Source organism: Methylophilus flavus (genome assembly GCF_042678905.1).
GTDB classification, from domain to species: Bacteria; Pseudomonadota; Gammaproteobacteria; order Burkholderiales; family Methylophilaceae; genus Methylophilus; species Methylophilus flavus.
In genome coordinates this window covers 403,374-461,044 of sequence record NZ_JBHTLN010000001.1, presented here as the reverse complement: position 1 = coordinate 461,044, position 57,671 = coordinate 403,374, and the positions used below count along the sequence as shown (strand labels likewise).

The window sequence follows — 57,671 nt, the reverse complement described above, 5'->3', positions numbered from 1 at the left end:
CGGCACCGGTAACCCATCGCCGCAGATGAACGATGTTTCAAGACCGGGTGACAATCTATATACCGTGTCACTGGTGGCGCTGGATACTGAAACCGGCCAATACAAATGGCACTACCAGCAGGTACCGCACGACTTGTGGGGTTATGATTTAGCCAGCCCGCCAGTATTGTTTCACTATCAGCATCAGGGGAAAACGATTCCGGTCGTCGGGCAAGCCAGTAAAACCGGCTGGTTCTATGTGCACGACCGCGTCACCGGCCAGTTTGTTACCAAATCTGAAGCCTTTGTGCCACAGCATAACCTGTTCAAAAAACCTGGCCCGCAAGGCACAGTGGTTTATCCCGGCATCCTAGGCGGTGCCAACTGGTCACCGGTCAGTGTCGATGAGCGTCAGCACAAAATATTCGTGGCGGCGATGCACAGCCCGATTAAATATACTGTGCACGAAACCGAAGCGAGCAACGGCCGGAAACCGATGCGCTATGCGGCCAGTGAACCGACTGACGATGCACGCTGGGGATTACTGAGTGCCATTGATAGCCAGACCGGCAAAATCGCCTGGCAGCTTAAAACTGAGCAGCCATTGATAGGTGGTGTTTTATCCACTGCCGGAGGATTACTTTTCTGCGGTGAGGGCAATGGCAGGTTCGCTGCCTATGCCAGCCGAACGGGCAAAGCGCTGTGGCACTATCAATCGGCCTATGGCGTCAATGCGCCTCCCATCACATACCAGGTCAATGGCGAACAGTACATCGCGGTGGTGAGCGGCGGAAACTCCCTGTTTGGTTTCAAGCAGGGCGATAGTATCCTGACTTTCAAGCTACCTAAAAATTAAGCTCAGGCATATCCGATGCCAGGTATGCGATGCTAACCCGGTTAGTTGATTTTTAAATAATTATCGAAACAATTAATTTAAGTAAAAATAGTAATTGACATGTAAAACGCGTGCGAATAAATTAGCACAAATGTATTTGAAAAAGCATTGGTTTAAGCACCGGACAGTTAGTGCAGTACGATGCTTGATTGTTTATTTAAATCAAAAACTTATGAATTGTCTTAATCGGTGAACGTTAACCAGGCATTATCGTCAAAGATCAATTAAAAGCCATATTGATCTTTGATGTTAAAAACAAGACGGGAATCGCAATGCTTAGTGGGGTCCAACCGGGGTGAATACCAAACGCAAGGAACGATGGGCTTTGGAATCCGTAATTATTTATGGATTCATCAGCTTTTTTGCGCTGTTAGTGATCCTCGGTATCACCAGTATCATTTACCTGCAACGCTTTTCCGAGAACAATCGCTGGGTCACCCACACCAATGAAGTCATCTCCAAACTGGATAGAGGCTTAGGCCTTTTTAACCAGCTGGAAGTCTCCCAGCGCGGCTTCCTGCTAACGGGAGACAGCAGTTCTATCAACCGCCGCGACATCGCGCTGGCTGAATTGCAAAAAGACATTACCGAGCTCGCGGTACTTACCAAAGATAACAGCTTCCAGCAGAAGCAGATCACGTTACTGAGGCGTCTGGTTGAAAAGCGGTTGATTTATTTCAACCAGATTGTCGATCTGGCCCGCACCACTTCAGTTGACCAGCTAAAAGAAATCCTGCGTAAGGACTCCATCCGTCGTGAAGACATGCTTGAAATCCGCAGTGTATTCAGCGCCATGTCGCTGGAAGAGCAGAACCTGCTGGCGGACCGCACCCTGTCAGAACAGGACCATGCCAAGGACCTGCTGACGCTGTTCACGGTCATGTCTATTGCGATTCTTATCTTTTTTCCGCTGCTGATCTGGCGCATACAGCGTGACCTCAAAATCCGCAAGCAAGCCTCGTCTGAACAAAAACGGCTCACAGATATCCTGGATGCATCGCCTGACCTGATCGCCAATGCCAATCTGCAGGGTGATTATTTCTACCTGAACAGAGGAGGGCGCAAGCTGCTGGGGATAGGCGAAGATGAAGATATCAATTCACAGCCTGTTTCACGCATGCGTCCTGCCTGGGCGATTGAGTTGATACACAACAAAGCAATCCCCGGCGCATTGAGCAGCGGGATGTGGAGTGGTGAAACTGCTTTTATTTCCCGCGGCGGAACCACGATTCCGGTCTCTCAGGTGGTGGTGGTACATAAGGATGCGAATGGCGTTCCGTCGCATTTATCGACGGTTGCGCGTGACGTGAGTGACTTCAAGAAAATTGCACATGACCTTAAACATGCAGCGATTTACGATCAAACCCACAGTGAAGTGCTCAGGCTATTTAATGCCAATTATGACCGCTCCAGCATTCTGCCCGGCATGCTGGAAATTCTGGCGCGGAATCATGCTTTTCCTGTGTCTGCGATTTATACCTATGACGAGTGGAGCGGACTGTACCGCCTGGAAAGCTCGCATGCGGCACCGACGGATATCCTGCCTGAATTCAAACTCGGGCATGGGGTGATAGGCGAAGCAATCCAGAAAAACCAGACCTTGCTGCTGCGCGATGTAGAAGAATTTCCTTCATTGACGATAGAAGCGGGATTGCTTTCCATCAAGCCGGCAGGCATTTTTATCTGTCCGGTCAGTTACCAGGAAAAACCGTTGGCGGTATTGGTGCTGGCGGCAAGCCAGCCGGTTACTGACCGTGACCAGGTTTTTATTGAACGTCTTTCGGCGCAACTGGGTGTCGCGCTGCACAACATCCAGCAATATGGTGATCTCAAGCTGCTGGCCGAACAGCTACACCTGCGCAGTGAAGAAATCGGCCTGAAAAACGCGCAGTTGCTGGAAGCAGATAAGATGAAATCCGAATTCCTGGCGACCATGTCACATGAGTTGCGCACACCGTTGAATGCGATTATCGGATTCTCGGAGATACTGCGCGATGGTCTGATAGGGCCTCTGGAGGATAAGCAGAAAGTCTATATCAATGATATTTTTGAGAGCGGCCAGCACCTGCTTTCACTGATTAATGATGTGCTCGATTTATCTAAAATCGAAGCCGGCCGCATGGAACTGGAAGGGGAGGTGATTGATGTGCAGGGCCTGCTACAAAACAGCTTGTCTATCATCAAGGAAAAAGCCTCTGCCCAGCATATTAAACTGCAATCAGACTTGTCTGAAACGCTGGGCAATGCCTGGCTGGATGCGCGCAAGGTCAAGCAGATCGTGTATAACCTGCTATCCAATGCCGTCAAATTCACACCGGAAGGCGGGCAGGTGACTTTGCAGGCCAGCCTGGTGACGCGTGACCAGGTACTGGAAAAGACAAGGGATATCCCTGCCAACCATTATTCGGTGATAGGCAACGCAGAACAATTCATCCAGCTATCAGTGACTGACACCGGAATAGGCATTGATGCGCAAGACATCCATCGCCTGTTCCAGCCTTTCGTACAGGTGGAAAGCACGCTTTCACGCCGTTTTGAAGGCACTGGCCTGGGCCTGGCGCTGGTGCGCAAGCTGGCCGAACTGCATAGTGGCGCAGTCGCCGTGCAAAGCACTCCCGGCAAGGGAAGTACTTTCACGGTGTGGTTACAGTACAAAACCAATCTGATTGATGCAGCGCTGGCGAATGTGCCGGACGGGGAGAGTATCCGGCGCCTGGTGCAGACCGATTCCCCGCATGTACTGGTACTGGAAGACGATGACCGCGCCGCTGACCTGATCAGGCTGCAGCTGGAGTCTGACAACTGTCGCGTCACACGAGCCGCCACTGCCGAAATTGCGCTTGCAATATTGGCTGACGGCAACCCGCCTGATCTGATTACCCTGGATATCCTGCTTCCCGGCATGGATGGCTGGGAGTTCCTGACCAAGTTAAAAACCGATGCCAAGCTAGCCCACATTCCGGTAGTGATTCTTTCTATCATGGCAGATAGTAACCGCGGCTTATCGCTGGGCGCTGCCCAGGTATTACAAAAGCCGGTCTCTGCCGACGATTTGCAAACAGCACTCGCCAAACTTGGTTTTACAAAACCCTCTAACAATCAGCCTGGCGCCAGGGTATTAGTCGTTGACGATGACCCCAAAGCGGTTGAAATTATTTCCTCTTATCTGGAACATACCAAGCATACGGTGCTGCGTGCATATGGCGGTAGTGAGGCCACGAATATTGCGAAAATGCAGCAGCCAGACCTGATCGTGCTGGACCTGATGATGCCTGAAATCAACGGTTTTGAAGTGGTGGAGGAACTGAAAAAAGACAAACGTACGGCAGGCATCCCCATCATTATCGTCACTTCCAAATTCCTGACACCTCCGGAACAGCAGGTATTGAAAGGGCATGTACTGGCTGTGCTAGAGAAATCCGAATTCAATCATGGCAACTTCCTGAGTGAAGTCCATCGTGCGCTGGCCGGTAAGAAAAAAACCGTGCCTAAAGCGAAGGCGTAGGTCAGCCATGGCAAAAGTACTGGTAGTGGAAGACAACCCGACCAATATGAAGCTGGCGCAATTGCTGCTGGAAACATCAGGCCATGAGGTGCTGCAAGCCGTGAATGCACTGGACGGACTGGACATTGCGCGTAACGAATTGCCTGAAGTGATCCTGATGGATATCCAGTTGCCGGGCATGGATGGCTTGACAGCCGCACGCATACTAAAGGAAGAGAGTAAAACCAGTCATATCAAGATCATCGCGCTCACCGCATTTGCCATGAAAGGCGACGAAGAGAAAATGCGTCAGGCAGGCTGCGATGGCTATATAGCCAAGCCTATCCGCTATAAAGAGTTTCTGGAAACAGTTGATGGCTTACTTTAAAACAACACGATTCCACTTAAAAACAGATCTGCGCATAAAAACAATGCTGGCGAGAGGGTTGATACTATGGACATGAAAGTCACGCGCAAAACCATTCTCATTGTCGATGATGAAGAGAATAACCGTACCTACCTAGATACGCTGCTGACCTCGGAAGGCTACGCTACCATCCTGGCGCAGGATGGCAAAATGGCGCTGGAGCTGATTCAGGAACATCAACCTGACCTTATCCTGCTTGACGCCATGATGCCGGTACTCAATGGCTTTGAGCTGGCCGCACAGCTGAAAAACAATGAGGCGACTAAAGTGATCCCTATCATTATGATCACCGCACTCATAGACCGTAATTCAAGAATGCGGGCATTGCAATGCGGGGTTGAAGAATTTGTCACCAAACCTGTAGACCGGGCCGAACTATGGATTCGGGTACGTAACCTGCTACGCCTGAAAGAATACAACGACTTTCTCACCAACTACAGCCGTACGCTGGAAGTGCAGGTAGAAGAACGCACCGAGCAATTGCTGACGAGCTATTTTGATTCTATGTTCAGTATCCTGCGCGCAGCCGAGTTCCGCGATAAGGAAACTGGCGATCATATTCACCGCATTGCTTTTTTCTGTAAGGAGTTGTCAACTGAACTAGGCATGAGCCCTGATTTTGTTGACACTATTTACCATGCAAGCCCGCTACATGATGTGGGGAAAATAGGCATTCCCGACTATATCCTGCTTAAACCTGGCCCGCACACGCCGGACGAATGGGAAATCATGAAAACGCATGCTGCATTGGGCCACAGTATTCTTGGCAACGGCAAAAGTACTTCGCCGTTTACCACCATGGGGGCTGAAATCGCGTTGAATCACCACGAACGCTGGAATGGCACCGGCTACCCTAATGGAATCAAAGGTGAAGCAATCCCGTTATCGGCAAGAATTATGATCATTAGTGACGTATATGATGCTTTACGCAGCAAGCGGCCCTACAAAACGGCGCTGTCACATGAACAGACATTACATATCATACTGAAGGGTGACGGACGGACACGGCCTGAACATTTCGATCCTATGCTGCTCAGCACATTTGCAAAACTGGCTGAGCGTTTCAGGGAAATTTATGAAGAACATGCTGACTTGCCGGAATAATCCATCTGGTCTTGTCTTGCACCAGGCCCAGTAGTAAGAATAGGGCGCTGATAGTCATAGTCATTAGTTTCTCTTGGTGTCCATTACCAGAGTGGTCACACGTTCGCTATCGATAAACACGATACAGCTTAATTCAGCCGTTTTTGGCCCGGTTGGCCTAGAGTTGCAACTGCTGGAAACCCGCTTGTCCTGATAACTGGTTCCAGGCAATTCGCCAAATCCGGTCCGGTCCAGTTTGCCGGTGATATGCAGCACATCATCAAAGTAAATAAACACAGTACTTTTGACGCTTTTTCCCAAAATACCCCTCGTAAGTACCTGATCAACTTTGCCGGTAATCTGCGCAGGTTTTTTGAGATGGCTGGAACGATCTTGCGGATGTGCAGTAATGTGACTGTGATGTGTAGTGCAAGCTGCAACAAACAAGAAAGTAATGCACACATAAACATTTTTCATCTTGAGCACCTTGTGACATGGACGTATCTAGATAGTAACTCAAAGATGACCCCAAGGGGGTATTGGGGCGCCAGCCCCAGGACGCAGACCAAATCAATCTTGATTCGAAGAGCTGGGAAACATTCGGAGCACCGTCGCCGCTAACGAATTATTAACGCTCTTTAAAAACTGTTTTTTCTTGTATTTAAATACCCACTTATATATTATGGGTATATGTTTTATATCATTCAATCTCAAGATACCCTTGCTTATATGCATTCGATTCCATCGGATGCGACGCATATTGTTGAATGGACGTATGACATGCCAGAAGCTATAAATTTTATTAATATAGAATCGTGTTTATATGTAGCATCTATTATTGAAATAGCTGTGAACCCAGTCATTCTTTGTATACGCAAAGTTGATTCAACAATCTGGTGTGTTTGCGACTGTAAAGGTCCCTTATGTAAATAGAGCACCTTTTAGGTGCTCTATTTTTATCTATATCTAACCCTTGTTAATTACTTTATTAACAATCTGCATTTCCTAGTGCGAAAAGCTGAAAGCGTGCACCGCGGACGGCTGGTCGATACGTCTGGCGGCTATAGCCGATTACGGACGTTATACAACAGAAAGATATAAAAATGGAATCTGACAAGATATTGGACGTTGGCAAAACTTACTATGTTGCTTACGACGTGGGCTGGTACGGTGACGTAAATTATGCAGAGCGTGCTAAATGCATTAAGAAAACTCCAAAGTCATACCGTATGGAGCTGGCAAATGGAAAAACCTTCCTAGTTGGTAAAGATTCCATTAGAGAGCTCAGAGAGTTATAAAGATTTTTAGATTTACAAAGATATGGGATTTGACAGCAGCAAATATGTCGAGCTCCCATAATGGGCGATTGACCTGAAATACCTGTATTGGGTGATTCGGGTTGAGGGCCGTATTGAGGCTAAACGCAGAAGGTAATACAGGAAGGTCGAGAAGGAAAAATTACGCTTGGCCGAGGCCGGAGTGTCACAAATAAAAATAATTGTCTGAACCTGATATAAAGCTGTCTTTTTCCTTCCTGTTCTATTTAACATAATATACATTATGCGAATAATAAGATGGGAGGCATATCTGTGAAATACATTGGTAATAATACAAAAAGTTAATGAGTTTTTATGGCATTAATTCGACATTTATTATCGTGTAAACGGTGTAGCATCACAAAACTACATTGGGAGATGCCAAATGCAGTTGTTACCCACAACAGACATGATGAAAAAAATCTCAGAGTCGTGGTCATTCGTGAGCGGCACAGCTTTTCAGTTTAAGGAAAGCACACATCGTTCCACAGTCGATGATCATGAAAACTTGATGGCAGTTATTTTGCCTATGTATATCGATAGCCTTCCGCAAGCGGAATCTATCGCTATCGGCTTGATCCTGGATAACGACGAAGCGATCAAAGTCGCTTCACATATGTTTGGCCTGACGCCAGAAACGCTATCAGCCGCTGATATTCAGGATGCGAAAAAAGAAACCTGCAACATCCTGGGTGGCAGTTTGATTGTGGATCAAAATAGCAAATTAGGCCTGCCTCAGGAGATTCCATTACACGAATTTCTTGATCTGCAAAAAAATGCGACATTCAGCTTGTTGTTTGTCAGCGATAAACCAAACGAAGACTTGGTGAATTTAATGATCTTCGACGTAGATAACAAATCTTCTGGGGAATTTTTATCATGAGTGCAATAGATGGTGTTGCCAAGTTTCTGGTTGTTGATGACAGCCGCGCGATACAAAGCATTATTAAAAGGGTGATTGAATCCTGTAACTACCCAAAGCTGGAAATCCGCAGTGCCAGTGATGCTGAAGTTGCGATGGATATCCTTGAAAAATACAAACCGGATTTGATCATTACTGACTGGCATATGCCCAAAATCTCCGGACTGGAATTTTGCCAGCACGTATGTCAAACCTATGGCAATCGCATTCCAATCGGGTTTGTGACTACTGAAGCCAGCATGGAAAAGATCGAGTCCGCCTATAAAAGCGGGGCGAAATTTGTGATTAACAAACCGTTCCAGGATGTTGATTTAAAAACATATTTGACACGTTTTGTCCCCCTGCCCTCAAATGAACCAACCACCAGTCAAGTGAATGACGACCTGGCCAGTGTCATGACAACCCTTGCAGCTATGTTCAAGGGACAAGCGTTCACGCTCGAGCCCTGCCCTGAATTGAAACTGGCTGATTACAGTGAAAATAACCTGATCGGCTTGTTTGGTGAAAACGGGAAAACCCCGCCGGTGAATGCGCTCGCCATTATGGAAATGGGTGCAGTAGGAATACTGTGGGCACTCAATAACGACCAGCCGGCCATGGCGCCTTCATTTCTCAAGAATGGTAATGCTTCTAACGATCAACTGGACGAAGCACGTAAGTTTATGGACGAGTTTGGGGCTGGCATGTCTATCGGTAACAAAAATGGTCCGTTTAAACTGGCACGCTCTAGCATTGTCACCCGGCAATTCCCACGTCTTGAAATGTCATTAAAGACAAATGTAGGCCGTGCCGATTATAAGTTAAGTGTCCCAGGTGTCGGTGTAGGTTATATCACCTATCTCAAATTGATCTAGAGGTATTTTTATGGCTTATAGCTTCAATGAGGTGTTTGGTAGTGTGGCTCTGTTAATTAGCTGTGGCGCCGCCATTTTGCTGGTCAGACTGTTATTAAATAACACGACGCAGCAGGAAAAATTTTTCAATTCACTGGGAAGATGCCACACCGAATTGCAGACCTCTTCCAAAAATCTTGAAACACTATGCACGATACTCGATCGCCGATTTTCCAATATGGAAGAAAACTCAAGGCAAACAGATCCCTTAGTAATCAATACATTGCAGAGGTTTGATAAAGTATCAAAAGAAATTCAGGAGCGCCTGGATGAAATTCTGCTCCCTAATTTTTCAGGCGGATCCAATCAACAGGCAAATGATGCACAAAATGAAGCTGTGCTGAGTGAAGCAGTGGTGAACGAAATAAGCAAACTGCAAAGCAGTATGGCGGAGATCGCTGACCAGTTGCGTAAAAGTAACTATCTCTCCATGGATGAAAATGCCGAGATGGCCGCCATGCGCAAACGCATAGAGAGCTATCAATCGATGGTGATGAAAGCACGTTCAGAAGCCAAAGATTCCGAAACAGTGATGTCTGAACTTCGGCTTGAAATTAAACAGTTACAGATTGCCAAGAAACCCAATCCGGTTGAAGCTAATATAGAAAATCAACAGTTACAGGATCAGCTGAAGAAAATGGAACTTGAGAAAAAAGTGCTGGAAGACAAAATAAAAGTGCTGGACAATGAGATGCAGCGCAACAATATTGAAAAGAAATTTATCGAAGACCGTTTTATCGAGCTTTCATAAACACTAGCTTTAGTTGACCACACTGTCGTGGTCAGTTTTGTTTCATTTCAATAAAGGCTTTTTTCTTTCAATCTGTTTCAATTTGTTTGAGGCAATCAATTGCTGGCGTTGTGATTCTTTTAATTGCCCTTTGATCATGCCCACATTTTCCCGCAACTCATTGACCAGCTTTTGATTTTTTGCAGACTGACTTTTAGTGACGGCATGTTCTTTTAGCAACGCTTTTTTCAACTCACTGATTTCAGCTTCAAGCTTGTATGCCCGCTGTCGCTCCCTGTCTACTTCAACAAACGACTTCGCTTCGAGTTTCCTGAATTTGTCTTCAGAAAGTTTCAAGGCAGCATGCAGTTTATTCAGTTCTGCAGAAAACTCGTTATTAATACTCTTGAGTGAACCTTCCAGCGATGACTTCTCATTTTGTAAGGTCTTGACTGTTTCTTTCTGCGTAGCGGAAACCTGGTGATCAATAAGAAATCTTTTTTCGCCGTCCTGCAGTTGTTTTCTGATCATCACCAGCTCTGAGTGCTGCTCGATATTCAGGGCTTCCAGTTTTTTAAGCTGTGCTTTATAGCTCTCTAACTCAAGCTTATTGCTACTTTCCAGGCTATTAGCAGCTGAATGTTTTTCTTTCACATTCTGTTTCGCAATCTCCATCGCTGACTTCCACAAAGTACTCAGTGCTTCGCCAGCAAACTCGCGCAAAGTATCTGGCAAACCGGAATGCTCAATATCCACCCTGTTTTTGAGCCTCAGCTCGTTCCAGAAATTATTGACCGCTTGTGACGGCGTGGACATGGTTCCCTTGCGCACAAGCTGGTACAGCTTGTTTGCGGTAGGTTGTATGCCATAGCGGAAAAACATCACCCTGCATACTTCTCTGTATAAATCTTTTACTTGCGGAAATTGCGTTCGCAGGACTTCAACATCCTGGATTAACTTGGTTTCATTAATGTGCGTGGGGGTCATGTCTCGGGCCATCTAAATTACTTTATTTGTTTTGTGACAAAAACATGCGCTAAATAGTTTGCAGAATATTTCGCCCTGACTCATTTGCAGACTTTAAAAATACATACCCATGCATGATATTTGCATCATTTGATTGCCACGGCAACCTATTGATTTAAATTGGTATTTTTCATCATTAATCCACTTTTCTGTGCAGTAAATGACAAAAAAAAGGAATTATTTTTAACATGTTTTAGCCGGATGTTAATATTTTAATTACAGATTAATCTGCAGTTTTGGAGGGGGCTCATGAAAAATAAAATCAAAATAAAAAAATTGCATACGCAATGTTTATTAAACTGGAGTTTAAAGGTAGGAGATCAATTAGGTACGCTAAGCAAACCCAAAGCAATCAAGCTAGCTAATGTGAAACCAGCGGTTTTCCAGCGCTGGGTGTCGGGTAAGATGGTCGCACCAAGTTGTAAGCTGAGTCGCATAAAACATCATGCATTCGCTACTTTTAGAATAAGGCATCGAAAAAAATTAAACCAGTGTATGGCTGTAGACTTAGATGAAGAAGTGATCAAAGCGCAATTTCTATGGAAGAATATGATCTTTGATCAATTAAGCATGGCAGCCAAGCGCAGGTTTTTTTACCGGTTTAAAAAAAGTGTATCGTTAGCTTTTAATGTTAAAAAGCCACTCAGCAATGAGTGGCTTTTTTATCCTTGATGGCTCAGGAAAAGACTTGGATGGGAAGGCTGGCATTTAAGCAAACTTTCATATCTTTTCCAAACAAAAAAACAGACATAAAAAAGCCAGCATCGCTAAATGCTGGCCTATTATTCACGCTCACAATACTAATTAAATCAATAAGCTATTTTCATTTTTGCTACTTTAAATTGGTGGAGCTGGGGGGAATCGAACCCCCGTCCGCAAGCCCTCCACAGACAGTTCTACATACTTAGCTGTGTTGTTTATATTTAACCGTACACTCACCAACGAGCAAGCAAGGGTAAAGCGAGTTGCCTTGGATTTAATGCGTGATTAAGCAACCCAACCACACACGATTCTCTCTAAATGACGCTGCTGCCGGTTACCCGGCCCGACCGAGAGACTCTTCGGGGCAGCGTTCAGCCGGGATTAAGCGGCTAAAGCGTAAGTTTCGTCGTTTGCGACTATACTTTTTCAGATGGATTTACGAGGGAACCTGAATCCTCGGTATGCCCTGCACTGCTTTGCAACCCACGTCGAAACCTGGTCAGCCCCAATGCAAGCTAGCAAGTATACGCCTGAAACCCATACTAGCCAAACTTCAGGCGCAGTTATATGACATGATACAATTCGCGAATGTTCAAGAAAATTGTGATCTTTGGCGTGGGATTGATAGGCGGCTCAGTCGCCCTGGCGCTGAAAAAATTACCCAATCCACCACAGATCGTCGGCGTTGGCCGTTCAGAGCTAAGCCTGCAGGAAGCATTAACTTTAGGGCTCATTGATCATGCCGAAACGGATATCGCAAGCGCATTACAGAATGCAGATTTAGTATTGATTGCCGCCCCAGTGGCGCAAACGCCAGCCATTTTAAAAGCTATCCGCCCTCATCTATCCGCACAAACGGTGATCACCGATGCTGGCAGTACAAAATCTGATGTCATGGCCTACGCCCAGGCTGAACTGGGTCAACAGTTTAATCAGTTTGTGGGTGGGCACCCGATTGCCGGAGCCGAAAAAAGCGGCCCAGGTGCGGCAATGGCAGATTTGTATGTCGGCAAGAATGTGATTCTGACGCCAGCTGCGGTGACCGGTCCTGAAGCTGTACAAAAAGTAGCAACCTTGTGGCATCACTGTGGTGCACTTGTATCCAATATGCGTCCCGAAGAGCATGACAGTGTGTTTGCAGCGGTGAGTCATTTGCCGCATCTGCTGGCCTTTGCGCTGGTTGAAGATCTGGCCAAGCGTAACAATGCAGAATTACTGTTCAAGTTTGCTGCCAGCGGCTTCCGTGACTTTACCCGTATTGCAGGCAGCCATCCTGAAATGTGGCGCGATATTGCGTTGGCTAACAAACAGGCTTTATTGCAGGAGCTGAACATGTATCAGCAGGCAGTTTCAGAAATGACCGCATTGCTGGAAAATAATGACGATAAAGGCCTGTTTGACTTGTTTGAACACGCCAGCGAAGCCCGCAATGCCTGGGCAAAATCTAAAACTCAATAAGTAAACTCAACATATATGGAACAATTGCCTTTACCTGCCGCCACACAAGCGACAGGAACCATCACCTTACCCGGCTCAAAAAGTATTTCCAACCGCACCCTGTTACTGGCAGCACTTTCTGAAGGTGTGACAGTGATTCGTGACCTGCTGGATTCAGATGACACGGCAAGAATGCTGGAAGCACTGCAATCACTGGGGGTGAAGCTGGAAAATATCGCTGACAATGCCTGGCGAGTCACTGGCTGTGCCGGCAACTTTCCGAATAAGCAGGCTGATTTGTTTTTAGGTAATGCAGGCACGGCATTCCGTCCGCTAACGGCAGCATTGGCTTTCTCAGACGGTAACTACCATTTGCATGGTGTGCCGCGCATGCACGAGCGCCCGATAGCTGATTTGGTGACAGCACTTAAGCAGGCAGGTGCAAAGGTCGACTACCTCGCTAATGAGGGCTACCCTCCCCTACAAATTTCACCCGCCACACTAGATGTCAGCATGCCGATTCAAATCCGTGGTGATGTCTCCAGCCAGTTTCTGACTGCTTTGCTCATGGCCTTGCCACTCACTGGCAAGGCAGCCACTATTGAAGTGGTTGGTGAGTTGATTTCAAAACCTTATATTGAAATTACGCTTAATCTGATGCAGCGTTTTGGTGTCAATGTAGCGCGCGATGGCTGGCAAAGCTTTCACATTCCGGCCGCTACAAGCTACCAATCCCCGGGCGAGATTTACGTTGAAGGCGATGCCTCGAGTGCTTCATACTTTATTGCTGCAGGTATTCTGGCTGGCGATGTCACCGTGCAAGGTGTGGGGCAGAAAAGTATCCAGGGCGACATTCTGTTTGCTGAAGCGGCCAAACTGATGGGTGGCCGTATCAGCTATGGCGACAACCATGTACGTGCAGAAAAAACAGGCGCGCTACAAGCAATCGACCTTGATTGTAACCATATTCCCGATGCCGCGATGACCTTGGCAGTGATGGCTGTGTTTGCGCAAGGCACCACGACCTTGCGCAACATCGCCAGCTGGCGCGTGAAAGAAACTGACCGCATCGCTGCCATGGCGACAGAGTTACGCAAAGTTGGCGCAACCGTCATTGAAGAAGCTGATGCAATCCACATAACGCCGCCGTTGAGACTGGTTGAAAATGCAGTGATCGATACTTACGATGACCACCGCATGGCCATGTGCTTTTCATTGATCAGCTTGGCCGGTGTGCCTGTTACGATTAATGACCCGAAATGTGTCGCTAAAACCTTTCCTGAATACTTTAAGGTGTTTGCCACTATTACACGTTAATCAGGCAACGTAAGCCCATTCGTGTTCATCTGCCTCTTTTATGGCCGCGTGAGCATGCTGATGATGGTTCCATGCCCGCTCGTGAAAATAAAATACGACTGTATTGATAGCAGGTTCAATAAGCGCCATCAGGCCGCCAATCAGAATACTGCCGGTGAGCAGGTAGGCAATGCTGAATGCCACACTGAAATGCAGGATAGCGAAAGAAAATGTTTTAATCATGCTGTGCCCCTTAATCGTTAGGCACATCATATAAAACCCGAGTTATTTAATCCAATTCATTGTTTTTAAGTATTTGATAAGCAAAATTTATGACTGAACAAACCCTATGGCCAGTGATTGCCATTGATGGACCCTCCGCTTCCGGCAAAGGCAGCGTCGCGGAACGTGTAGCCAAGGCATTTGGTTTTCATTATCTGGATTCTGGTGCCCTGTATCGATTGCTGGCTTATGCAGCTTACACACAGTCGGTTTCCTGGTCTGATGCGGCTAAACTGGCAGTTATCGTACCCTCTATGGATATCCGCTTCGAAGGCGGAGAGGTATTTTTAAACGGCGAACATGTCAGTGTCCATATTCGCAGCGAACAAATGGGTAAAGGCGCGTCTGAGGTTGCAGTTCATCCTGAGGTGCGCACAGCCTTGTTGCAAACGCAAAGAAACTTCCGCAAAGCGCCCGGCCTGGTGGGTGATGGACGAGACATAGGCTCTGTGATTTTTCCCGATGCTGCATTAAAAGTGTTTCTGACTGCAGGCGTAGAAACCCGCGCCCAGCGACGCTACGACCAGCTGATCAGTCGTGGCGACACTGCCGATTACGAGACTATCCTTGAAGATTTACGCCAGCGTGATTTGCGCGATACACAACGCTCTTCCGCGCCTTTGAAACAGTTGCCGGATGCCATGCTGGTGGATACCACGAAAATGAATATCGTCGAAGCCGTCGATATGATTGTGGAAGCCTTTAAAAAGACCGCCAAAAACACGTAAAAAACGCTTTAAGTCATTGAAGTCAATAATTTTTTTGTGTATAGTTCCAGATTCGCGTTATATTTGGCGCCAGCCGGATATGGCACTTTTTAACTTTATCCATTGACTGCTTTCTTTAGGTAGCAATGGCTCGTTTGGCAGCATGGGCTGTTTGGCGAGTAAAACTTGGACAATTTTTTAATGGCTTCTATTTCTAATACATCCTCCTCCATGGAATCTTTTGCAGCTCTCTTCGAAGAAAGCCTGGCCCGCCAGGAAATGCGCGCTGGTGAAGTAATCACCGCCGAAGTAGTGTCTGTAGACAATGATTTCGTGATTGTTAACGCTGGCCTTAAATCCGAAAGCGTGATTAATGCCGGTGAGTTCAAAAATGCCCAGGGCGAACTGGAAGTTGCTGTAGGCGACTTCGTTAAAGTGGCGATCGAAAAGCTGGAAGACGGTTTTGGTTCTACACAACTGTCTCGCGAAAAAGCGAAGAAAATGCAAGCATGGCTGGATCTGGAAGAAGCCATGAACGAAGGCCGTGTGGTTAAAGGCTTTGTCAGCAGCCGTGTTAAAGGTGGTTTGCGCGTTTCTGTCAGCGGCATCATGGCATTCCTGCCTGGCTCACTGGTAGACATCCGCCCTGTTAAAGACACTACTCCTTACGAAAACAAAGAATGGGACTTTAAAGTCATCAAACTTGACCGTAAGCGTAACAACATCGTGGTTTCACGCCGTGCTGTCATGGAAGACACATTAGGTGCTGACCGTGAAGCATTGTTGGGCAGCCTGACTGAAGGTGCTGTGATCAAAGGTATCGTTAAGAACATCACTGACTACGGCGCGTTCGTGGATCTGGGTGGTATCGATGGCCTGTTGCACATCACTGACTTGGCATGGCGCCGTGTGAAGCACCCGTCTGAGGTGTTGACTGTTGGTGAAGAAGTTGAAGCCAAGATCCTGAAATTCGACCAGGAGAAAAACCGTGTTTCTCTGGGTATCAAGCAATTGGGCGACGACCCATGGGTGGCATTGAGCCGCCGTTACCCGGTAGGTACACGCCTGTTCGGTAAAGTATCTAACCTGACTGACTACGGCGCGTTTGTAGAAGTAGAACCGGGCATTGAAGGTTTGGTACACGTGTCTGAAATGGATTGGACTAACAAGAACATCCATCCGGGCAAAATCGCTCAACTGGGCGACGAAGTAGAAGTGATGATCCTGGAAATCGACGAAGACCGTCGTCGTTTGTCACTGGGCATGAAACAGTGCAAACCAAACCCATGGGATGATTTCGCTGCTACGCACGCTAAAGGCGACAAAGTATCCGGCCAGATCAAGTCTATCACTGACTTTGGCGTGTTTATCGGTCTGCCAGGCGGTATTGATGGCCTGGTGCACTTGTCTGACCTGTCATGGACACAGTCTGGCGAAGAAGCGATCCGTAACTTCAAAAAAGGTGACGAGTTGCAAGCTGTTATCCTGGCAATTGACGTTGAGAAAGAGCGTATTTCTCTGGGCGTGAAACAATTGACTGAAGATCCAAGCGGCAACAGCGCACCTATCGGTGACGACAAAGGTGGCAAGCCAAAAGCTAAAAAAGCCAAAGCTGATGATGTAATGATCGATGAAGCTTCAGCAGGTACCACTAACCTGGGTGCTTTGTTGAAAGCTAAATTGGACAGCAAAAAATAATAAAGGCTTTAGGTCATGACTAGATCTGAACTTATCGATTTACTTGCACAGCGCTTTCCGCAATTAGTGCTGAAAGATGCCGAGTTATCTGTTAAAACCATCCTGGATGCGATGACAGAAAACCTGGCGACTGGCGAGCGTATAGAAATCCGTGGTTTTGGTAGCTTCAGCTTGAACTACCGCCCACCTCGGCTTGGACGCAATCCTAAAACTGGCACTAAAGTACAGGTGCCAGCCAAGTATGTGCCCCACTTCAAGGCAGGTAAAGAACTGCGCGACCGTGTGGACGCTATGGAGTAAATCAGCCTTTGCTGACAAGAACGGCATCTCTATGAGATGCCGTTTTTTTTGCCATGTTTTTTCTTAATGGCAAAGTGATGCCTTGGCTATATTCATGACACATCCATATTCATGCCAAGACCACAGGCGCTTAAGGTAAAATAGGCGCTATCTAAAAAAGAGACCTTGTATGCTGGTTGAATTTGAATATTGGTGGTTACTGATTTTGCCACTGTTTTTCACGCTGGGATGGATTGCGGCCCGGGTGGATATCAAGCAGTTGATTGCGGAATCGACCTCCCTGCCTGCGACTTATTTTAAAGGCCTGAACCTGCTGATTGCAGATCAGTACCATAAAGCGGTAGATGCTTTCAGTGAAGCGCTCTACCTGAATAAAGACTCCCTGGAATTGCATTTTGTATTGGGCAGCCTGTTCCGCCGCACAGGCGAAACTGACCGCGCCATCCATTTGCATATGAATTTGCTGGAAAATTACGAGCTGACTGAGCAACAGTCTACTTCAATCAAAGTCGAACTGGCGCAGGATTATTTTAAAGCCGGATTATATGACCGCGCAGAAGAACTGTTCCTGGCTTTGCGCCACACGCGTTATGAACAGGCCGCCTTACGCCATTTGCTGGAAATATATGTCAAAGAGCGTGAATGGTCGCAAGCCATTGCCATGGCCATTGAATTAGAAGGCTCATCCGGTATTTCTTACCGCAAAGAAATCGCCCAGTATTACTGCGAACTGGCGGTCAACGCCATTATTCAGCAGGATTGGCAGAATGCCAAAGACCTGCTTGCCCAAGCCCTGGATGCAAACAAAAACTGTGTGCGGGCCAATGTGTTATTAGGCGACATGGCAGCACAGCAGGAAGACCATGCCGCAGCGATTTCTTTCTGGAAAAGAATCGAAATGCAGGATCCGGAGTACCTGGGCCTTGTTGCGCAGAAAATGCTCAAAAGCTATGCGGGATTAAGCGACAGCGATGCGCAGACTGTCGGCAATACTTCCAAAGGGTTGAAAGAAGGGCTGGACCAGCTGAGCCAATACCTGGAGTCTTACCAGTTAAGCAGCATGATGTCTGTGTTGTACGAAGCCACTTTACAAGCCGAAGGGGCAGATACAGCCGCCAAGCTGGCGCGTAATGAACTGATACGTAAGCCTAGCTTAAAATCCCTGGATCAGTTGCTGCAAGCACGAGCCATGCTGGAAGATGAACAACATGATTTACAGCTCATGCAACAGACTGTCCGTAATGCCATTGGTGACCGTGCAGCGTACTACTGTGACCAGTGTGGTTTCCGCGCCAAGCAGTATCATTGGCAATGCCCGGCTTGTAATGCCTGGGAATCGCTACCTTCCGAGCCTACCGAAGCTACCATCCGTGATATTAAATTGCTTAAGCGCAAATAATCTTTTCTTCACTTTTTTTGTAGTGATCACACATGACTGATAGCAAAATTATTGTTGCCCTCGACTACGCTGATGCCGCATCCGCGCAAGCGCTGGTCGCTCGCCTGGACCCTGCATTGTGTAAATTAAAAGTCGGCAAAGAGTTATTTACCACAGCCGGGCCCGCATTCGTCGAGTCGCTGGTAAAACAACAATACGATGTGTTTCTTGACCTGAAATTTCATGATATTCCCAACACCGTGGCCAAGGCTTGCCAGGCGGCGGCGAATCTTGGGGTATGGATGCTCAATGTGCACGCCAGCGGCGGCCTGCCCATGATGCAGGCTGCGCAGGAAGGCCTGGATAAAGCATTTGGCGCAAAAGCCCCATTGTTGATAGCCGTGACCGTACTTACCAGTATGGATGAGCCAACCCTGCACACCCTGGGCATTCAGCGCTCTTTAAGTGATCATGTACTTGCACTGGCTACCTTGACACAGCAGGCCGGCTTACAGGGGGTCGTATGTTCTGCCCAGGAGGCAGCGATGCTTAAACAGGCTTTAGGCGCCACCTTCTGCCTTGTCACGCCAGGTATTCGTCCCGCGGATGCCAGCCAGGATGACCAGACACGGATTGTGACACCACAAGAAGCGATTGCACTGGGATCTCATTATCTGGTGATAGGCCGTCCGATTACGCAAGCGCCTGATCCCATTGTTGCATTAAACACAATTATTAAAAATATTTAACATTTATTAATTAAATTAAAGCCGCTATCTGAAACAGATGGCTACTGACCATTAGAATTAAATCAGGCTAAACAGGCCTGCTTTTATATTTTAATGATCAGGAGAAGCTATGAGATATATGTTTTTGGTTTATTTAATGTTGTTAGTGTTATCCCCTGCCGCTTATGCCACCGTGGATATCAATACCGCCAGCCAGGCGGAACTTGAGAGCCTGAATGGCATAGGCCCGGCCAAAGCACAGGCCATTATTGAATACAGGAAAAAGAATGGCGGCTTTAAAACGGTCGATGAACTGGATCAGGTTCCCGGGATTGGTCAAGCTACTCTCACCAACCTGAAGAAAGATATTAGCGTGGGATCCAAGAAAGCGACACCATCTGATGCAGTGAAAACGGATAAAACAACGGAGAAAAAGAAACCCTAATTCTTTGATGATAGCGTTTTCAACAACATGCAGTTTTCAATTTGAGATAGCTAAATTTATGATAAAAAAACACCCTCTTGGGTGTTTTTTTATTAGCGGAAACAGAACGTGACCCCATTGTTAAATGACGTCAGCTATCTGAACTGCTAAAACCAAGTGAGTTGAACGTTTGATGTAAGTTTGATAAACCAATGACACATAAAAAAAGCACCTCAAAGGTGCTTTTCATATTTGGCGGAGAGAGAGGGATTCGAACCCTCGATAGAGTTGCCCCTATGCCACCTTTCCAGGGTGGTGACTTAAACCGCTCATCCATCTCTCCGAAAGAAGGCGCGATTATAGCTGATTCCCAAAATCGCGCCAAATGTTTTATACCTGAATAATCCGATTATGAAAAAACGCGGTTTAACGCCGCTGCTACACCTGTAAGTGATTGAACTTTTCAGGATTAAACCAACTAACTCAGTTATCTTATAAATCATTAGAAACACTGGAAAAATGCTTGATTTTGTGGGTCTTAAGGGTTAATGTTTACCTCGTCAATCATTTGAAAAAGCCTTATTTCAAGCGGCTTGACAGATGATTTATCAGGTTATTGAGCACACGTTCAATATGGCGGTTTGGAGAGCAGTTCTGCTATAACATCTATATAAAAAGTACAGGAGTGATTATGAGTTTGGATCTATTGAAAGCCATGGGGGTTAAAGTCCCCTACAAGGCAAAATATGACAACTTTATTGGTGGCAAATGGGTTGCCCCAGTCAAAGGTGAGTATTTTGATGCTATTTCCCCGATTACCGGCAAGCCTTATACGCAGGCTGCCCGCTCCAGTGCTGAAGATGTTGAGTTGGCGTTGGATGCTGCTCATGCAGCTTCAGATAAATGGGCAAAAACACCTGCTGCAGAACGCTCTAATTTACTTCTGAAAATCGCAGACCGTATCGAGCAAAACCTGGAGTTGATCGCTACTGCAGAAACAATCGATAACGGTAAACCAATTCGTGAGACTATGAATGCGGATATTCCTTTAGCCGCTGACCACTTCAGGTATTTTGCCGGTGCTTTACGCGCGCAGGAAGGCAGTCTGAGCGAGCTGGACGAAAACACAGTGGCTTATCATTTCCATGAGCCACTGGGCGTGGTTGGTCAGATCATTCCCTGGAACTTCCCTATCTTGATGGCGGCCTGGAAACTCGCGCCAGCGATTGCTGCCGGCAACTGTGTGGTAATGAAACCGGCAGAATTCACCCCTATCAGTATCCTGATCTTGATGGAAGTGATTGGCGATATATTGCCGCCAGGTGTCATGAATATTGTGAACGGTTATGGCCGTGAAGTGGGCGCCCCGCTCTCTAACAGCAAACGTATCAATAAAATCGCCTTTACCGGTTCAACAGCGACTGGTCGCTTTATTGCTCAGGCAGCTGCCAGCAACCTGATTCCTGCCACATTGGAATTAGGTGGTAAATCGCCTAACATCTTCTTCGAAGACATCATGTCTGCCGATGATGACTTTCTCGACAAAGCAGTGGAAGGCCTGGTGCTGTTTGCCTTTAACCAGGGCGAAGTCTGTACCTGTCCATCACGTGCCCTGATTCAGGAGTCCATTTACGACAAATTCATGGAACGTGTATTGCCGCGCGTCGCCGCCATCAAGCAAGGTAACCCGCTGGATCCAAACACCATGATAGGTGCACAGGCTTCTCAAGACCAGATCAACAAGATCCTGTCTTATATGGATATCGGTAACCAGGAAGGTGCGCAATTGCTGTGCGGCGGTGAGCGCAACGTGCTTGGTGGCGATCTGGCAGAAGGTTACTACGTGAAGCCAACGCTGTTCAAAGGTCACAACAAAATGCGTATCTTCCAGGAAGAAATTTTCGGGCCGGTACTGGCAGTGACTACCTTTAAAGATGAAGCGGAAGCTTTGAGCATTGCCAATGACACCATCTTTGGCCTGGGTTCCGGCGTATGGTCACGCGATGGCAGCCGTGCTTACCGCATGGGCCGTGGCATTAAAGCGGGTCGTGTCTGGACCAACTGTTACCACGCTTACCCTGCCCACGCTGCTTTTGGTGGCTACAAAGAGTCAGGCATCGGTCGTGAAACGCACAAAATGATGCTAGACCACTACCAGCAGACTAAAAACCTGCTGGTCAGCTACAGCCCGAAAAAACTGGGTTTCTTTTAAGCTCAAGGTTGATCATCATTTGATCTAGAGTAGTTTGGAAAAAGGGGCGAAAAATTCGCCCCTTTTTTGTCTATCAGATGAACATGGAGGGGAAAACGATGACTGAACGACTTTCTGCAACACCCAGTGCGATCACGCTTATTGAGCAGCTGACTCAACAGCATGGCCCTATCGTATTCCTGCAATCTGGTGGCTGTTGCGAAGGAAGTGGCCCTATGTGTATGCCGGCTGCTGAATTCAGACCCAGCCCTTCTGATGTGAAACTTGGCGTGCTGGCTGGCGCTATTTTTTACATGGGTGATAGCCATTTCAGCTTTATGACGAATACGCATACTATCCTGGATGCGGTCCCAGGTTCCAGTGGTTCATTTTCACTGGAAGGCGGTAGTGGCTTTGCGTTCATTACCCGCGGACGCGTGTATAACGATGAAGAATTGGCAACTCTGCCTGCGGAAGAGCGTGTTGGCTATGTATAAACAAAAAAGGGCCAAACGGCCCTTTTTATTTAGTGTAAACTCAGCTTAAAAGCCTAAGCTATCCAGCAAGTCATCAACCTGTTCCTGGTTTGAAACCACATCCACTTTATTGTGTGGATCAATTTGCGGACCATTGAGCAATGAGTCTGAAGACTCCTCTTTTTTGGCACCTGGTGAAAAATCCAGCAGTACTTGTACCAGCTGCCCTTCCAGTTCTTGCACAAGAGTAGTGATTTTTTTGATCACTTGACCTGTCAAATCCTGGAAATCCTGCGCCATCATGATATCCATCAGCAATGATTTGGTTGCTGTCGTATTTTTATCTGCCAGGGAAAGGTAATCAAGCGTTTCATGCACGACTAAATCGTATTCTGATTTGAGTGCGGACTTGGCCATCACCGCTTTCCAGCGATCCTGCAATGCATGGGCACGATCGGCCATTTCTGTTTGCAATGGCGTAGCCTGATCAGTGGCATTCAGCACACGTTCTGCGGCCTGCTCCGTCATTTTGGCTACATAGTTCAACCGGTCACGCGCATTCGGTATTTCCTGTGCCACTTGTTCTAAAACCTTGTCGTAACCTAATGCACTCAAGCTGTCATGCAGCGAACGTGTCATTTGGCCAATCCGGCTAATCATTTCTTCTTGTTGATTACCGTTCAGGTTTTGCATCATGGCAGAAGCCATATCTACCACGATGTTGTCTTGTTTCGGATTGACAGCCTCGGTCATGATTAAGCCTCGCCTTTTTCCAATTTCTCAAAAATCTTCGATAATTTTTCTTCCAGCGTGGCGGCCGTAAAAGGTTTAACTACGTATCCGTTGGCTTTGGCTTGTGCGGCGGCGATGATGTTTTCCTTCTTTGCTTCTGCCGTCACCATCAACACCGGCAATTTGGATAACTTGGCATCTGCACGAATATTCTGCAGCATGGTCAGTCCATCCATGTTTGGCATGTTCCAGTCAGATACGACAAATTCGAAATCACCGCTACGCAGCTTGCTCAATGCATCAGCGCCATCTTCGGCCTCTTCAACATTGTTGTAACCCAGCTCTTTAAGCAGGTTACGCACAATTCTGCGCATGGTGGAAAAGTCATCAACCACCAGAAATCTAGTATTCGGATTGCCCATTTATTACTCCGCTATCTTTAGTGACGTATTCATATCTACCATTATCACTCCATCTCGCATAAATACTAGCGATAATAAAGCCCTGATTTGCCTGCTTATTCTTTGAAGTCTTATACACGCAAGGCGCGTTCACTATTCGTTGCCAGATAATGTAACACTAACCTTGGCAGGTCTTTCAGATGTGCGACTTCCTGCACACCGCCATGCGCGACTGCTTCACGTGGCATGCCGTAGACAACACAGCTTTCTTCATTCTGTGCAAAGTTGTACGCGCCGGACTCTTTCATGCGTAGCATGCCAACCGCGCCGTCTTTACCCATGCCGGTCATGATGATGCCAATGGCATTTTTACCGGCGTGCACGGCTGCAGAATCAAACAATACATCTACAGAGGGTTTGTGTCTATTTACAGGCTCGCTGTCAGACAGGCGGGTGACGTAGTTGGCACCGCTTCTGGCCAGCAGCAAATGTTTATCACCCGGCGCGATATAGGCATGTCCCGGCAATATCCGCTCGCCATCCACCGCTTCTTTGACTGAAATCTTACACAGGCTGTCCAAACGGGCAGCGAAGGATTTGGTAAACCCTGCTGGCATGTGTTGCGTGATTAACACGCCAGGACAGTCTGAAGGCATTTGCATCAAGAAAGCTTTGATTGCTTCTGTACCGCCAGTCGAGGCACCGATGATCAATAATTTCTCACTACTGATCAAGGGGTTGCGGATAGCATTTTGTACCTGCCCCCCTGCTGCTGACGCTTTGGCAATATGCTGCAATGTGCTGACTTTGGCTTTGGCCGCCGTGCGTATCTTGTCGGTAATTTCATCGGCATATTGCTGCATGCCCTGGGAGATACCCATTTTAGGCTTGGTGACGAAATCTGTGGCGCCAAGTTCGAGCGCACGCAATGTGATTTCGGAACCCTTTTCTGTCAGTGTCGATACCATCAATACCGGCATAGGGCGCAAGCGCATGAGTTTCTCAAGGAAATCCAGCCCGTCCATCCTTGGCATTTCCACATCCAGCGTCAGGACATCCGGATTCAACTGCTTGATCATCTCACGCGCCACCAGCGGGTCTGGCGCGGCACCGATGACTTCAAGGTCTTTGGTATCGTTAATAAGTTCAGTCAGCAAGCTGCGTATCAGCGCTGAATCATCAATGACTAACACTTTCGTTTTCATATGATTTCCTTTTTATAATTATTATTATCAAAACAAATCGATATCGCCGCCCACATCGTTGGTTTTCAGCTTGCTTGAGTAAGCCTGCTCGCGTTTTACCAAGGTGTAGTTGTTCAGCTGCTTGAGTTTCTTGACCAGCACTTTGCCGGTTTTGGGGAAATAGTAAACTTTGCGTGGATAGATATCCAGCAGGTCTTCCCCGGTCACTTTAATACCTTCATCCTTGAGGTATTGCTTCACAAAAGCCGCATTGCGATCACCGACGTTATTGGTGGTGAAACTGCGCAAAACATTGCCGCCGCCAAATATCTTGGCTTCCAGGTTTTCTCGCCTGGCGCCATTTCTCAACAACTGGTTAATCAGCACTTCCATGGCATAAGTGCCATAACGCATGGATTCTGAAACAGGGCTATCACGGTCGGCACTGCCACTCTCAGGCAACATGAAATGATTCATGCCGCCAATGCCGGATCTGGTATCGCGGATACAGGCAGAGACGCATGAGCCAAGCACGGTGACGATCAGCATATCCTTGTCGGTGTAATAATACTCTCCAGGAGAGATTTTGGCCGCGTCGCAATTAAACGTTCTGTCAAAGTAGAGGGTGTTTGCAATATCTTCTTGTGAAACACTCATGACTATTTCCGATTCATTAACAGGCTGGAACGAGCCGCGCCATTAGTTTTTAGTTTATAGACGGTTTTACCAAGCAATTGCAGCTGGTTAGACACATAGAGGAAGTTCTCCGAGTGCCCGGCCAGCAACAAGCTGTCTTCATTCATCAGTGTGATAAATTTCTCAATAATTTTGCTTTGGGTGGGCTTGTCAAAATAGATCATGACATTGCGGCAGAAGATCACATCATAGGCCTCACGAAAAGGCCATTGCTGATCCAGCAGGTTGAGCTGGTGAAAGTGAATCAAATCGCGTACCGCTTTTTTAACCCTGACCAACCCATCATGCTTGGCAGTGCCTTTTTCAAAGAACTTGCGCAGTCTGGGTTCGTCCATTTTCTTGATGCGATCAATCGGGTATACACCCGCGCTCGCCGTCGCTAATACATTGGTATCTATGTCTGTCGCAATAATTTCTACCGGGGGCTTAAGCGAATTAAATGCCTCACACGCGGTGATGGCAATCGAATAAGGCTCTTCACCGGTCGAAGCCGCAGAACACCAGATACGAATTGGTTTTGCATGCTTGTGTAAAGAAGCAAGCCTGGTCAAATGTTCAGCCAGGATGGGAAAGTGATGCTCTTCCCTGAAAAAAGAGGTCAGGTTGGTGGTCAGTGCATTGGTAAATGCCTGCCATTCTTCTGAAGTCTGGTGCTGTTCCAGTTTATCCAGATACAGCTTGAAACTTTGCATATCGAGTGCACGTAAACGTCTGCCTATACGGCTGTACACCATGTCCGTCTTTGCATCGGACAATGAAATGCCTGCATGGCGATAAATCAGACTTTTAATTCTGACGAAATCATCGCGCGTAAACAAAAACTCGCGATCTTCTTGTTCTTGTTTTTTCAAGGCAGTCACTTCGTTATCCTATGCAAATCCGTCAGGTTCCATTAGCTTGAATTAAGCCTTGGTCGTGTTAATGCGATCTTTCATCTGGTTGATAGCCAACTCGATCTGTTTCTCTTCACGGGCTTTGCTTTCAGCACTTGTGCGTGCATATTTGCTACGCTCTTGCATTTGAGTGATGGCCAAAGCAGCAGCAGTGTCATCCGCACGACGGTTTTGTGCTTCTGGTGTTTGTGCTGCAAACGGGTGCAATGCTTCTTTGTATTGTTTTACTACATCAGCGGCTTTAGGCTCGCGGGCGATAGCGGCTTTCAGTGCGATTTTTGTTGCGCGGTAGTTCCAGTCCTGGATACGGTCATCCATATCTGCTTTGCTGTCGATAAATACGCCTACGCAAATAAATACGTCATCGGCTTCTTCCAACGGGATGGTGCCATCAGCAACGCAATCCATCACAGCCATGGCCACGCCACGTTGTGCTGGGCCAAACATCTGGGTAGCCTGGCGACCATCTTTAATGGTGACCTTGTTGAACATCACAGTGTTTGGTTTTACCATCATGTTTGGCGCTGCAATCGCCAATAAACCGTTTACTCCTTGTTTTTGATCGGTGAGCGTACGACAAAATGCGTCTTCTGCAGCGCTACCGCGTGGTCCTAAAATCAAGTCAATGTGGGCCACATTTTTTAAATCCAGACCACCTTCAGGACGGTCCTCGATGACCAAGCCTTCGCCAATCAATACTCTATCAATCACTGCCATTTTTATGCTCCTGTTAATTATTAAAAGTACTACTTATAAAGGGCTTACAGCGTGCCCTATCCGTTACTGACTTGACGGAAATCTTCCGACCAGCCGGTATTCTTGTGACGCGAATCCTTCGCGTTGCCATCTACAATGAACACGCTCACCGCTGTTGCCAGCTCGTTCGCGTGATCCATCAGTGATTCGGCAGCCGCCGCAGCCTCTTCGACCAAGGCGGTATTTTGTTGTGTGACATCGTCCATGCGGATCACGGCATCATTCACCAGTGCAATCCCCTGGCTTTGCTCGTTAGAAGCAGAGGCAATCTCGCCAATGATGATGCTGACACGTTTTACAGAGTCTACAATTTCATGCATGGTTTTACCGGCTTCTTCAACCTGGCGACTACCTTCTGCAGTCTTGTTGACCGAGTCGTTGATTAATTCTTTAATTTCACGGGCAGCCACTGAAGAGCGCTGGGCAAGATTACCCACCTCTGCCGCCACCACTGCAAATCCACGGCCTTGTTCGCCGGCACGTGCGGCTTCAACAGCAGCATTCAGTGCCAGGATATTGGTTTGGAAAGCAATGCTGTCGATGACCGAAATAATGTCTTCAATCTTGTGCGCACTTTCGTTAATGTCACTCATCGTATTAACCACAGCATTGACTGCACTACCACCTTTTACAGCCACTTGCGACGCTTGGGCCGCCAGCTCGTTAGCCTGCTTGGCGTTTTCCGCATTCTGTTTAACAGTGGAAGACAGTTCATCCATGCTGGATGCTGTTTTTTCAAGGTTGGCTGCCTGGTCTTCAGTACGACGGCTTAGGTCGGCATTGCCCTGGGCAATTTCCTTGGCTGCAATATTGATGGATTCAGCGGCGGTTTTTACAGTCAATACCGGTTCAACAATCATATCCAGCGTGTTGTTCATACCTTGAACAATCCTGCGGTAATCGCCTGGATGACGGCTAGCATCGGCACGTACAGTGACGCGCCCTTCTTTGGCTGCTTCAGCCAGCATTTCTGCATCATGGTTCAATGCTTTCAGGTTGCTACGTACTTTCTCGATAATCAGGTTGATATCGGCTTTCTGGCCTGGGAACTGTTCCAAAGGCGCATCGAAATTACCATCACCAAAGGCTTTCACACAGGCCATGGCTTTTTGGTTTAACTCAATATGACCGGTGACAATCTTGTTAATAGAGTCAGCTAATACTGAGAACTGGCCTTTAAACATATCCGCACGCAGCGTCATGTCGATATTGCCTTTTTCGTGCTCGGTGTTTACCCAGTTGACAGAATCTACAATGCCTTTGAGGTTGCCGCGGATACGGTCAACACTCTTGTTCATCGCTGCTTTTTTACCTGGCATAGGCTCAAGTTGGGCAGTTAAATCACCGCGTCCTATGCTATCCATCACGGCGATAAATTTGTCGGTTTCGCCTACATAGGCAGACACCATATTGTTGATGCCTGTAGCGACCAGTTTAAAGTCGCCATCGAACTTAACGATTTCGAGGAGAGTATCGGATTCGCCTGCTGCATGCGCAGAGGCCATTTTTTCCATTTCTGTAATCAGGCCTTTGACGTTGGTTTTTAAACCGTCAAAATGATGATTCAGTTCGGAGAGGTCACCAGGCAAGGTATCCAGTTGCGTATCGAAATTGCCCTGGCTTAGCGCCAGCATAGAGTGACTGGTTTTTTCCAGCAGCTCGGCAGGCAGCGCCAGTATTTGGTTGATTCCTTGCGCGATATTGCGATATTCGCCATTAAATTGTGCAAGATTAATTGTCTTCTTTAAATTGCCATTGGCGTGTTCGGCAGAAATCAATGCAATTTGCTGAGCCAGACTATTTAATGAGCCTTTAGCCTGATGCAATGCGCTCAGTACATTTTCGCCACCTGCGTCAACAGCATCATCTGCAGTGTTGAAATCGCCATCAGCAATTTCTTGTGCGGTCGCTAATACTTTAGCGGCTTCACCACCCAGATTACGTTTGACACTCAGTACCAGCAATGTGCCTAACGCCATATTGCCCACAATTAAACCTGTCACCAGGCCACTGTGTGACACACTGACTACAGCCCCTACACCTGATACAGCAAGCAATAAGCCTAATTGAGACGACAATTTCAAACGACCAAACTTGCCTGTTAATGCACCCAATTTCTCTGACAACATGTTGTCACTCCTTATTTTTTGATTTCCAAAATCCCTGTTAAATGGATGGTTTGTACTATTTATCGGTTTATGGTGGTCATTATTAAGGAACTTGCCTGGATTTAAATGATGCGAAAAAAGGGGAAACTCCGTTCTATTTTGGTAATTGCAAAGCTAAAGAAAACCAGAAATGTGACGTAGGTAAATGCGACATTGCTATCGCAATAACAATACGTAAACATCTAAAATACACCCTTTGACATGTCTTTACAAATAAAAAAGCCGACCTTATTTTGGTCGGCTTTTTATGCTTCAGTACCTATAGCTAAAACTCTTCCCAGTCACTATCGTCCGTGCCCGTACGTTTGGCGGCATTAGACTTTACCGGTGGTGGGCTACTGCTGCCTCCGGATGCCGACTTGCCAAATCCACTTTCTGAGCCTGACCTGGGCGTATAGCCGCTACTCTTTTGTGCAGTATGCTGACTCGATGCTATCTTCACCGTTGACGGTCTGGCTGCCGGTTTATGCGTCACCGCATGCCCGCCACCAAAGCTCTTGCCTTCCAGTTTGAACTGGCTGATGGCGTCAGCCAGCTGGTTAGCCTGGTCTACCAGAGATTCAGCGGCAGCTGCGGCTTCTTCAACCAGGGCCGCATTCTGTTGCGTGGTTTCATCCATGCTGGTCACCGCCTGGTTGACCTGGTCAATACCGGTGGTCTGCTCGGCAGAAGCGGCCGAGATCTCACTGATGATGTCAGCCACACGTTGTACAGAAGACACCACATCTTCCATGGTGCTACCGGCATTCTCAACCAGTCGCGTACCTTCAGTGGTTTTATTCACTGAGTCTGTGATCAACTCTTTAATTTCCTTCGCTGCACTGGCTGAGCGTTGTGCCAAATTACGCACTTCACCCGCGACCACTGCGAAGCCTCTGCCCTGCTCACCTGCACGGGCGGCTTCCACCGCTGCGTTCAAGGCCAGGATATTGGTCTGGAAGGCAATACCGTCAATCACGGAGATAATGTCTTCAATCTTCTTGGCGCTATCGTTAATGGCACTCATGGTCGCGACGACTTCGTTGACCACGGCACCGCCTTTGACAGCCACATCAGAAGCAGTCAATGCCAGCTGGTTCGCCTGTTTGGCGTTCTCGGCATTCTGTTTCACGGTTGAAGCCAGTTCTTCCATGCTGGCAGCGGTTTGTTCCAGGCTGGACGCTTGCTGTTCCGTACGGGCTGACAGGTCGGCGTTACCGCTGGAGATTTCATTGGCTGCTGTAGTGATGGTTTCTACGGCTTCGGTCACGGCAATGATAGGGTCTACCACCATATCCAGGGTGCTGTTGACACCTTCGATAATCTTGCGGAAGTCACCCTGGTGCTTGTCAGCGTCGGCACGTACGGTAATACGGCCTTCACCGGCAGCTTCGGCCAGCAGATTCGTGTCTGCAACCAGGTTGTTCACTGCTGTGATACTGGTGTTCAGGTTATCAATAATCTGGCTGTAGTCGCCAGGATAATGATCGGTAATCTTGGCTGGGATATGACCACGGGCAATATTCTCCAGGTACTCTGAAGTCACTGTCAGTGGTTTCACAACCGCATCCAGCGTGCTGTTCAGGCCATCAATCACTTTACGGAAGTCGCCATTGTGCTTGCCGGCATCTGCACGGGTAGACAAGGCACCGTTTTGCGCAGCTGCTGCCAGTTCGTTGGCATCTGCCACCAGTGCATTCACAGCATCGATACACGTATTCAGGTTATTGATGATCAGGCTGTAATCGCCCTGGTATTGCTCGGTGATCTTGGCCGGGATATCTCCCTTGGCAATGTTATCCAGATAGCTGGAAGTCACATTCAACGGCTTCACGATGGCATCCAGTGTGCTGTTCAGACCTTCCACGATTGTGCGGAAATCGCCTTTATGCGTACTTGCATCCACCCTTGCAGTTAAACGACCTTCAACAGCCGCATGCGCCAGTTCATCTGCATCACTCACCAGAAGTTTGATATTGCCGCGCACCTGTTCAATGGCTTCGTTGACAAAGGCTTTTTTGCCCGGAAACTGCTTCAATGGCGCATCCAGGTTACCTTCACCAAATGCTTTTACCACTTCAATCGCTTCCTTGTTCATGGCAATGTGGCCAGCGACCATTTTATTGATGCCTGCGGCCATTTCGCCATAACCACCTTTAAAACGGGTTTGGTCTACTGTGCAATCGATATCGCCTTCGTCATGTTGCTGGCTGACATAGTTAAGGGATTGCACCAGGCCATCCAGCGTTTTTTGCAAGGTGCGGATGGAATAGGCCACACTGCTCTTGTCAGTGTCTGGCAAAGTAATTTTCTGGTTCAGGTTGCCTTCAACAAAGTTGCGCGCAATCACGCCCAGCTCAGTTGGCTCCATACCCAGTTGTGCACGCAAGCGTTTGGTAATCAATACTCCTGTCACCACAATGACAGACAGGCACAGCAAGGCAATCGCAGCGGATTGCCACAAGGCTTTCTGCTTAATGGCGGCGGCATTCTCAGCATGCACTTTACTGATCTTCTGGTTATACACCATATGATCATCCAGCTTATTAGCCAGATCAACGGCTACTTTATCGGCAGCTTGCAGAAGGCTGGCCGCTTCAGGCGAACCGGCATCGGACAAAGCAAGCACACGCGTCATCTGGTCGAAGTATCCCGCCAGCATATTCTGCTCTTGCGTGAACATTTCCTTGTCAGTGCTATCGCTGGTCAGGTCTTTGTAGTTATTCATCGCTTCTTCAACTACTTTACGACGTTCCTGGATCTGCCCGGCCAGCTTTGCTTTTTCTGCCGGTGTCGTCGCAGATACATGTCGCAGCAGGTTCAGGCGCAAACGCTGGTAGAAGTTCTCGGCTTTGGAAAGCTCAAGAATACTGGGAATGCTGTTCGCATTTGCCTGATTGGTAAATTCATACACCTTGACCACCTGGGTTAAGGTAAAACCGATCAAGATCACCATTGCGACCGCGCAGGAGGCGATCAGCAGGTACATTCGTTTGGCTATCGTCATACAAATTCCTAAGCAAATTAACTGACAAATTCAGTTTTATATCGCTGAATTATGGCAAAAATACACTGAATAATATGCGGCTATGAGAGAGGCTTTTACCCGCCAGATCTCAGTCGTGCATGATTAAAAACAACTACTGTTTGCAGTTGATTCCGGCAAGCGCAGAATTCACTGTTTACGTATCGTTTATAACGACTGTTTTGCGGGGAAACTTGAGGGAAAACGGATGATTTAGTGATTAAATCCAATGATTTTGATTAGAAAAAACAGCATTCTGGGGAATGGCTTTTTTACAACAAATTGATGACTGGAAAATTTAAAAAACAGATGCCTGATGTTAACTTCTCCAACGGTAGAAATAGAAAAAGCTACCAGCGCTGGCTGGTAGCTTTTTTTGTTAAAGCGGGTAACCAATCACGGCGGATGCCCACAACAAAAAACCTTCATGCAATGTCTCTAGAACTTCACGTAACTTTCTTGTCATGGCTAAGCCTCCGTTGATTACATGTTAAAACTCTTCCCAATCGTTGTTATCAGTACCGGTTTTTGCCAGTTTGGCCGGTTGATGCTGCACGGCGGTATTGCTGGCTGCTACTGGTTTAGCTTTGTTAACAAATGGTGCAGGTGCCGATTTTTTTGCAGGTGCAACACTGGTACGTGTCGCTGGCCTCTCGTTATGCAGTCTGTATTTATTGACTGAGTCCATCAGGGTGGCAGCCTGCTCAACCAGAGATTCAGCAGCGGCAGCGGCTTCTTCCACTAATGCAGCATTTTGCTGGGTGGTTTCATCCATTTCCGTCACAGATTTATTCACCTGATCAATACCTGAGCTTTGCTCGGCAGACGCTGCAGTGATTTCACCCATGATATCTGTGACGCGTTGCACAGAAGTCACGATCTCATGCATGGTTTCACCGGCGTTTTGTACCAGTTTGGTACCTTCTGTGGTTTTGCTGACAGAGTCGGTGATCAGTTCTTTAATCTCTTTGGCTGCGCTGGCTGAGCGTTGTGCCAGGTTGCGCACTTCACCTGCTACCACTGCAAAGCCCCTACCCTGCTCGCCTGCACGGGCGGCTTCCACCGCTGCGTTCAAGGCCAGGATATTGGTCTGGAAAGCAATGCCATCAATCACGGTGATGATGTCTTCAATCTTGCGTGCACTTTCATTGATCGCACTCATGGTCGTCACCACATTACCAACTACCTCACCACCACGTACCGCCACTTGCGAAGCGGCTTCTGCCATTTGATTGGCCTGGCGTGCATTATCCGCATTCTGCTTCACGGTTGAGGCCAGCTCTTCCATGCTGGACGCAGTTTCTTCCAGGCTGGAAGCCTGTTGTTCGGTGCGGCTGGAGAGATCATTATTACCACTGGCAATTTCCTGGGCAGCGGTATTGATGGTTTCGCCTGCTTCACGTACCTGCATTAATAACTCTGTCATGTTTTCCAGCAGGTTATTCACGCCTTTACAGATTTCGGCTGTTGAGCCGGATTTGTCAGACAAATCGATACGGTCAGTCAAATCGCCATCAGCTGCATTGGCAATGATAGATGAAATCTGGTCACTGACGCGACGTTCCTGCGTGATATCCACCCACTCCAGTGAAGTGCCGGAACGAACACCAGCCTTATCGAAGATAGGCATGGCTTTCAGGCGGACAAACATGTCACCCAGTGGCATTTCGACCACGTGTTCTTTAGTCAAACCGGCCAGTAAATTACGTTGATGAGCAGGATTCTTGTGGAATACATCGAAATTCTGGCCGATGATTTTGCTTGCATCAAAGTTTGGCAACGCCTGACGGAAATTCGATTCCGAGCTGCGCATCAAGCGTTCTGTAGATGCATTCATGTAACGGATGATGCCATCATTATCTGCCATCATCATATTGGTAGAAGCTGAGTCCAGTGTGGTTTGTATCCTGAAGGCTTCGGCAGATTTGATCGCTTGTTCCTTGTCGGCCAGCACTGCTTTAGTGATATCAGTCGCATATTTCACAACCTTCACCGGTTTGCCATCCAGGCCGATAATCGGGTTGTATGAAGCCTGCAGCCAGATATCTTTCTGGTTTTTACCATAACGGTGATAGACATTCTCGTCTGGCTCACCGCGATTCAGTTTCGCCCAGAACTCTTTGTATTCCGGGCTGGCTTTATGGCGCTCGCTGACAAAAATGCTGTGATGTTTTCCAACCACTTCTTCCAGGGAATAGCCTGTCGCTGACAGGAAATTCTGGTTTGCAGTCAGTACATTACCGCTTAGGTCAAATTCGATCACTGCCTGTACTTTGGCAATGGCTTTTACCTTGCCTTGGTAGTCCAGTTCAAGTTGTTTTTCTGCGGTGATGCAGAAAGAGAAAATCTTGATTTTTGCCAGTTTGTTATCATCGCCCAACACCGGTACATAATTTGCGCTGAACCAGTATTCATTACCGGTTTTTGAAACGCGGCAAACTTCCTGCTTGCCGTTTTCACCTCTGGCAAGTTTTTCCCAGAGTTGCTTGTAGGCCGGGCTTTGCGCGGAATGTGCTTTTAACAGAAAGCTGACATTCTTACCAATCACTTCGTCCCTGGTATACCCCAAAGGCGCCACCAGCAGCTCGTTGCAATCTAGGATCTGGCCATGCACATCACATTCCATCACACCAAAGGATTGATTCACAGCACGCCCATCTTCTTGCAGGAAGATATTTTGCTGTTTGTCTTGCGTGATATCGGTCAGGTAAGCTACGGTTTTACGCAGTTTGGAAGACTTATCCAGCACTGGCGCGTAATAACCCTGGAACCAGGTTTCCTTGTTTGATTTATTGATCAGTTTAAACGAGCCAACAGCTGACTTGCCTGCTGCAAGGTCTTTCCAGAAGCTCTTGTATTCCGGATCGGCTGCATCTTCTGCTGACAAAAGTTTGCGATGATGCTGACCAACCAGTTCATTGGCGCTGTAGCCTAATGCCGCACACAAATTTTCATTCGCATGCGTGATTTTTCCGTCAGCACTCAATTCAATGATGGCTCTCGCCTTGTTGATCTCTGTTTTCAGTGCTGAGAATTCGGCTGACTCATCCAGAATATGTTGATACTGTTTAGTGCCTGCTGCCAGTTTATTTAATAGTGTTGAAAACATAATGGGCCCCTAGCAAGAAGTTCCTGTTTCAATTCTGCTGTTTGTTGTTTTAAAGGTGCAGTCATTAATGCACTGCAGCGTCCATCAATTCCATCTCGTTGCTGGTCATCAGTTTTTCGATATCCACCAGGATCAGCATTTCCTGTTCAATGGTGGCCAGGCCGACGATGTATTTGGTGTCAATACGCGTGACCAGGGATGGCACTTCGCGCAGATGCTCTTCACGTAACTCACGTACGTCAGACACACCATCGACTACGATACCGACAATACGGCCGTTCAAATTAAGGATGATGACAACGGTAAATTCGTTGTACTCCACCTTGCCCAGCTTGAATTTGATGCGTAAATCCACGATAGGCACAATTTTGCCGCGCAGGTTGATCACGCCTTTGATAAAGGGAGGCATATTGGCGATTTGCGTGACCGCATCATAGCCACGGATCTCTTGAACCTTGAGGATCTCGATACCGTATTGCTCATTACCCAATACAAAAGTCAGGTATTCACCGGCTGCTGTTCGCATGTTGCCAGCGTTGTTCCCGCCGTGATTGTTAGTCATTTCTGTTGTAGTCATTGCATACACTCCTTATGCATTGATGTGATTCTGTAAATTGGAATAGTTGTGATCGGCAAACGACCGGCCACCGGTAATGTAATTCGTTGTTTGCCCCATCTGCGTAATCGCCGGCACATCAAGAATCAATGCCACCGAGCCATCACCCATGATGGTGGCGCCGGATACACCTGGAATACGCTTGAAATTGGTTTCCAGGCTCTTGATCACTACTTGTTGCTGGCCAACAAGACGGTCGACAAACAACGCAGATTTCTTGCCATCAGCTTCCAGGATCAGCAACACACCGTCAGTCGGGGTGGTGATCTCGGTCGGATGGTTAAACAAGGCATGCAATGCAATAATCGGTAAGTACTCGCCGCGCACATGCACCATCAAGCCTTCACCAGTAACGGTTTTCAGGTCTTCTGCACGTGGTTGCAGGGTTTCTACAATCAGGTTCAATGGCACCACATACAGGCTCTTGCCCAGTGAAACAGACATACCATCCAGAATCGCCAGTGTCAGCGGTAGTGAAATGGAAATGGTTGTGCCATAACCTAATGCCGAACGGATTTCGATATTACCGCCCATGGCGCTGATGTTACGTTTCACCACGTCCATGCCTACACCGCGGCCTGAGACATCGGTGACCACTTCAGCGGTTGAAAAGCCTGGGGCGAAAATAAGGCTGTACACCTCACTGTCGCTCATGCTTTCGTTGACGGGCAAACCGTTAGAGGCAGCTTTAGCCAGGATACGGTCACGGTTCAAACCACCGCCATCGTCAGTCACTTCAATCACGATACTGCCGCCTTTATGCGCAGCAGAAAGTGTCAAAGTACCATTCTCAGATTTGCCCAGTTCGCGACGCACTTCCGGTTTCTCGATACCGTGGTCCACACTGTTACGCACCAGATGCGTTAACGGATCCACGATACGTTCGATCAGGCTCTTATCAAGCTCTGTCGTCGCACCGTTGGTGACAAACTCAACTTTTTTGCCCAGTTTACCTGCCAGGTCACGCACCATACGCGGGAAGCGCGAGAACACGAAGTCCATCGGCATCATGCGGATAGACATCACGGATTCCTGCAAGTCACGCGTATTGCGGGTCAGCTGGCTGACACTGTTGATCAGGCCTTCGTTATCGGCCGGGTCCAGCGCATTCACGCGCTGCTCGATCATGGCCTGGGTAATCACCAGTTCGCCCACCAGGTTAATCAACTGGTCGACTTTTTCAATACCAACACGGATTGAGCTGCTTTCTGCATTCTGTGGAGCGGCGGGCTTGTCTGATTCACGACGTGATTGCGCACGACGGTCTTCCTTGACTTCTGCTGCTGGCGCACTTGCTGCAACCTTGGGCTCAGCGTCGGCAGAGGCTTTCGCCAGGGCAGCAGCCGCATTGTCGTCACCAATCATTTGTGCTTTTGGTGCATCAGGGTGTGGTTTAAACGGTGCAAAGAAACCGTAACCCTCCTCCTGTGGTTCTTCACCGCTATCGGTAAAGAAGCCATATCCCATTTCTTCAGCCACAGCAACCTTGCCATCCGCGCTGGCAGCTTGTGCCGGCTTGGCAGCGTCTGCTGAGACTGGTTCGCTATCGAAGAAACCGTAACCCAGGTCAGCTTCTGCAGGTGCCGCTTCCACTGGTGCTGGCTCTGCTGCTACCGGGGCGGGTTCTGCTGCAGGCGCTTCTGCGCTGGCAACCTTAACCACTAGTGCATCAGGGTCCACAATAAAGGAGCAGATGGAAATAATATCGTCGGCGCTGGAGTCAGTTTTCACCAGCAAGGCATGTTTATCGCCACGCTTGTAAATAGCGACTTCGCCTAATAAGGCTAATTCATCTTTCAGGTTATCTAAATCTTTTTCGGTCACTTCCGGCAGGCCCACATCGTAAACCTGGACACCGCTTGCCTGCTCTTCAGCTGAAGCAGTCAGTGCCGGAGCTGGTGCGCTGGAAGGTGCAGCAGCTGGTTCCGGCGCAGCTTGTGCGGCAGCCGGGGCTGGTGCTTCTGCAGCTTTACCTTCAGAGAGCGCTTTCAATGTGGCAGAGATTTCGTCCACTTGCGCGGCATCTACTTCAGACGCGTGTCTATGACCATCCAGTTGCATTTTGATCACATCTTTGGCGGCCAGGAAAGCGTCCACATGTTCCATGGTCAGTGCCATTTCCTGCTTGCGGATTTTATCCAGCAAGTTTTCCAGGACATGGGTAATGCCCGCCATATCCATAAAGCCAAACGTGGCTGCACCGCCTTTAATCGAGTGTGCCGCCCTGAAAATAGCGTTCAACTCCTCAATATCAGGAGACTCCACATCAATATTCAGCAGCAGGCGCTCTGCTTCGGCGAGTAATTCCTCAGCCTCGTCAAAGAACACCTCATAAAACTGGCTCATATCCACTGTCATTATTTTCTCCAGTCCCTTAACGGGCGCTTAAGCACCAATTACTTTTTGTACGACTTCGATCAAACGTTTAGGATCAAAAGGTTTTACCAGCCAGCCATTGGCACCGGCAGCTTTACCCTTTGCTTTCATCTCATCTGATGACTCGGTGGTGAGCATCAGGATAGGTACTCTTTGATAGGAAGCCAGGGTACGCAGATTGGTAATCAGCGTCAGGCCATCCATCACAGGCATGTTCTGGTCAGTCAATACCAGGTCAACGGTCTTTTCCTTGGCTCTGTTCAAGCCATCCTGTCCGTCTACGGCCTGCACGACATCATAGCCAGCGGCTTTCAAACTGAACGCTACCATTTGACGCAAAGAACCTGAATCGTCTACTGTTAAAATTGTCTTCGCCATTTTCACTCGCCTTTTTCACTCAATATGTTAAACATGCTGTGATTAGAATAAATCGATATCACCGGTCGCCAGGTCCTGCTGATTCACTGACTTACGTAAGTTGCCGGTGAGATGGGCGCTACCCTGATCAAAATTCTGGTTTAGTTGCATGATGAAATGCCTGATTTCTTCATGCTCGTTATCCGCCGCCATAGGAAACTGGTGGCTGGATAACTCCTGTAATAATACTTTCAAGCCATTGACCCGATTGATGGTGCGTTGCAACAGCTGGTTGGTCATATCCTGGAACTGCATGCCGGTCACGACTTTATTCACTTCCTGACCTATGCTTTCCTGAAATACCTGCAACTGCTCCACCACTTCAGGATGTAGCTTGCCGGATTCAGCCAATGACTTGATCACAGCTTGCTGCTCCGTTAACTGGGCGTAAACGTTCATGAAACTGGTGCTCAGTTTTTCGATCGCTTCGTTCAGCAGAAAGGTCGTTTGTTGTAAATCTGTTTCGATTTCCAGCAAATGCCAGTTGCCATTGCGAGAAACTGCAGCCAGTAACTCTCTTAACTCTTCGATGGGCAATGTTTTCATAGTGGTCCCTATCTTGCCTGATTCCCTTGTTTTTCAATCAAGAAATAAGCATAGGAAAAATCACTTATTTCTTGGGCTCCTTGATCCAACGGTTATTTCGCTTCTAAAGTCTTTTCCTGATTACTTTGCAACGACTTGACCTGCGACAGATCATTTTCACTGGCAGATATCTGGTCATTGTCTTTTAACAATTCTTCTTCGGTTTCTTTATTCATAATGATCAGGCTGATGCGACGGTTGATCGGGTTAAACGGATTCTCTTTATCCATCATGATCGCCGAACCCAGGCCTACTACCCGCATGAGTTTGGTCTCATCCATCCCGCCGGAGATCAGTTCACGGCGTGAAGCATTGGCACGGTCTGCCGATAATTCCCAGTTACTGTAACCATGATCACCGTTGGCATAGCCGGCAGCATCAGTGTGGCCGGATAGGCTGATCTTGTTATCCACGCCGTTCAGTGTTTTACCGATTTCGCGCAAAATCTGCCTTGCATAAGGCTGTAATTCTGCCTTGGCATTCTCAAACATGGGCCGGTTCTGCTCATCAATGATCTGTATACGCAAACCTTCACTGGTGATATCCAGTTTCAACTGCTCCTTGAATTGCTTCAAGGTCGGGTTTTCCTCTATGGCCTGCTCGATCTTGGCTTTCAGTGATTCCAGCTTGATCTTCTCAGCCCGCTTCAAGGCTTCTTTCACATCTTCGATCTTGACTGTCTTCAGCTTGCCAGGGTCGCCATCAACCGGTTTGACCTGGCCTTGCTTCTTGGTGACATCCTTGCCACCGGTGTTTTTCAAGGCCGAATCACTTTGCCCCACCGAAGGACCCATCAACACCATATGTAATGGTGTCTGGAAATATTCAGAAATACCTTCTTTTTGCGCTTTCGAGGTAGAACCAAGCAACCACATCAGCAGGAAAAACGCCATCATCGCTGTCACAAAGTCAGCATAGGCAATCTTCCAGGCGCCACCATGGTGACCACCACCGGATTTTTTTATCTTCTTTACAATAATCGGGGCAACACGATCTTCTGCCATGATGTTCTCCAGCGATACGCTGATTCAATAACTTCGTTAACTATTTCGACTTGGCCTGTTTCACGTGCTCTTCGAGCTCGCTAAATCCAGGACGCTCGGTGGAGTACAGGACTTTACGGCCAAATTCAACGGCAATCGGTGGTGCGTAACCGTTCAGGCTGGCCAGCAATACCACTTTGACGGTTTGAAAGCTCTTGCTGGACTCTTCCAGCTTCTGTTCCAGCAATCCGGACAAAGGGCCGACAAAACCATAAGCCAGCAAAATACCGAGGAAAGTACCCACCAGTGCGTGCGCAATCAGGATCCCCAGCTCGGCAGGCGGTAATGCCACGTTTTCCATGGTGTGCACCACACCCATCACCGCAGCCACGATACCGAAGGCTGGCAAGCCATCGCCCAGCTTGGCGATACAATGGGCAGGCACATGGCCTTCCATGTGGTGGGTTTCAATTTCGTTATCCATGAGGTTCTCTACCTGGAAGGCATCCATATTGCCGGACACCATTAAACGCAGGTAATCGGTGATGAATTCGACCAGGTGGTGGTCATGCAGAATGGTGGGATACTTGCCGAATAAAGCACTGGACTCAGGGTCTTCGATATCTTTTTCGATCGCCATCAGGCCATCCTTGCGGATTTTGGTGAGGATTTCAAACAGCAATGCCAGTAAATCCATATACAGTTGCTTGGAGTATTTGGAGCCCTTGAACAAGGTAGGCAAGGCTTTGACGGTGGCCTTGATGGCTTTACTGTCGTTACCGACAATGAACGCACCAAACGCGCCACCGAAAATCATCATGACTTCCAGCGGCTGCCAGAGCGCGCCCAAATGGCCGCCTGCGAGCGCATAGCCCCCGAAGATCATGCCGCAAACGACTACATAACCAATGATAACGAACATGCCCTACTCCACTTTTCGCATTGAATATGGATAGCATAACAATCGCTACCCCGTTTCAATGTTGCAAATAAAAGGGATTTAGCAGGCTAATTAGCTTGCAGTGCATACAGGCAGCGTAAACAATAAGTCACGATCACTTATCGGAGTCATGGGATATATACCTGCGAGAAAGCCGCTATACGCCACGGCAATAGGTATTACAGGGTGTAGACGTAAAGTGCAGGAGAGTTTGGTGAAGGATAGATAATACGGGCGGCAGTCACATCCGCTACCGGAAATTCCGAGCTTATAAACAGGCTGCCCGGGCGCATTTCCTGGTGTACTTTTTGCCAGACATCTGCCATCACTGCTGGCGAAAGATAAGCGAATACCACATCCAGTTGCGCGAAATCGGTTTGCCGGTAATCACCGAGGGTGAATTTGGCACGACTGCGGGAAAAAGTCGCATGCAAGACACTGACCAGCCAGGGTAAAGGGGCAATTTCAATGCCGTCTATCTGGTCTTGTGCACGTTGCCTGGATAAAAACAGGGAAACATCCCCAAGGCCGCTGCCGATATCAAGTACACGTAAAGGCTGCTCACCAGCGTGTTGATCCAGGATATTGTGCATGGCACGCCAGGTGGCGGGGAAAGACGGGTAAAAAGGCACGCGGGTATTGTGCACTGACCAATACAGCGCCAGGGTGATCACAAAACCGGCCAGGTAAACAATCGCGGGTAAGGCAATCTGCTGCATGGTGATCACAGCCAGCGGGAAAATGACATGGATCCAGCGCCACCAGACCGGCATACGAGCCGCCCAGGCCATCACGCTGACCAGTATTGCATGCGGAATGAGCCAGAACCAGATCGAATCCAGTGATAGTCCCACACTTCGCAATTCGAAAGCGAATACGCTGTTGATTACGCCAGGCGCGACGCCCGCAATCAACAGCAGACTCAAACACTGTATCAGCAATGCCTGGCACCATAACTTGCACGGCATTAATTTCTGCATCCATAACTTTGGAGACAGGAGACATTGCGCAACGCTATTTTGCTGCAACGCCCCTGCCGAAAGTTTGATAGAACGCATGCTGAGTCTTTCTTTAAATACTTGAAATACCAGGTTGTACTTGTTCAACCTGCCAGCCACTATTTATCCAGCCATTAAGCTGACATTGACACCAGTTTGTAGCTGAGTTCTTTGGCTTTTTTGGTTTTACCGGCACGTGAAGGTACGTGGCACAGGTTGCATACATAGTTCTGGTTCAAATCGTAGCTGTTGACGATATATTGACCGCCGCAGCAATGACAGACTTTAGTTGTCAGCATTTTGCTTTCGATAAAGCGAACCAGGGTCCAGGCACGGGTCAGTGACAGGATAGGCTCTTCAGTCTGGCCACCATCAGGGTTCTGCACTTGTTGCATATACAGTGTGTAGGCTTTGATAATCGCGTGTATGCCTTCTACACCTGCATAATCCACCATGAAACGATAGATATTATAGAAAATTGAAGAGTGGATATTCGGCTGCCAGGTCAGGAACCAGTCGGTCGAGAATGGCAACATGCCTTTAGGTGGTGAAACACCTTTCATCTCTTTGTAGAGCTTGATCAAACGCTCGCGAGATAAAGTGGTTTGTGATTCCAGCAACTGTAACCGTGCGCCCAACTCAATCATTTGCATGGCCAGTTTAATTTGTTCTGCTTCGTTAACTACACTCTTCTTTTGCATGATAAACCCTCTTTTCTATTCTTTAATCGTCAGATGGGAATTACAACTTATACGTTAGATTCTGCTGCTTGGGCAGACATCAGTACCGCTGTGTGCAGGTGCGCTTGAGCAGGATCTTTAGTGTAGCTGGTCAGCATGCCCAGGATTTCGCTGTCATCAAAACGGAAGCGAGTCAGCAGCATGTTTGTGTTACACAATTTGAGTAATTGCAGGTTGGTCAGATTTTCCAGCAGGTCTGCGATTTCCTTGTTGATACCCAGACGGAAAATTGCAGTCGCTTTGTCAGAACGGATCAGTTGTTGTGCCAGCATCAGGTAGTTCAGATTGGCATCTTTGATTTCAGCGAGTAAATCGTTTTGCATGACATTCATGATCTTTTCTCCATTTATTTGCGGTTCAATTTAAGTACGCATTTGCGTTAGGCGTACTTTGCGCGCATTCATGGATGCCAACAATCAGGGTTTGTCGGTTAATTTTGTAAGACGGACGAAAACAGCCATGTAGGTGTTTGTCTTACAAAACCCGGCATGGCACAACACATAACCATATAAAACAAATGGTTATGATATTTATTTAATGTTTAACTATAATAAATATACGGTTATTCTCGCAGTAGTCAGAACCTTTCAATTCAAAAATTAATTAAAGTTTTCCCGTTGTATTCCGTTAACAGCCGTTTTTTTCCAGTTTTGACGGCATCGAATTCAATTCACGGGCACTTTTTGTCATAACTCGTTTACGGCGACCCTCACTAAAACTTTAGGGTTTTCTTTAAAAATAATTTATTTATTTCATAAGTCATTGTTTATAAATAATAAATAATTTAAATCTTTGCACTTATTAACAATTTTCAATTCATAACGATTAGATTGCGGTCAATAAGTCCCTTTATTCCAACTATAAAAAAGTGGGGTGCTGCTTAATAATCACTCATGTCACGGAACACATGGTGTGTTCTGAAACCCAAGAGTGAGTGTTATGGCAGCTGATGACAGCGATATGGAGAAAACCGAGGACGCGTCCCCCAAGCGATTGGAGAAGGCACGCGAAGACGGCGATATCCCCCGCTCCCGTGAGTTGGCAGCCTGTGCAGTATTGTTCACCAGCGGCATGGCGATCATGATGCTGGGCAAACCAATGGGTGAAGCATTAAAGGATGTATTAAGACAAGGTTTAAGATTTGACCAGGCGATGGCGTTTGAACCGGCACTGCTGATTACGCATTTACTCAAAGTAGTTGAGCAAGTGATGTGGGCTTTCCTGCCACTGGCAGTGATCATTGTGGCGGTGGCAGTAGCTTCCCCTATCCTGGTCGGCGGCTGGGTGATGTCGCAGAAATCACTGATGCCTAATTTCGGCAAGTTGAATCCTATTAAAGGATTAAGCAACCTGTTCTCCAAAAACTCACTTGTCGAGCTGGTGAAATCATTAGCCAAGACTATCCTAGTGGCGTCTGTGGGCTACACCATCGTGAAAAAAGATCTGCAGCCTATGCTGGGACTGTCTGAAATGCCGCTTGAGTCCGGCATCAGCGCCATTAATGATTATATGGTGACCGGTTTCCTGACCATTGCCTCGGCCCTGGTGTTGATCGCGGTGATCGATGTGCCCTACCAGCTTTATCAATATGCGCAAAAGCATAAGATGACCAAGCAGGAATTGAAGGACGAAGCGAAAGAAGCTGAAGGTAGCCCGGAAGTCAAAGGCCGTATCCGTCAGCAGCAACGTGAAATGGCACGCAGAAGAATGATGAGCAATATCCCGACTGCCGATGTCGTGATCACCAACCCGACGCACTATGCAGTGGCGATACGTTATAAAGAAGGCGAAAGCGGCGCACCTATCGTGGTCGCCAAGGGCATGGATGCCATCGCACTCAAGATCAGAGAAATTGCAGCGGAGCACAATGTCATGACCATGGAGTCACCCAAACTGGCCCGTGCGTTATTTGCACATACAGAACTTGAACGTGAAATCCCGCAAGCCTTGTATGCAGCAGTGGCCGAGATCCTGGCTTATGTATTCCAGCTGCGCGTATTCAAACAACATGGCGGCGTGCGTCCACCTGTACCTGCCGATGTGCCGGTACCGGATGCACTGGACCCGCATGCACTGGTGGCAACACCGTCGTCTGCAACAGATATTGAGTAATCAGAGCAGGTTAAGGAGCTTATAGATGAACAACTGGCAACAAATGATGGGAAAACTGGACGGTCGCGCAGTCGCGGCACCACTCATTGTTGTATTGCTGCTGGCGATGATGATATTGCCGCTGCCGGCCATCGTGCTCGATGTGTTTTTCACCTTTAATATCGCACTGTCTATCCTGGTACTGATGATAGGTCTGCAAACCACTAAGGCGTTGGACTTTATCGCCTTCCCTACCGTATTGCTGATGACGACCATGTTGCGCCTGGCGCTTAACGTGGCCTCTACCCGTGTGGTGCTGACTGAAGGCCATGCCGGCCCGGATGCGGCCGGTAAAGTGATCGAGGCATTCGGCCACTTCCTGATCGGCGGTAACTACGCTGTGGGTATCGTGGTGTTTGTGATTCTGACCATTATCAACTTTACCGTCATCACCAAAGGTGCTGGCCGTATTGCTGAAGTGGGCGCCCGTTTTACCCTGGATGCGATGCCGGGTAAACAAATGGCGATTGATGCTGACCTCAACGCTGGCCTGATCGCTGAAGATGAAGCCCGCCGCCGCCGTAAGGAAGTCAGCCAGGAATCAGAATTCTACGGTGCGATGGACGGTGCCAGTAAGTATGTGCGTGGTGATGCCATCGCCGGCATCCTGGTGATTATCATCAACATCGTCGGCGGCCTGATCGTCGGCATGGTGCAACATGACCTGAGCTTTGGCGATGCAGTCAAGAACTACACCCTGCTGGCGATTGGTGATGGCCTGGTGGCGCAGATCCCTTCACTGGTGATCTCTGTTGCAGCCGGTGTGGTGGTCTCCCGTGTCGCCAACAACGAAGACATCGGTGGCCAGCTGATCAGCCAGTTGTTTGAAAACCCACGCGTACTGAGCGTGACTGCCGGCATCATCGGCGGTATCGGCCTGATCCCTGGCATGCCACACCTGGCTTTCCTGGCACTGGGTGCCATGCTGGGCGGTATGGCTTACTCTGTGAAGAAGAAACAGGAAAAAGCCAAGCTGCAAGCGATTTTGGAACCGCAACCGGAAGATAAACTGGCGCCTGCCAGCGAAGCCGAAGAAGCCACCTGGAATGATGTATTGCCAGTAGACACTGTGGGCCTGGAAGTCGGTTACCGCCTGATCCCGCTAGTGGACAAGGCGCAAGGTGGCGAACTGCTGAAACGTATTAAAGGTATCCGCAAGAAATTCGCGCAGGAGATCGGCTTTCTGGCACCGACAGTGCATATCCGTGACAACCTGACTTTAAAGCCTAACGCCTATCGCATCACCATGAAAGGTGTAGAGATGGCGAGCGGTGAGTCCAACTTCAACCAGATGCTGGCGATAGACCCGGGTGCCGTAACCGGCGAACTGGATGGTACTAAAACCACTGATCCTGCATTTGGTTTGCCAGCAGTTTGGATAGAATCAGAGCGTAAAGAATATGCACAAAGCCTGGGCTATACCGTGGTGGATGCGGGTACGGTAATCGCCACCCACCTCAACCATGTGATCTCCCTGAATGCCGGTGAACTGCTGGGCCGCCAGGAAGTACAGCAACTGCTGGACCATCTGGGTAAAGAATCCAGCAAACTGATTGAAGAGATCGTGCCTAAGCTGATCACACTTTCTTCGCTGCAAAAAGTATTACAGAACCTGTTGAACGAAGGCGTACATATCCGTGATATGCGCACCATCCTGGAAACCCTGGCTGACCATGCGCAATATAGCCAGGATGCGAATGACCTTACTGCGATGGTTCGTGTCAAACTGGGACGCGCCATCGTGCAGGACTTGTTCCCTTACAGCGATGAAGTGACTGCGATGACACTGGATGGCCAGCTGGAACGGTTGCTGCTGCAGGCATTACAAAATAATCAATCCGCACAAAGCGTGATTGAACCTGGCATCGCTGAAAAGCTGTCCCAACAGACAGAAGTGGCTGCCAGACAACAGGAGCAGATGGGGCTGACACCGGTCTTACTGGTAGCCGCCCCACTACGCCAGGCTTTATCAAGGTTTTTAAGAAGGACAGTCCCGCATCTCAGAGTGTTGTCGCACGACGAGTTGCCAGACAACAAATCAATACGAGTGACCAGTTTAATCGGAGCGCAATAACATGAATATCAGAAGATTTTTTGGCAAGAATGCACGTGAAGCATTGGCTCAAGTCAAACAGGCCTTAGGTGAAGATGCCATTATCGTTGCCAATCGCAGCGTCAATGGCGGCACCGAGATCATGGCCATGCTTGAAACTGATATTGATAATACCGCTGGCAAGCAGTCCTCCGATTCTCCGAACGATGCTGCGCGCAGCCTGCTGGATTATGTGAATGGTCAGAGCACAAACGGGCAAACGGTTAGTGCTCAGGGAATGCCTGCTAAAGCCCAGCCGCGCATGGCGGATGCCAAGCCAGCTGCAAAACCGGTGATCGCTCAACCGGTGGCAGAAGAAACGCCGAGCAATGATCACATGATGATGGATTTTTTTAAACAGCACAGCGAGCAGCAGGAGCAGGCCTATCAGGTTGCCACGCAAACGCTGGAAGAAAAAATGCTGACCATGATGCAGGAGATGCGTCATATGCGCAGCAACTTTGAAACGCAGATGAGTGCCATGACCTGGCAGCATCATTTGCAGCACAGCCCGGCCAAGTCAAAAGTATTGAGCACCCTGCTTTCTGCCAGCTTCAGCGCTGCGCTGTCACGCCAGATCGCGGAAAAAATGCCACAACATATTGATGTGAACAAGGCACCGATGTGGGCGAAAGAAGTGATCAGCCGCAACCTGCATACTCTGGATGATGAAGATGCATTGCTGGATAAAGGCGGTGTATACGCCCTGGTTGGCCCTACTGGTGTCGGTAAAACAACGACCACAGCCAAACTGGCTGCCCGTTATGTAATGAAACACGGCACCCAGAACCTGGGCCTGATCACCACTGACAGCTACCGTATCGGCGGCTACGAACAATTACGTATCTACGGCAAGATCCTTGGCGTGATGGTGCATGCGGTAAAAGATGAAGAAGATTTGAAGATTGCCCTGAATGAGTTAAAAGGCAAGCACATGATCCTGATTGATACCGTCGGTGTCAGCCAGCGTGACCAGGCCGTGACTGAACAGCTATCCATGCTGAGCAGGGCTGAAACCCCTATCCAGAAACTGTTATGCCTGAACGCGACTTCAACCGGTGAAACATTGACCGATGTGATGCGCAGCTATAAAAAGCATGATATTGCCGGTTGTATCGTGACCAAACTGGATGAAGCGGCTGCGATTGGCAATGTGCTGGATGTGCTGATCCGTGAGCGTATGCGTCTGTACTACACCACCGGCGGTCAACGCGTGCCGGAAGATATTGAAGTAGCCAATAAACACGCCCTGGTGGAAAGAGTGTTAACCCCGCATCAATCCAGCCTGCCTTATCAATACCTGGATGAAGAGTTGCCACTGGTGATTTCGAGCATGATGCAGGCGCAGGGAGATCAGCAGCATGTTTAATTACCGTGACCAGGCCGATGGCTTGCGCCGTATCATGGCCAGGTCATCCGCACGCATGATCAGCGTCATGTCAGCAAATGGCCAGCCTGCTGACAACTGGCTTAGCCAGTTGGCCGCCAGCATGGTCAGCCCCGGCAAGCAGGTGCTATTGATACAGGCCAAGCAGCGCCCCATGACCAAATACACCTTGCAAGCTGTGGCGTTACGCAAAAATATACTCAGCCGCGCTGTGGTCAAACATCCGCAAGGCTACGACCTTGCCAGCCTGACCGAAACTGACGCATTAACCTCGCCTTTATCCGGCGATTTAAAAACCGAGCTCGACGCTATAGTGAACCAACTTGCGTATGACTACGATACCGTAATGATAGAAGCTTTATTAGACCCGAGTGACCAGACATTAGTCCTGCCCGTGATGGCCCAGCATACCCTGGTGATCCAGATGGAACGCCATGATGAGGCCATTAAATCAGCCTATACCACCATCAAGCGCATTTGCCAGCAACATGGCCAGATGCCTTTAAGTGTCGTGGTCACGGATGCCAGTCATGAACAAGGCCAGCAATACTTCATGCGGCTGAACCAGGTCTGCCAGCAGTTCCTGGGAGTCACCCTGAGTTTTCTGGGTGCGATTCCTGATGGAAAATCAATGCAAAAAGCCCAGGCTAAACCTAATGCCGGTTTAAAAAACCGTCTTGCAGTCGAGCCAACGCCGGCAATGCAGTCAGCCATGGCGTTTAAAGCCATTGCCAAAAGCCTGGATCAACAACGTTTAACCACGTCGTCACTGGCTGCTGCCTAGAGTAAAGAGGGAAAACATGTATACCGCTAAAGGCAAAACCAACAATACTGACCAGATGCTGAAGCAGCATAGCGGCCTGGTCAAAAGAATGGCCTACCAGCTTAAATCCAAATTGCCCTCCTGCGTGGAAGTCGACGATCTGGTGCAGGCCGGGATGATAGGCCTGATGGATGCGATTCAACGTTACGAAGATACGCACGGAGCCCAGTTTGAAACCTACGCGTCACAACGTGTACGTGGCGCCATGCTGGACGAGTTACGTGGTGCCGACTGGCTGCCACGCGGTATACGCAAAAACATGCGTGATATCGAAGTGGCCGTACAGCAACTGGAACAGAAATTAGGCCGCCCGCCGACTGAATCCGAAATCGCCAAGCACATGAACTTCAGCCTTGAAGACTACTATGATGTATTGAGTGACTGTCAGGGTCACCAGCTGATCTATTACGAAGATTTTCATGACGATGATGGCGGTGGCGAACACTTTCTTGACCGTTTTGTCGATGATGACAGTAGTAATGACCCGGTAAAATCCTTGCTGGAAAGTGATTTCCGCGAAGCATTGATCGCTTCGATAGATAATCTGCCGGAACGGGAAAAAATGCTGATGGGCCTTTACTACGAACAGGAACTGAACCTGAAAGAGATAGGCGCCATCATGAATGTCTCGGAATCCCGCGTATGCCAGCTGCACAGCCAGGCCGTCGCCCGCTTGCGTGCGTCCATGCGTGACAAGTCCTGGACCGGAGTATCCTAATGGATTGGGGCAGCGTTGCAGGATTGATCATTGCGATCGCTGGCCTGGTGCTGGGGCAAACCCTGGAAGGTGGGCACCTGAAGTCACTCATGCAGCCAGCCGCTTTTATGGTGGTAATGCTGGGGACTATCGGCGCCGTGTTGCTGCAAAGTGAACTCAAGTTATTTCTCAAAGGTCTGCGCATGCTGCGCTGGGTGTTTGTGCATCCTGAAGATGATCGTCACAAACTGGCCCAGCGTATTAACCAATGGAGCCAGCAAGCACGCAAGGAAAGCGTGTTATCGCTGGAAAGCCATATCAAGCGAGAGAAAGACCCCTTTGTGCGTAAAGGATTACAGTTATTGGTCGATGGCACCCCTGCTGACCGCATCCGCGAAGTGTGCGCCATCGATATGTATTATTTTGAAGTGCAGGAACGTGATGCGGCCAAAATCTGGTCTGCTGCCGGTGGTTATGCGCCTACAGTGGGTATTATTGGCGCGGTGCTGGGCCTGATCCATGTCATGGAAAACCTGTCGGATCCTGCCAAAATCGGTAGCGGCATTGCGGTGGCTTTCGTGGCCACCATTTATGGGGTTGCGCTGGCTAACCTGGTGTTTCTGCCGATTGCCAATAAATTGAAGGGGCATATACAGCATGAGATTTCACGCCGTGAAATGTTGCTGAATGCCTGGGTCTCCATCGCCAGGGGCGATAACCCGAAACTGGTCAGTGAACGCCTGGAAGCCTATCTGCGCCTCAGGGAGTCGTAATGTACCGGCGCAGGATTCACGATGACGACGATGACGGCCACGACAGGTGGCTGATTTCCTATGCGGATTTCATCACCCTGCTGTTCGCTTTTTTTGTGGTGATGTATGCCACATCGACCATTAACCTGAATAAATACCAGACGCTATCCAATTCGGTAGTCACTGCGTTTCAGGGTAAGCCTGGTCAACCACAATCCCTGAATACCGAAACTCCGTCTGCGCTGCAAAACCTGAGTGCAATCAAGAAACCATTGCCGCTGAGTTATTTGTACCAGGAGAAAAAGCAGCGTGACTTGGAAAAAATGCGTGCCATAGGTCAACAATTGGCGAACGTGCTTTCAGTATGGATAGAACAGAAAGCCATCACCGTGCAACAAGGCGAGTTTGGCGTGGATATTGCCATCCAGAATAAATTACTGTTCAAGGCTGATCAATCCACCATGTCAGACGAAGGCCCTTACGTCATTAAACTGGTGAGCGAAGTGTTGAAAAACGAATATCGCACCATACAGGTTGAAGGCCACATTGACCGCCATGCTTTTGCTGATGATGCTAACCCCGAGGCTAAACGCTGGGAAATAACTGCCACTCAGGCGGCGCGTGTGGCGGGTATCCTAGGTACTCGCGGTGTGATCAGCAAGCGACTTTCTGCCATCGGCCTGGCTGATACCAAACCGGCATCCAGCAGTGAAAACAACCTGGCGCAAACCATCAATAACCGTATAATCATCCGCATTCTCACGGCTGAAAGTAATGCACAGCAGGCCGCCAATAATACCATTACTACCCAGCTGGAGATTTTGCCAAAAGCGGTTGAGTCACTGGAAGAACCTGTCACTAGCCCCGCTGCAGGAGTTCCTGCTGACGTGTCCACCAATCGATAACCGTTGGGTTCAGAGCGTTAGCGTAAAGTTTGTTCCAGGCAAGCTTCAAACTGCGCAATCGGCATAGGCTTGCCAAACAGATAACCCTGATAGCGGCGGCAGCCATTGTTCAACAGCAATTCCATTTGATCCTGCGTCTCCACCCCTTCTGCAATCACGCTCAGGTACATGCTTTGTGCCATGGCAATAATCGTCCGCACAATGGTGCGGTCGTGGCTATCGGTGACAATATCATTGACAAATGAACGGTCTATCTTGAGCTGGTATAAAGGTAATTTTTTCAGGTATTGCAGTGAAGAATAACCGGTACCAAAGTCATCCAGGGAGAATTGAATACCGATCTGGCTAAGCTCGGTCATGATGCTCACCGCGTCATCCACGTTCTCCAGCAGCAGGCTTTCTGTCAGCTCCAGGCGCAACGCATTCGGGTTGATCTGGTGTTTCTGGATGCAGGCCTTGATCATGGAAATAAAATTGCCCTGCCTGAACTGCCTGGCACTGATATTCACCGACAAGCTGAGATCGCTGGTTTTGCGATCACGCTGCCACAGGGCAATCTGGGCGCAGGCCTGGTCAATTACCCACATGCCGATATCAATAATAAGCCCGCTGGATTCCGCCACCGGGATAAACTGCAAGGGTGAAATAAAGCCCCGCACAGGATGCTGCCAGCGCAATAAGGCTTCGGCACCAAATGGCCTCCCGGTATGATCCACCTGTACCTGGTAATGTAATGCCAGTTGCTGCTGCTCGATCGCCAGCCTTAGATCAGATTCCAGCATGACTTGCGTGGCGATTTCTGTCTGCATGCCAGGTTCGTAAACACAGACGGTGTTACGCCCTGCCTGCTTGGCTCTGTGCATGGCGATATCCACCGCTTTGACAAAGTCAGTGTCACACGCTTCCTCACTGGTGAAGCTGGATAAGCCCATGCTGGCGGTGATTTGCAGCTTCTGGCTCTCTACCTTAAACGCACGTTCAAATATCTTTTGCAGTTTTCGCTGCAATACCCACACTTGTTGCAGCGCTTTTTCGCTTTCGCTGGAAAGACCGGACAGCAAGATCAGGAATTCATCACCGCCCATACAAGCAAGGAAATGCGGCGCAGCGACTTTTTGCAGCCGCTCGGCAACCTGCAGCAGCAGCCGATTGCCCAGTACATGGCCATGCGCCTCGTTGATCCATTTGAAATGGTCTATATCAAGGTAGATCAAGCCCCAGTGCTGGCCAGTCGCGGGCTGCAATTGCACGCGCTGTAATACCTCATAGGCTTTTCTGCGATTAGGCAAGCCGGTGACTGGCTCAAGGTAAGCCAATGCCTCAATCGTGTCCTGCGACAAATGCCGGTCGACCACGATGCTGACCAACTTGGCCGCCTGCTCTATCATGGATTGCTCGTTAGCGGTCGGCGTTTGCGGCTGACGGTAATAAATGGCAAATGCACCGAGAATCTCGCCATTGGCCGTCAGCAAGGGTTCGGCCCAGCCTGCGTGTATGCCTGCAGCTTGCGCGGCCTCGCGGTGGTTTTCCCAGTAAGGATGCGTCATCACATCGTCGACAATCACCCGTTGTTTCATGGCGATCGAAGTCGCCAGTGAGCCTTTATCCGTTTCCAGCTGTAATTGGCGCAAGGTTTCCAGCATGACTTTCGGCAAGGTTGGTGCGATCACCGTTTGTACGAGTTTGCCAAGGTTCTGTGTCAGCACAATGGCGCAATACATATCGGCGTGCATGGCTTCAATGTCGCGGGCAATGGTTTCCAGCACCCGTGTCGCATCCTGCTCTCTGAGTACCAGTTCCAGCATAGAGAACTGGAAGCGTTCGTAAGCGATGGCACGCAATTTTTCATGCTGCAATACTTGCATCGCCTCGCGTTCACGCGTGATTTCACGCACCAGCAATAATGAACGTGGCTCGCCTGCACTGTTGCAGAAATCGTGCATGCTACATTCCAGCCAGTGGTTATGTGTATTTTGTAGCGGCAGTTGTATAGTGCGCGCGCTGATCCCTGGCAAGTGCTGGGCAAGCATGCCTTGCAGTGGCGCGTGGGTGATGGCTGGCAGATAAGCCCATACCGAGCTGATTACCTGGTTTACAGGCTCGGGCACAGAAATGCCGGCCCGATTAAAAAACAATAGGGTGTCGCATATCCCCTGGTGATCGGTTTCCGCCGCCAACCCAAAACCAGAGGCGTCAATCGCAGATTGCCAACGTTCAAATGTGCCGGCGAGCGCCTGATTCGCCAGAACGAATGTGTCGGGCTCGAGTATTACTTTTGACATCACATACCTTCACAACCGCAGTGTGAAATCCAACTGCCGACAACCAGGCAACCTGCTGCTTGTCGGTTGTTAAAATCACACACCCCAGAAAATTATTAGTGAGAGTCCCCCAACAATCATGGCTCTCTTTATATTTATAATAATGTGTCTAAAAGCGTTGGTGATGTCAAGCATGAAGCGTGAAGAATATGACTGTGACGGTAGTCACACAACAAATTTATCAACCAGCACCTGCATTCTGAATGAATGAGTCGCCAATCTGGCGCACAAACTATCGCCGGTGATTCAATCCCTGCCGCCAGCGTGCTGCGATTAACCCTGCGAAAACAACGCTGTAGATCACCGGCTCGGTCACATCCTTTTTCACCAGCCACCAGTAATGCAGTAAAGCCAGTACACCAATCACATAGACCAGTTGATGCAGGGTTTTCCAGCGCTGTTTCAGTACCCGTATGGCACGCTGATTTGAGGTGGCTGCCAACGGCACAGTCAACAGGAAGGCAGATGCTCCTACCAGCACATACGGATGTTTGATAACGTCTTTGAGGATATCAGCCCAGTCAAAACTATAGTCCAACCACAGATAGGTCAATACATGGACGCAGGCATAGGCAAACATCCACAACCCGAGTAACCGGCGTACAGCGATCAGCCATGATTGTTGTGTCCAATGTCTTAAGGGCGTGATGCTTAGAGAAAACAGCAAAAACACCAGTGCCCAGGTACCGGTGGAGCGTTCGATAAACTCTACCGGGTTGGCACCCAAGTTATCTGTGAAACCCAATATCAGCAGGCGTAACAAAGGCAGGCAGGCACCCAGCCAGATCAGCGCTTTAAGCGCACGGATTTTGGCTACAGGGCTGTCAAACAGAATTGAGGTTGAGCGTGTCATCAGGAGCGCTAAACAAATAGCCTTGAAATCTTAAAAATTCTTTTTTAAATCCATCCCGGCATATAACTGCCCTACTTCATCATAACCGTTAAACATCCTGGTTTTGATCCGTCCGGCAAATAGCCCGGCACCGATGCGCTTTTCTGACGACTGCGTCCAGCGCGGATGGTCGACTTGCGGATTCACATTGGCATAAAAGCCATACTCGCGTGGGCCAGCCTTGACCCAGGTGGTGGTCGGCATTTTCTCGACAAACCGGATAGTGCTGATGGCTTTTGCACCTTTGAAGCCATATTTCCATGGCACCACCAGACGCACAGGCGCGCCGTTCTGGTTAGGTAACACTTTGCCATATAAACCCACCGCCAGAATCGCCAATGGCTGCATGGCTTCATCCATACGCAAACCCTCAACATACGGCCAGTCAAGCACAGACATCCTGGCGCCTGGCATCTGGCGCGGGTCATTATAAGAAACGAACTCTATATATTTCGCATTGCCAGTGGGTTGCGCCCAGTCTATCAATGCTTTGAGCGGCAGCCCTATCCAGGGGATGACCATAGACCAGCCTTCTACACAGCGCATGCGGTAAATACGTTCTTCCAGAGGCACCAGTTTAAGCAATTGCTCGATACTTATTGTTTTGGGTTGCTTGATTGCGCCCTCTATCTTGATCGTCCAGGGCGCAGGTTTAAACAGCACGGCCTCGCGTGCCGGATCCTCCTTGCCGGTGCCGAATTCATAGTAGTTGTTGTAACTGGTGACATCTTCATAGCTGGTCAGTTTCTCTTCCTGACCATAAGCGGTCTTTTTCGCATCGAGAGAGGCTGTCGCGGCGCTGGCATGAAATGGCAGCCACAAGCCGGTTGTCATTGCACCGGCAGCTTTAATTAAAGTACGTCGCTGTTTAAATACTTCGGGAGGCGTAATTTCAGAAGGCTTGATGTCACTGGGGTTACGGCGGTTGTTATCCAACAACATACTGGCTCCTTAAGTGGTTCAATAGAATGAAACGTGTATCTATTTCGACCTATGAAGAGGCCAAAGAATTCCGAATAGTTTTTTTTGTTGCAGCACTCAATTTTTCGGCTTGGAATTACAAGAATACACAAACAAAAGGGCTAAAGTCAGAGTTAGACATTAGCCCTTTGGAACATCAGCAAACAGTTCAAACGCGCTGTTTAGACTTTCTCATTGCAACGCCTGCAATCATGCCCAGACCTGCCAGTAACATGGCATATGAGCCTGGCTCGGGTACAGCCGTTACACCTGTCAGGCCATTGAAGGTGCCATTGAGTGTTGTGACATAAGTCGCCGCGCCTGTCGTCAGGTTGATAGAGAACAACTGTGAGTCCAGCGTGCCGTTATCCAGGTTAAAAAGCGCATAGCCTTTACCGTTACCCAGGATATCAAAACCATTGGCAGATAAAACATCCACGTTAAGTGAACCTACATTCTGAATGCCGCCATTGGTGGCCGGGCTATTGAAACCGGTATTCAGGAAATTAAGGGTATCGCTACTGGCGTTGATGTAATACAGATCCGTGGTATCGCCTGCACCGGGGCTCACACCAGGATTAGAGTTGGTATACGCAACCGCAGTGTAACCATTGCCGATGTTATTGGCTGTATTGCCTATCACACCGGTGTCAGCGTTCACGGCGTAATTACTACCTGTACCAGTAACAACGCGCAATGAAGCATTACCAGCAAAATCCGCAGAAGGATTGAAATCTATGCCGACGGACTGACCGGCTAACGAAGGACCAGTCAAACTGGTTTTTAGGGTAGCTGCGCCAGTCGTGGTGTTGAAGGTATAAAGATTGTTGGCGCTGGTGATACCGTACACCAGGCCGTCGGTTGGCCGCAGATCAACGCCCAGCAGGCGTTCACCCTGAGACAGGCCGGAAATGTTGATATAGGAAACAGCCCCCAGATTCAGGGTGTCTATGACAGCCAGTTGATTACTGTTAAATGTGTATAAAGTGTCAGCGTTTGCCTGGAAAGCACCAGCCAGCATGACTGTCGCAAGCATTGCCTTGGGAAAAAAGCGTATATCCATGGTTAACCTCTCATCAATAATTATTTATATAAAATCTGATAGCCCCGATAAACTATATCACGATAAATAATCATTAAGTTAATAATCGACCATGACCACTATTCATATGGTAACTATTTAATATCAATACATTAATATCGGGAAAAGCGAACCGTGAAGGCGTTAATCAGATGTATTTACTTAATAGCCGTATTCGAAAGACAAGTGGAAACCTGAATCATCTCTCACTCATTCTCATTGACAGAGGATGATGACTGCTAGTTCTAGCAAATGCGTAAAGGATTATTAAGGTTTTGCGCGGGCTTTGGCCAACAAAGCTGTCAGTTCATCATCGTGGATTTTTTGGCTGATATTATCAGCCTGGGCCAGCAATGTTTCAGCACCAGCAGCATCGCCCTGCGTGCGTTTGACTTCGGCCCAGTGTATGGCTGTTTTGGCTTCATAAAAACTGCCCCCATTCTCTTGCGCGTATTCCATGAGGCGTTGATAAGTTCTTTCCGCGCCTACGTAGTCTTTTTTTGCAATAAACAGTTTGGCTAAAACCAGGCTTGCTTCAGCATATTGATCCGGCGTTGCTGACTTGCGCAGCATCATCACGCCTTTTAGCTGGTACTCAATGGCATGATCAAGCTGCTGTAACTGTTGGTAGGTCATCG

52 protein-coding genes, 1 tRNA gene and 1 other RNA gene (2 of these 54 cut by a window edge) are annotated in these 57,671 nt (G+C 48.5%); 26 read left to right on the top strand and 28 right to left on the bottom strand.

The genetic code is table 11. The features are described 5' to 3' along the window. The 4 genes from ACFQ2T_RS02175 to ACFQ2T_RS02160 form a co-directional block, all read left to right on the top strand. Nucleotides 1-835, top strand: the 3' end of a protein-coding gene (locus tag ACFQ2T_RS02175; protein ID WP_379029870.1) for a pyrroloquinoline quinone-dependent dehydrogenase. Its footprint begins 965 nt before the window's first position; the window shows 835 of its 1,800 coding nt (coding positions 966-1,800); the start codon falls outside the window, past its left edge; its stop codon occupies nucleotides 833-835. A 364-nt stretch (nucleotides 836-1,199) separates the two neighbouring features. Then, complete coding sequence (locus ACFQ2T_RS02170) at nucleotides 1,200-4,379, top strand: response regulator (protein ID WP_379029866.1); 3,180 nt, start codon at nucleotides 1,200-1,202, stop codon at nucleotides 4,377-4,379. A gap of 7 nt (nucleotides 4,380-4,386) precedes the next feature. Then, entirely contained in the window at nucleotides 4,387-4,746 is a 360-nt protein-coding gene (locus tag ACFQ2T_RS02165; RefSeq protein WP_379029863.1) for a response regulator, read from the top strand. A 66-nt stretch (nucleotides 4,747-4,812) separates the two neighbouring features. Beyond that, on the top strand, nucleotides 4,813-5,889 hold the full coding sequence (locus ACFQ2T_RS02160; protein ID WP_379029860.1) for a response regulator: 1,077 nt from the start codon (nucleotides 4,813-4,815) through the stop codon (nucleotides 5,887-5,889). Nucleotides 5,890-5,952: 63 nt separating this feature from the next. Here the strand turns inward: ACFQ2T_RS02160 and ACFQ2T_RS02155 are convergent, their stop codons facing one another. Beyond that, nucleotides 5,953-6,345 carry a hypothetical protein gene (locus ACFQ2T_RS02155; protein WP_379029858.1) on the bottom strand — a complete coding sequence of 131 codons (393 nt, stop codon included), beginning with the start codon at nucleotides 6,343-6,345 and terminating at the stop codon, nucleotides 5,953-5,955. 626 nt (nucleotides 6,346-6,971) lie between these two features. Between ACFQ2T_RS02155 and ACFQ2T_RS02150 the strand changes: the two genes are divergently transcribed. The 4 genes from ACFQ2T_RS02150 (at nucleotide 6,972) to ACFQ2T_RS02135 (ending at nucleotide 9,750) form a co-directional block, all read left to right on the top strand. Then, complete coding sequence (locus ACFQ2T_RS02150; protein WP_379029855.1) at nucleotides 6,972-7,166, top strand: hypothetical protein; 195 nt, start codon at nucleotides 6,972-6,974, stop codon at nucleotides 7,164-7,166. Nucleotides 7,167-7,569: 403 nt separating this feature from the next. Continuing rightward, nucleotides 7,570-8,067, top strand: coding sequence for a hypothetical protein (locus ACFQ2T_RS02145; protein WP_379029852.1), 498 nt, complete (start codon nucleotides 7,570-7,572; stop codon nucleotides 8,065-8,067). Further along, nucleotides 8,064-8,960: a response regulator gene (locus tag ACFQ2T_RS02140; RefSeq protein WP_379029849.1), complete on the top strand. Its 897-nt coding sequence runs from the start codon at nucleotides 8,064-8,066 to the stop codon at nucleotides 8,958-8,960. The genes ACFQ2T_RS02145 and ACFQ2T_RS02140 overlap by 4 nt, the downstream gene beginning before the upstream one ends. Nucleotides 8,961-8,970: 10 nt before the next feature. Further along, complete coding sequence (locus ACFQ2T_RS02135) at nucleotides 8,971-9,750, top strand: hypothetical protein (protein WP_379029846.1); 780 nt, start codon at nucleotides 8,971-8,973, stop codon at nucleotides 9,748-9,750. A 42-nt stretch (nucleotides 9,751-9,792) separates the two neighbouring features. On the opposite strand, the gene ACFQ2T_RS02130 is transcribed toward ACFQ2T_RS02135, so the two are convergent. Next, a complete protein-coding gene (locus tag ACFQ2T_RS02130) occupies nucleotides 9,793-10,716 on the bottom strand; it encodes a DNA-binding protein (protein ID WP_379029843.1) in 924 nt (307 codons plus the stop codon). Nucleotides 10,717-11,004: 288 nt separating this feature from the next. On the opposite strand from ACFQ2T_RS02130, the gene ACFQ2T_RS02125 reads away from it, so the two are divergent. After that, nucleotides 11,005-11,427, top strand: a complete 423-nt coding sequence (locus tag ACFQ2T_RS02125) for a hypothetical protein (protein ID WP_379029840.1) — start codon at nucleotides 11,005-11,007, stop codon at nucleotides 11,425-11,427. Nucleotides 11,428-11,598: 171 nt separating this feature from the next. Here ACFQ2T_RS02125 and ssrA read toward each other — a convergent pair. Next, nucleotides 11,599-11,964: a transfer-messenger RNA gene (ssrA, locus tag ACFQ2T_RS02120) on the bottom strand. A gap of 81 nt (nucleotides 11,965-12,045) precedes the next feature. On the opposite strand from ssrA, the gene ACFQ2T_RS02115 reads away from it, so the two are divergent. Further along, nucleotides 12,046-12,915: a prephenate dehydrogenase gene (locus ACFQ2T_RS02115; protein ID WP_379029837.1), complete on the top strand. Its 870-nt coding sequence runs from the start codon at nucleotides 12,046-12,048 to the stop codon at nucleotides 12,913-12,915. A gap of 15 nt (nucleotides 12,916-12,930) precedes the next feature. Then, nucleotides 12,931-14,211, top strand: coding sequence for a 3-phosphoshikimate 1-carboxyvinyltransferase (gene aroA, locus ACFQ2T_RS02110; protein WP_379029834.1), 1,281 nt, complete (start codon nucleotides 12,931-12,933; stop codon nucleotides 14,209-14,211). Here aroA and ACFQ2T_RS02105 read toward each other — a convergent pair whose 3' ends face one another. After that, nucleotides 14,212-14,433: a DUF2061 domain-containing protein gene (locus ACFQ2T_RS02105; protein WP_379029831.1), complete on the bottom strand. Its 222-nt coding sequence runs from the start codon at nucleotides 14,431-14,433 to the stop codon at nucleotides 14,212-14,214. Between the two features lie 89 nt (nucleotides 14,434-14,522). Between ACFQ2T_RS02105 and cmk the strand changes: the two genes are divergently transcribed. The 6 genes from cmk to ACFQ2T_RS02075 all read left to right on the top strand — a co-directional run bounded on the left by cmk (nucleotide 14,523) and on the right by ACFQ2T_RS02075 (nucleotide 19,728). After that, the gene (cmk, locus tag ACFQ2T_RS02100; RefSeq protein WP_379029828.1) at nucleotides 14,523-15,200 is read left to right on the top strand and encodes a (d)CMP kinase; all 678 of its coding nucleotides are present in this window, start codon (nucleotides 14,523-14,525) and stop codon (nucleotides 15,198-15,200) included. A gap of 180 nt (nucleotides 15,201-15,380) precedes the next feature. Then, nucleotides 15,381-16,877, top strand: a complete 1,497-nt coding sequence (gene rpsA / locus ACFQ2T_RS02095) for a 30S ribosomal protein S1 (protein ID WP_379029825.1) — start codon at nucleotides 15,381-15,383, stop codon at nucleotides 16,875-16,877. A gap of 15 nt (nucleotides 16,878-16,892) precedes the next feature. Beyond that, complete coding sequence (locus ACFQ2T_RS02090) at nucleotides 16,893-17,177, top strand: integration host factor subunit beta (RefSeq protein WP_379029822.1); 285 nt, start codon at nucleotides 16,893-16,895, stop codon at nucleotides 17,175-17,177. Nucleotides 17,178-17,346: 169 nt separating this feature from the next. Continuing rightward, nucleotides 17,347-18,576: a lipopolysaccharide assembly protein LapB gene (lapB, locus tag ACFQ2T_RS02085; protein ID WP_379029820.1), complete on the top strand. Its 1,230-nt coding sequence runs from the start codon at nucleotides 17,347-17,349 to the stop codon at nucleotides 18,574-18,576. Between the two features lie 32 nt (nucleotides 18,577-18,608). Next, a complete protein-coding gene (pyrF, locus tag ACFQ2T_RS02080) occupies nucleotides 18,609-19,304 on the top strand; it encodes an orotidine-5'-phosphate decarboxylase (RefSeq protein ID WP_379029817.1) in 696 nt (231 codons plus the stop codon). A gap of 109 nt (nucleotides 19,305-19,413) precedes the next feature. Further along, complete coding sequence (locus ACFQ2T_RS02075) at nucleotides 19,414-19,728, top strand: ComEA family DNA-binding protein (protein ID WP_379029815.1); 315 nt, start codon at nucleotides 19,414-19,416, stop codon at nucleotides 19,726-19,728. 232 nt (nucleotides 19,729-19,960) lie between these two features. Here the strand turns inward: ACFQ2T_RS02075 and ACFQ2T_RS02070 are convergent. After that, nucleotides 19,961-20,050 (bottom strand) — tRNA-Ser (locus ACFQ2T_RS02070). Between the two features lie 348 nt (nucleotides 20,051-20,398). On the opposite strand from ACFQ2T_RS02070, the gene exaC reads away from it, so the two are divergent. Together exaC and ACFQ2T_RS02060 are read left to right on the top strand one after the other, a co-directional pair. Then, a complete protein-coding gene (gene exaC / locus ACFQ2T_RS02065) occupies nucleotides 20,399-21,919 on the top strand; it encodes an acetaldehyde dehydrogenase ExaC (RefSeq protein WP_379029813.1) in 1,521 nt (506 codons plus the stop codon). A 98-nt stretch (nucleotides 21,920-22,017) separates the two neighbouring features. Then, nucleotides 22,018-22,395: a DUF779 domain-containing protein gene (locus ACFQ2T_RS02060; protein ID WP_379029811.1), complete on the top strand. Its 378-nt coding sequence runs from the start codon at nucleotides 22,018-22,020 to the stop codon at nucleotides 22,393-22,395. 45 nt (nucleotides 22,396-22,440) lie between these two features. On the opposite strand, the gene cheZ is transcribed toward ACFQ2T_RS02060, so the two are convergent. The 18 genes from cheZ to flhD form a co-directional block, all read right to left on the bottom strand. Next, entirely contained in the window at nucleotides 22,441-23,127 is a 687-nt protein-coding gene (gene cheZ, locus ACFQ2T_RS02055) for a protein phosphatase CheZ (RefSeq protein ID WP_379029808.1), read from the bottom strand. A gap of 2 nt (nucleotides 23,128-23,129) precedes the next feature. Next, entirely contained in the window at nucleotides 23,130-23,528 is a 399-nt protein-coding gene (gene cheY / locus ACFQ2T_RS02050) for a chemotaxis response regulator CheY (protein WP_379029805.1), read from the bottom strand. 110 nt (nucleotides 23,529-23,638) lie between these two features. After that, nucleotides 23,639-24,712, bottom strand: a complete 1,074-nt coding sequence (locus ACFQ2T_RS02045; RefSeq protein ID WP_379029802.1) for a protein-glutamate methylesterase/protein-glutamine glutaminase — start codon at nucleotides 24,710-24,712, stop codon at nucleotides 23,639-23,641. A gap of 27 nt (nucleotides 24,713-24,739) precedes the next feature. Further along, nucleotides 24,740-25,348 carry a chemoreceptor glutamine deamidase CheD gene (gene cheD / locus ACFQ2T_RS02040; protein WP_379029799.1) on the bottom strand — a complete coding sequence of 203 codons (609 nt, stop codon included), beginning with the start codon at nucleotides 25,346-25,348 and terminating at the stop codon, nucleotides 24,740-24,742. Between the two features lie 2 nt (nucleotides 25,349-25,350). Next, nucleotides 25,351-26,247, bottom strand: a complete 897-nt coding sequence (locus tag ACFQ2T_RS02035; RefSeq protein ID WP_379029797.1) for a CheR family methyltransferase — start codon at nucleotides 26,245-26,247, stop codon at nucleotides 25,351-25,353. A 42-nt stretch (nucleotides 26,248-26,289) separates the two neighbouring features. Next, nucleotides 26,290-26,997, bottom strand: a complete 708-nt coding sequence (gene fae, locus ACFQ2T_RS02030) for a formaldehyde-activating enzyme (RefSeq protein ID WP_379029794.1) — start codon at nucleotides 26,995-26,997, stop codon at nucleotides 26,290-26,292. A 56-nt stretch (nucleotides 26,998-27,053) separates the two neighbouring features. After that, a complete protein-coding gene (locus ACFQ2T_RS02025) occupies nucleotides 27,054-29,165 on the bottom strand; it encodes a methyl-accepting chemotaxis protein (RefSeq protein WP_379029791.1) in 2,112 nt (703 codons plus the stop codon). A 304-nt stretch (nucleotides 29,166-29,469) separates the two neighbouring features. Then, the gene (locus ACFQ2T_RS02020) at nucleotides 29,470-32,190 is read right to left on the bottom strand and encodes a methyl-accepting chemotaxis protein (protein WP_379029788.1); all 2,721 of its coding nucleotides are present in this window, start codon (nucleotides 32,188-32,190) and stop codon (nucleotides 29,470-29,472) included. A gap of 508 nt (nucleotides 32,191-32,698) precedes the next feature. Next, complete coding sequence (locus ACFQ2T_RS02015) at nucleotides 32,699-35,317, bottom strand: methyl-accepting chemotaxis protein (protein WP_379029786.1); 2,619 nt, start codon at nucleotides 35,315-35,317, stop codon at nucleotides 32,699-32,701. A 64-nt stretch (nucleotides 35,318-35,381) separates the two neighbouring features. Further along, nucleotides 35,382-35,894 carry a chemotaxis protein CheW gene (locus ACFQ2T_RS02010; RefSeq protein ID WP_379029784.1) on the bottom strand — a complete coding sequence of 171 codons (513 nt, stop codon included), beginning with the start codon at nucleotides 35,892-35,894 and terminating at the stop codon, nucleotides 35,382-35,384. Between the two features lie 12 nt (nucleotides 35,895-35,906). Beyond that, nucleotides 35,907-38,291 carry a chemotaxis protein CheA gene (gene cheA / locus ACFQ2T_RS02005; RefSeq protein ID WP_379029781.1) on the bottom strand — a complete coding sequence of 795 codons (2,385 nt, stop codon included), beginning with the start codon at nucleotides 38,289-38,291 and terminating at the stop codon, nucleotides 35,907-35,909. A gap of 27 nt (nucleotides 38,292-38,318) precedes the next feature. Continuing rightward, nucleotides 38,319-38,687, bottom strand: coding sequence for a response regulator (locus tag ACFQ2T_RS02000; protein WP_379029779.1), 369 nt, complete (start codon nucleotides 38,685-38,687; stop codon nucleotides 38,319-38,321). Between the two features lie 42 nt (nucleotides 38,688-38,729). Next, nucleotides 38,730-39,272 (bottom strand): chemotaxis protein, encoded by a 543-nt coding sequence (locus ACFQ2T_RS01995; RefSeq protein ID WP_379029776.1) that lies wholly within the window; start codon nucleotides 39,270-39,272, stop codon nucleotides 38,730-38,732. A gap of 92 nt (nucleotides 39,273-39,364) precedes the next feature. Continuing rightward, a complete protein-coding gene (gene motB / locus ACFQ2T_RS01990) occupies nucleotides 39,365-40,315 on the bottom strand; it encodes a flagellar motor protein MotB (RefSeq protein WP_379029773.1) in 951 nt (316 codons plus the stop codon). Between the two features lie 40 nt (nucleotides 40,316-40,355). Continuing rightward, nucleotides 40,356-41,216, bottom strand: coding sequence for a flagellar motor stator protein MotA (gene motA, locus ACFQ2T_RS01985; protein ID WP_379029770.1), 861 nt, complete (start codon nucleotides 41,214-41,216; stop codon nucleotides 40,356-40,358). Between the two features lie 197 nt (nucleotides 41,217-41,413). Continuing rightward, nucleotides 41,414-42,292 carry a class I SAM-dependent methyltransferase gene (locus tag ACFQ2T_RS01980; protein WP_379029767.1) on the bottom strand — a complete coding sequence of 293 codons (879 nt, stop codon included), beginning with the start codon at nucleotides 42,290-42,292 and terminating at the stop codon, nucleotides 41,414-41,416. Between the two features lie 74 nt (nucleotides 42,293-42,366). Next, nucleotides 42,367-42,933, bottom strand: coding sequence for a flagellar transcriptional regulator FlhC (gene flhC, locus ACFQ2T_RS01975; protein ID WP_379029765.1), 567 nt, complete (start codon nucleotides 42,931-42,933; stop codon nucleotides 42,367-42,369). Nucleotides 42,934-42,980: 47 nt separating this feature from the next. Continuing rightward, nucleotides 42,981-43,304, bottom strand: a complete 324-nt coding sequence (gene flhD / locus ACFQ2T_RS01970; RefSeq protein ID WP_379029762.1) for a flagellar transcriptional regulator FlhD — start codon at nucleotides 43,302-43,304, stop codon at nucleotides 42,981-42,983. 607 nt (nucleotides 43,305-43,911) lie between these two features. On the opposite strand from flhD, the gene flhB reads away from it, so the two are divergent. The 7 genes from flhB to ACFQ2T_RS01935 are packed head-to-tail and all read left to right on the top strand — an operon-like array spanning nucleotide 43,912 to nucleotide 51,779. Then, the gene (flhB, locus tag ACFQ2T_RS01965) at nucleotides 43,912-45,084 is read left to right on the top strand and encodes a flagellar biosynthesis protein FlhB (protein WP_379029759.1); all 1,173 of its coding nucleotides are present in this window, start codon (nucleotides 43,912-43,914) and stop codon (nucleotides 45,082-45,084) included. Between the two features lie 25 nt (nucleotides 45,085-45,109). Beyond that, nucleotides 45,110-47,197, top strand: coding sequence for a flagellar biosynthesis protein FlhA (gene flhA / locus ACFQ2T_RS01960; protein WP_379029756.1), 2,088 nt, complete (start codon nucleotides 45,110-45,112; stop codon nucleotides 47,195-47,197). A 1-nt stretch (nucleotide 47,198) separates the two neighbouring features. Next, nucleotides 47,199-48,584, top strand: coding sequence for a flagellar biosynthesis protein FlhF (gene flhF, locus ACFQ2T_RS01955; RefSeq protein ID WP_379029753.1), 1,386 nt, complete (start codon nucleotides 47,199-47,201; stop codon nucleotides 48,582-48,584). After that, complete coding sequence (locus ACFQ2T_RS01950; protein WP_379029750.1) at nucleotides 48,577-49,386, top strand: MinD/ParA family ATP-binding protein; 810 nt, start codon at nucleotides 48,577-48,579, stop codon at nucleotides 49,384-49,386. Before flhF ends, ACFQ2T_RS01950 begins: the two co-directional genes overlap by 8 nt. Before the next feature lie 16 nt (nucleotides 49,387-49,402). Then, nucleotides 49,403-50,143, top strand: a complete 741-nt coding sequence (locus ACFQ2T_RS01945; RefSeq protein ID WP_379029747.1) for an RNA polymerase sigma factor FliA — start codon at nucleotides 49,403-49,405, stop codon at nucleotides 50,141-50,143. Continuing rightward, nucleotides 50,143-50,895: a flagellar motor protein gene (locus ACFQ2T_RS01940; protein ID WP_379029745.1), complete on the top strand. Its 753-nt coding sequence runs from the start codon at nucleotides 50,143-50,145 to the stop codon at nucleotides 50,893-50,895. Before ACFQ2T_RS01945 ends, ACFQ2T_RS01940 begins: the two co-directional genes overlap by 1 nt. Next, nucleotides 50,895-51,779 (top strand): flagellar motor protein MotB, encoded by an 885-nt coding sequence (locus tag ACFQ2T_RS01935; protein WP_379029742.1) that lies wholly within the window; start codon nucleotides 50,895-50,897, stop codon nucleotides 51,777-51,779. Before ACFQ2T_RS01940 ends, ACFQ2T_RS01935 begins: the two co-directional genes overlap by 1 nt. A gap of 17 nt (nucleotides 51,780-51,796) precedes the next feature. Here ACFQ2T_RS01935 and ACFQ2T_RS01930 read toward each other — a convergent pair whose 3' ends face one another. The 5 genes from ACFQ2T_RS01930 to ACFQ2T_RS01910 form a co-directional block, all read right to left on the bottom strand. Further along, nucleotides 51,797-54,061: a sensor domain-containing protein gene (locus tag ACFQ2T_RS01930; RefSeq protein ID WP_379029739.1), complete on the bottom strand. Its 2,265-nt coding sequence runs from the start codon at nucleotides 54,059-54,061 to the stop codon at nucleotides 51,797-51,799. Between the two features lie 271 nt (nucleotides 54,062-54,332). Next, nucleotides 54,333-54,953, bottom strand: a complete 621-nt coding sequence (locus ACFQ2T_RS01925; protein WP_379029736.1) for a protein-methionine-sulfoxide reductase heme-binding subunit MsrQ — start codon at nucleotides 54,951-54,953, stop codon at nucleotides 54,333-54,335. 30 nt (nucleotides 54,954-54,983) lie between these two features. Further along, the gene (gene msrP / locus ACFQ2T_RS01920; RefSeq protein ID WP_379029733.1) at nucleotides 54,984-55,934 is read right to left on the bottom strand and encodes a protein-methionine-sulfoxide reductase catalytic subunit MsrP; all 951 of its coding nucleotides are present in this window, start codon (nucleotides 55,932-55,934) and stop codon (nucleotides 54,984-54,986) included. A gap of 187 nt (nucleotides 55,935-56,121) precedes the next feature. Beyond that, nucleotides 56,122-57,015, bottom strand: a complete 894-nt coding sequence (locus ACFQ2T_RS01915; protein WP_379029730.1) for a DUF4394 domain-containing protein — start codon at nucleotides 57,013-57,015, stop codon at nucleotides 56,122-56,124. A gap of 285 nt (nucleotides 57,016-57,300) precedes the next feature. Continuing rightward, nucleotides 57,301-57,671, bottom strand: the final stretch of a protein-coding gene (locus ACFQ2T_RS01910) for a hypothetical protein (RefSeq protein ID WP_379029728.1). It continues 478 nt past the right edge of the window; 371 of the gene's 849 nt are visible here — the last part of the coding sequence; its start codon lies off the right edge, out of view; its stop codon occupies nucleotides 57,301-57,303.

What these genes read in the sequence shown, in the direction of transcription:
- ACFQ2T_RS02160 (WP_379029860.1), top strand. Translation starts at nt 4,813, where the DNA reads ATGGACATGAAAGTCACGCGCAAAACCATTCTCATTGTCGATGATGAA.
- ACFQ2T_RS02155 (WP_379029858.1), bottom strand. Translation starts at nt 6,345, where the DNA reads ATGAAAAATGTTTATGTGTGCATTACTTTCTTGTTTGTTGCAGCTTGC.
- ACFQ2T_RS01930 (WP_379029739.1), bottom strand. Translation starts at nt 54,061, where the DNA reads ATGTCAAAAGTAATACTCGAGCCCGACACATTCGTTCTGGCGAATCAG.
- cheD (WP_379029799.1), bottom strand. Translation starts at nt 25,348, where the DNA reads ATGAGTGTTTCACAAGAAGATATTGCAAACACCCTCTACTTTGACAGA.
- rpsA (WP_379029825.1), top strand. Translation starts at nt 15,381, where the DNA reads ATGGCTTCTATTTCTAATACATCCTCCTCCATGGAATCTTTTGCAGCT.
- ACFQ2T_RS02090 (WP_379029822.1), top strand. Translation starts at nt 16,893, where the DNA reads ATGACTAGATCTGAACTTATCGATTTACTTGCACAGCGCTTTCCGCAA.
- fae (WP_379029794.1), bottom strand. Translation starts at nt 26,997, where the DNA reads ATGGCAGTGATTGATAGAGTATTGATTGGCGAAGGCTTGGTCATCGAG.
- ACFQ2T_RS02025 (WP_379029791.1), bottom strand. Translation starts at nt 29,165, where the DNA reads ATGTTGTCAGAGAAATTGGGTGCATTAACAGGCAAGTTTGGTCGTTTG.
- flhF (WP_379029753.1), top strand. Translation starts at nt 47,199, where the DNA reads ATGAATATCAGAAGATTTTTTGGCAAGAATGCACGTGAAGCATTGGCT.
- msrP (WP_379029733.1), bottom strand. Translation starts at nt 55,934, where the DNA reads ATGTTGTTGGATAACAACCGCCGTAACCCCAGTGACATCAAGCCTTCT.
- aroA (WP_379029834.1), top strand. Translation starts at nt 12,931, where the DNA reads ATGGAACAATTGCCTTTACCTGCCGCCACACAAGCGACAGGAACCATC.
- ACFQ2T_RS02125 (WP_379029840.1), top strand. Translation starts at nt 11,005, where the DNA reads ATGAAAAATAAAATCAAAATAAAAAAATTGCATACGCAATGTTTATTA.
- ACFQ2T_RS01940 (WP_379029745.1), top strand. Translation starts at nt 50,143, where the DNA reads ATGGATTGGGGCAGCGTTGCAGGATTGATCATTGCGATCGCTGGCCTG.
- ACFQ2T_RS02105 (WP_379029831.1), bottom strand. Translation starts at nt 14,433, where the DNA reads ATGATTAAAACATTTTCTTTCGCTATCCTGCATTTCAGTGTGGCATTC.
- cmk (WP_379029828.1), top strand. Translation starts at nt 14,523, where the DNA reads ATGACTGAACAAACCCTATGGCCAGTGATTGCCATTGATGGACCCTCC.
- lapB (WP_379029820.1), top strand. Translation starts at nt 17,347, where the DNA reads ATGCTGGTTGAATTTGAATATTGGTGGTTACTGATTTTGCCACTGTTT.
- ACFQ2T_RS02015 (WP_379029786.1), bottom strand. Translation starts at nt 35,317, where the DNA reads ATGTTTTCAACACTATTAAATAAACTGGCAGCAGGCACTAAACAGTAT.
- ACFQ2T_RS02010 (WP_379029784.1), bottom strand. Translation starts at nt 35,894, where the DNA reads ATGACTACAACAGAAATGACTAACAATCACGGCGGGAACAACGCTGGC.
- ACFQ2T_RS02150 (WP_379029855.1), top strand. Translation starts at nt 6,972, where the DNA reads ATGGAATCTGACAAGATATTGGACGTTGGCAAAACTTACTATGTTGCT.
- ACFQ2T_RS02060 (WP_379029811.1), top strand. Translation starts at nt 22,018, where the DNA reads ATGACTGAACGACTTTCTGCAACACCCAGTGCGATCACGCTTATTGAG.
- ACFQ2T_RS02145 (WP_379029852.1), top strand. Translation starts at nt 7,570, where the DNA reads ATGCAGTTGTTACCCACAACAGACATGATGAAAAAAATCTCAGAGTCG.
- ACFQ2T_RS02140 (WP_379029849.1), top strand. Translation starts at nt 8,064, where the DNA reads ATGAGTGCAATAGATGGTGTTGCCAAGTTTCTGGTTGTTGATGACAGC.
- flhB (WP_379029759.1), top strand. Translation starts at nt 43,912, where the DNA reads ATGGCAGCTGATGACAGCGATATGGAGAAAACCGAGGACGCGTCCCCC.
- ACFQ2T_RS02020 (WP_379029788.1), bottom strand. Translation starts at nt 32,190, where the DNA reads ATGACGATAGCCAAACGAATGTACCTGCTGATCGCCTCCTGCGCGGTC.
- cheZ (WP_379029808.1), bottom strand. Translation starts at nt 23,127, where the DNA reads ATGACCGAGGCTGTCAATCCGAAACAAGACAACATCGTGGTAGATATG.
- motB (WP_379029773.1), bottom strand. Translation starts at nt 40,315, where the DNA reads ATGGCAGAAGATCGTGTTGCCCCGATTATTGTAAAGAAGATAAAAAAA.
- ACFQ2T_RS01980 (WP_379029767.1), bottom strand. Translation starts at nt 42,292, where the DNA reads ATGCGTTCTATCAAACTTTCGGCAGGGGCGTTGCAGCAAAATAGCGTT.
- pyrF (WP_379029817.1), top strand. Translation starts at nt 18,609, where the DNA reads ATGACTGATAGCAAAATTATTGTTGCCCTCGACTACGCTGATGCCGCA.
- flhD (WP_379029762.1), bottom strand. Translation starts at nt 43,304, where the DNA reads ATGAATGTCATGCAAAACGATTTACTCGCTGAAATCAAAGATGCCAAT.
- ACFQ2T_RS01950 (WP_379029750.1), top strand. Translation starts at nt 48,577, where the DNA reads ATGTTTAATTACCGTGACCAGGCCGATGGCTTGCGCCGTATCATGGCC.
- ACFQ2T_RS02135 (WP_379029846.1), top strand. Translation starts at nt 8,971, where the DNA reads ATGGCTTATAGCTTCAATGAGGTGTTTGGTAGTGTGGCTCTGTTAATT.
- ACFQ2T_RS01915 (WP_379029730.1), bottom strand. Translation starts at nt 57,015, where the DNA reads ATGGATATACGCTTTTTTCCCAAGGCAATGCTTGCGACAGTCATGCTG.
- ACFQ2T_RS02130 (WP_379029843.1), bottom strand. Translation starts at nt 10,716, where the DNA reads ATGACCCCCACGCACATTAATGAAACCAAGTTAATCCAGGATGTTGAA.
- ACFQ2T_RS01995 (WP_379029776.1), bottom strand. Translation starts at nt 39,272, where the DNA reads ATGAAAACATTGCCCATCGAAGAGTTAAGAGAGTTACTGGCTGCAGTT.
- flhA (WP_379029756.1), top strand. Translation starts at nt 45,110, where the DNA reads ATGAACAACTGGCAACAAATGATGGGAAAACTGGACGGTCGCGCAGTC.
- motA (WP_379029770.1), bottom strand. Translation starts at nt 41,216, where the DNA reads ATGTTCGTTATCATTGGTTATGTAGTCGTTTGCGGCATGATCTTCGGG.
- cheY (WP_379029805.1), bottom strand. Translation starts at nt 23,528, where the DNA reads ATGGGCAATCCGAATACTAGATTTCTGGTGGTTGATGACTTTTCCACC.
- ACFQ2T_RS02075 (WP_379029815.1), top strand. Translation starts at nt 19,414, where the DNA reads ATGAGATATATGTTTTTGGTTTATTTAATGTTGTTAGTGTTATCCCCT.
- cheA (WP_379029781.1), bottom strand. Translation starts at nt 38,291, where the DNA reads ATGACAGTGGATATGAGCCAGTTTTATGAGGTGTTCTTTGACGAGGCT.
- flhC (WP_379029765.1), bottom strand. Translation starts at nt 42,933, where the DNA reads ATGCAAAAGAAGAGTGTAGTTAACGAAGCAGAACAAATTAAACTGGCC.
- ACFQ2T_RS02045 (WP_379029802.1), bottom strand. Translation starts at nt 24,712, where the DNA reads ATGAAAACGAAAGTGTTAGTCATTGATGATTCAGCGCTGATACGCAGC.
- ACFQ2T_RS01925 (WP_379029736.1), bottom strand. Translation starts at nt 54,953, where the DNA reads ATGACACGCTCAACCTCAATTCTGTTTGACAGCCCTGTAGCCAAAATC.
- ACFQ2T_RS01935 (WP_379029742.1), top strand. Translation starts at nt 50,895, where the DNA reads ATGTACCGGCGCAGGATTCACGATGACGACGATGACGGCCACGACAGG.
- exaC (WP_379029813.1), top strand. Translation starts at nt 20,399, where the DNA reads ATGAGTTTGGATCTATTGAAAGCCATGGGGGTTAAAGTCCCCTACAAG.
- ACFQ2T_RS01945 (WP_379029747.1), top strand. Translation starts at nt 49,403, where the DNA reads ATGTATACCGCTAAAGGCAAAACCAACAATACTGACCAGATGCTGAAG.
- ACFQ2T_RS02115 (WP_379029837.1), top strand. Translation starts at nt 12,046, where the DNA reads ATGTTCAAGAAAATTGTGATCTTTGGCGTGGGATTGATAGGCGGCTCA.
- ACFQ2T_RS02165 (WP_379029863.1), top strand. Translation starts at nt 4,387, where the DNA reads ATGGCAAAAGTACTGGTAGTGGAAGACAACCCGACCAATATGAAGCTG.
- ACFQ2T_RS02000 (WP_379029779.1), bottom strand. Translation starts at nt 38,687, where the DNA reads ATGGCGAAGACAATTTTAACAGTAGACGATTCAGGTTCTTTGCGTCAA.